The 57,671-nt window shown below is 63.2% G+C and carries 48 protein-coding genes and 1 tRNA gene (2 of these 49 running past the window's edge); 18 read left to right on the plus strand and 31 right to left on the minus strand.

Annotated elements, in window-relative coordinates:
* A protein-coding gene (gene prfB / locus HSDC_RS09535) for a peptide chain release factor 2 (RefSeq protein ID WP_122983291.1) occupies window positions 1-559 on the minus strand; the annotation gives its coding sequence in 2 pieces (ribosomal slippage) (window positions 1-483 and window positions 485-559; 1,098 coding nt in all); it reaches 540 nt to the left of the window's first position.
* 266 nt (window positions 560-825) lie between these two features.
* Between prfB and HSDC_RS09540 the strand changes: the two genes are divergently transcribed.
* The 6 genes from HSDC_RS09540 to HSDC_RS09565 all read left to right on the plus strand — a co-directional run bounded on the left by HSDC_RS09540 (window position 826) and on the right by HSDC_RS09565 (window position 9,301).
* A complete protein-coding gene (locus tag HSDC_RS09540; protein WP_064699690.1) occupies window positions 826-2,409 on the plus strand; it encodes a peptide ABC transporter substrate-binding protein in 1,584 nt (527 codons plus the stop codon).
* A 223-nt stretch (window positions 2,410-2,632) separates the two neighbouring features.
* Complete coding sequence (locus tag HSDC_RS09545; protein WP_064699691.1) at window positions 2,633-4,216, plus strand: peptide ABC transporter substrate-binding protein; 1,584 nt, start codon at window positions 2,633-2,635, stop codon at window positions 4,214-4,216.
* 54 nt (window positions 4,217-4,270) lie between these two features.
* Entirely contained in the window at window positions 4,271-5,197 is a 927-nt protein-coding gene (oppB, locus tag HSDC_RS09550) for an oligopeptide ABC transporter permease OppB (RefSeq protein ID WP_013333603.1), read from the plus strand.
* A gap of 19 nt (window positions 5,198-5,216) precedes the next feature.
* Window positions 5,217-6,143 (plus strand): ABC transporter permease, encoded by a 927-nt coding sequence (locus HSDC_RS09555; RefSeq protein WP_064699692.1) that lies wholly within the window; start codon window positions 5,217-5,219, stop codon window positions 6,141-6,143.
* Between the two features lie 176 nt (window positions 6,144-6,319).
* Window positions 6,320-7,918 (plus strand): ABC transporter ATP-binding protein, encoded by a 1,599-nt coding sequence (locus HSDC_RS09560; protein ID WP_064699693.1) that lies wholly within the window; start codon window positions 6,320-6,322, stop codon window positions 7,916-7,918.
* A gap of 258 nt (window positions 7,919-8,176) precedes the next feature.
* Window positions 8,177-9,301, plus strand: coding sequence for a porin (locus tag HSDC_RS09565; RefSeq protein WP_064699694.1), 1,125 nt, complete (start codon window positions 8,177-8,179; stop codon window positions 9,299-9,301).
* A gap of 132 nt (window positions 9,302-9,433) precedes the next feature.
* Here the strand turns inward: HSDC_RS09565 and HSDC_RS09570 are convergent, their stop codons facing one another.
* On the minus strand, window positions 9,434-10,786 hold the full coding sequence (locus tag HSDC_RS09570) for an OmpP1/FadL family transporter (protein ID WP_064699695.1): 1,353 nt from the start codon (window positions 10,784-10,786) through the stop codon (window positions 9,434-9,436).
* Window positions 10,787-11,071: 285 nt separating this feature from the next.
* Here HSDC_RS09570 and HSDC_RS09575 point away from each other — a divergent pair, with 285 nt between their 5' ends.
* The 3 genes from HSDC_RS09575 to HSDC_RS09585 all read left to right on the plus strand — a co-directional run bounded on the left by HSDC_RS09575 (window position 11,072) and on the right by HSDC_RS09585 (window position 14,575).
* Window positions 11,072-11,527 (plus strand): MerR family transcriptional regulator, encoded by a 456-nt coding sequence (locus tag HSDC_RS09575; protein WP_064699696.1) that lies wholly within the window; start codon window positions 11,072-11,074, stop codon window positions 11,525-11,527.
* Entirely contained in the window at window positions 11,524-14,037 is a 2,514-nt protein-coding gene (locus tag HSDC_RS09580; protein ID WP_064699697.1) for a heavy metal translocating P-type ATPase, read from the plus strand. The genes HSDC_RS09575 and HSDC_RS09580 overlap by 4 nt, the downstream gene beginning before the upstream one ends.
* Before the next feature lie 118 nt (window positions 14,038-14,155).
* Window positions 14,156-14,575, plus strand: coding sequence for a VOC family protein (locus tag HSDC_RS09585; RefSeq protein ID WP_064699698.1), 420 nt, complete (start codon window positions 14,156-14,158; stop codon window positions 14,573-14,575).
* 256 nt (window positions 14,576-14,831) lie between these two features.
* Here HSDC_RS09585 and HSDC_RS09590 read toward each other — a convergent pair whose 3' ends face one another.
* The 10 genes from HSDC_RS09590 to ffh form a co-directional block, all read right to left on the minus strand.
* Window positions 14,832-16,625 (minus strand): single-stranded-DNA-specific exonuclease RecJ, encoded by a 1,794-nt coding sequence (locus HSDC_RS09590; protein WP_064699699.1) that lies wholly within the window; start codon window positions 16,623-16,625, stop codon window positions 14,832-14,834.
* A 226-nt stretch (window positions 16,626-16,851) separates the two neighbouring features.
* Window positions 16,852-18,240 (minus strand): threonine synthase, encoded by a 1,389-nt coding sequence (gene thrC, locus HSDC_RS09595; protein WP_064699700.1) that lies wholly within the window; start codon window positions 18,238-18,240, stop codon window positions 16,852-16,854.
* Between the two features lie 275 nt (window positions 18,241-18,515).
* Window positions 18,516-19,832: a homoserine dehydrogenase gene (locus HSDC_RS09600; protein WP_064699701.1), complete on the minus strand. Its 1,317-nt coding sequence runs from the start codon at window positions 19,830-19,832 to the stop codon at window positions 18,516-18,518.
* Window positions 19,833-19,910: 78 nt separating this feature from the next.
* Window positions 19,911-20,648 (minus strand): DsbC family protein, encoded by a 738-nt coding sequence (locus HSDC_RS09605; protein WP_064699702.1) that lies wholly within the window; start codon window positions 20,646-20,648, stop codon window positions 19,911-19,913.
* Between the two features lie 3 nt (window positions 20,649-20,651).
* Entirely contained in the window at window positions 20,652-21,554 is a 903-nt protein-coding gene (gene xerD / locus HSDC_RS09610; RefSeq protein ID WP_064699703.1) for a site-specific tyrosine recombinase XerD, read from the minus strand.
* 128 nt (window positions 21,555-21,682) lie between these two features.
* Window positions 21,683-22,039 (minus strand): 50S ribosomal protein L19, encoded by a 357-nt coding sequence (gene rplS, locus HSDC_RS09615; protein WP_013333616.1) that lies wholly within the window; start codon window positions 22,037-22,039, stop codon window positions 21,683-21,685.
* Window positions 22,040-22,200: 161 nt separating this feature from the next.
* Window positions 22,201-22,962, minus strand: coding sequence for a tRNA (guanosine(37)-N1)-methyltransferase TrmD (gene trmD, locus HSDC_RS09620; protein WP_064699704.1), 762 nt, complete (start codon window positions 22,960-22,962; stop codon window positions 22,201-22,203).
* A 17-nt stretch (window positions 22,963-22,979) separates the two neighbouring features.
* Window positions 22,980-23,531: a ribosome maturation factor RimM gene (gene rimM / locus HSDC_RS09625; protein WP_064699705.1), complete on the minus strand. Its 552-nt coding sequence runs from the start codon at window positions 23,529-23,531 to the stop codon at window positions 22,980-22,982.
* Window positions 23,532-23,570: 39 nt separating this feature from the next.
* Window positions 23,571-23,819, minus strand: coding sequence for a 30S ribosomal protein S16 (gene rpsP / locus HSDC_RS09630; RefSeq protein ID WP_064699706.1), 249 nt, complete (start codon window positions 23,817-23,819; stop codon window positions 23,571-23,573).
* Between the two features lie 209 nt (window positions 23,820-24,028).
* A complete protein-coding gene (ffh, locus tag HSDC_RS09635; RefSeq protein ID WP_064699707.1) occupies window positions 24,029-25,435 on the minus strand; it encodes a signal recognition particle protein in 1,407 nt (468 codons plus the stop codon).
* Window positions 25,436-25,633: 198 nt separating this feature from the next.
* Between ffh and HSDC_RS09640 the strand changes: the two genes are divergently transcribed.
* Together HSDC_RS09640 and HSDC_RS09645 are read left to right on the plus strand one after the other, a co-directional pair.
* Entirely contained in the window at window positions 25,634-26,434 is an 801-nt protein-coding gene (locus tag HSDC_RS09640; protein WP_064699708.1) for a cytochrome C assembly family protein, read from the plus strand.
* A 68-nt stretch (window positions 26,435-26,502) separates the two neighbouring features.
* A complete protein-coding gene (locus HSDC_RS09645; RefSeq protein ID WP_064699709.1) occupies window positions 26,503-27,789 on the plus strand; it encodes an HlyC/CorC family transporter in 1,287 nt (428 codons plus the stop codon).
* On the opposite strand, the gene HSDC_RS09650 is transcribed toward HSDC_RS09645, so the two are convergent.
* On the minus strand, window positions 27,786-28,394 hold the full coding sequence (locus tag HSDC_RS09650; RefSeq protein ID WP_425292850.1) for a 1-acyl-sn-glycerol-3-phosphate acyltransferase: 609 nt from the start codon (window positions 28,392-28,394) through the stop codon (window positions 27,786-27,788). The two genes, HSDC_RS09645 and HSDC_RS09650, sit on opposite strands and share 4 nt — an antisense overlap.
* A gap of 98 nt (window positions 28,395-28,492) precedes the next feature.
* Window positions 28,493-29,110, minus strand: a complete 618-nt coding sequence (locus HSDC_RS09655) for a TetR/AcrR family transcriptional regulator (RefSeq protein WP_064699710.1) — start codon at window positions 29,108-29,110, stop codon at window positions 28,493-28,495.
* Window positions 29,111-29,295: 185 nt separating this feature from the next.
* Here HSDC_RS09655 and HSDC_RS09660 point away from each other — a divergent pair, with 185 nt between their 5' ends.
* Both HSDC_RS09660 and HSDC_RS09665 read left to right on the plus strand, forming a co-directional pair.
* On the plus strand, window positions 29,296-29,985 hold the full coding sequence (locus HSDC_RS09660) for an SOS response-associated peptidase (RefSeq protein ID WP_064699711.1): 690 nt from the start codon (window positions 29,296-29,298) through the stop codon (window positions 29,983-29,985).
* A complete protein-coding gene (locus tag HSDC_RS09665) occupies window positions 29,982-32,816 on the plus strand; it encodes an insulinase family protein (RefSeq protein ID WP_064699712.1) in 2,835 nt (944 codons plus the stop codon). Before HSDC_RS09660 ends, HSDC_RS09665 begins: the two co-directional genes overlap by 4 nt.
* 108 nt (window positions 32,817-32,924) lie before the next feature.
* Here the strand turns inward: HSDC_RS09665 and sbcB are convergent, their stop codons facing one another.
* The 4 genes from sbcB to minC form a co-directional block, all read right to left on the minus strand.
* Complete coding sequence (gene sbcB / locus HSDC_RS09670) at window positions 32,925-34,418, minus strand: exodeoxyribonuclease I (protein WP_064699713.1); 1,494 nt, start codon at window positions 34,416-34,418, stop codon at window positions 32,925-32,927.
* A 75-nt stretch (window positions 34,419-34,493) separates the two neighbouring features.
* Window positions 34,494-34,745 (minus strand): cell division topological specificity factor MinE, encoded by a 252-nt coding sequence (gene minE, locus HSDC_RS09675; protein WP_064699714.1) that lies wholly within the window; start codon window positions 34,743-34,745, stop codon window positions 34,494-34,496.
* Window positions 34,742-35,560: a septum site-determining protein MinD gene (minD, locus tag HSDC_RS09680; protein ID WP_064699715.1), complete on the minus strand. Its 819-nt coding sequence runs from the start codon at window positions 35,558-35,560 to the stop codon at window positions 34,742-34,744. The genes minE and minD overlap by 4 nt, the downstream gene beginning before the upstream one ends.
* Window positions 35,561-35,634: 74 nt before the next feature.
* Entirely contained in the window at window positions 35,635-36,381 is a 747-nt protein-coding gene (gene minC, locus HSDC_RS09685) for a septum site-determining protein MinC (protein WP_064699716.1), read from the minus strand.
* A gap of 242 nt (window positions 36,382-36,623) precedes the next feature.
* Between minC and HSDC_RS09690 the strand changes: the two genes are divergently transcribed.
* A complete protein-coding gene (locus HSDC_RS09690; protein ID WP_064699717.1) occupies window positions 36,624-39,404 on the plus strand; it encodes a DUF349 domain-containing protein in 2,781 nt (926 codons plus the stop codon).
* Window positions 39,405-39,453: 49 nt separating this feature from the next.
* Here the strand turns inward: HSDC_RS09690 and phbB are convergent, their stop codons facing one another.
* Window positions 39,454-40,200: an acetoacetyl-CoA reductase gene (gene phbB, locus HSDC_RS09695; protein ID WP_064699718.1), complete on the minus strand. Its 747-nt coding sequence runs from the start codon at window positions 40,198-40,200 to the stop codon at window positions 39,454-39,456.
* A 189-nt stretch (window positions 40,201-40,389) separates the two neighbouring features.
* Here phbB and HSDC_RS09700 point away from each other — a divergent pair.
* Window positions 40,390-40,466, plus strand: a tRNA-Met gene (locus tag HSDC_RS09700).
* Between the two features lie 180 nt (window positions 40,467-40,646).
* Here the strand turns inward: HSDC_RS09700 and HSDC_RS09705 are convergent.
* The 10 genes from HSDC_RS09705 to HSDC_RS09750 all read right to left on the minus strand — a co-directional run bounded on the left by HSDC_RS09705 (window position 40,647) and on the right by HSDC_RS09750 (window position 53,656).
* Window positions 40,647-41,525, minus strand: a complete 879-nt coding sequence (locus tag HSDC_RS09705; RefSeq protein ID WP_244534429.1) for an SMP-30/gluconolactonase/LRE family protein — start codon at window positions 41,523-41,525, stop codon at window positions 40,647-40,649.
* A 114-nt stretch (window positions 41,526-41,639) separates the two neighbouring features.
* Window positions 41,640-43,046, minus strand: coding sequence for a sugar porter family MFS transporter (locus HSDC_RS09710; RefSeq protein ID WP_064699720.1), 1,407 nt, complete (start codon window positions 43,044-43,046; stop codon window positions 41,640-41,642).
* A gap of 75 nt (window positions 43,047-43,121) precedes the next feature.
* A complete protein-coding gene (locus HSDC_RS09715; RefSeq protein WP_064699721.1) occupies window positions 43,122-44,273 on the minus strand; it encodes a carbohydrate porin in 1,152 nt (383 codons plus the stop codon).
* Window positions 44,274-44,737: 464 nt separating this feature from the next.
* On the minus strand, window positions 44,738-46,903 hold the full coding sequence (locus tag HSDC_RS09720) for an alpha-glucuronidase family glycosyl hydrolase (RefSeq protein ID WP_064699722.1): 2,166 nt from the start codon (window positions 46,901-46,903) through the stop codon (window positions 44,738-44,740).
* A gap of 103 nt (window positions 46,904-47,006) precedes the next feature.
* Entirely contained in the window at window positions 47,007-48,044 is a 1,038-nt protein-coding gene (locus tag HSDC_RS09725; RefSeq protein ID WP_064699723.1) for an ABC transporter ATP-binding protein, read from the minus strand.
* Window positions 48,045-48,097: 53 nt separating this feature from the next.
* Complete coding sequence (locus HSDC_RS09730; RefSeq protein ID WP_064699724.1) at window positions 48,098-49,705, minus strand: glycoside hydrolase family 43 protein; 1,608 nt, start codon at window positions 49,703-49,705, stop codon at window positions 48,098-48,100.
* A 12-nt stretch (window positions 49,706-49,717) separates the two neighbouring features.
* Window positions 49,718-50,542 carry a carbohydrate ABC transporter permease gene (locus HSDC_RS09735; protein ID WP_064699725.1) on the minus strand — a complete coding sequence of 275 codons (825 nt, stop codon included), beginning with the start codon at window positions 50,540-50,542 and terminating at the stop codon, window positions 49,718-49,720.
* Window positions 50,539-51,471 carry an ABC transporter permease subunit gene (locus HSDC_RS09740; RefSeq protein WP_064699726.1) on the minus strand — a complete coding sequence of 311 codons (933 nt, stop codon included), beginning with the start codon at window positions 51,469-51,471 and terminating at the stop codon, window positions 50,539-50,541. Before HSDC_RS09740 ends, HSDC_RS09735 begins: the two co-directional genes overlap by 4 nt.
* Before the next feature lie 72 nt (window positions 51,472-51,543).
* On the minus strand, window positions 51,544-52,833 hold the full coding sequence (locus HSDC_RS09745) for an ABC transporter substrate-binding protein (protein ID WP_064699727.1): 1,290 nt from the start codon (window positions 52,831-52,833) through the stop codon (window positions 51,544-51,546).
* Between the two features lie 52 nt (window positions 52,834-52,885).
* Window positions 52,886-53,656 (minus strand): SDR family NAD(P)-dependent oxidoreductase, encoded by a 771-nt coding sequence (locus tag HSDC_RS09750; protein WP_064699728.1) that lies wholly within the window; start codon window positions 53,654-53,656, stop codon window positions 52,886-52,888.
* Window positions 53,657-53,922: 266 nt separating this feature from the next.
* Here HSDC_RS09750 and HSDC_RS09755 point away from each other — a divergent pair, with 266 nt between their 5' ends.
* Together HSDC_RS09755 and HSDC_RS09760 are read left to right on the plus strand one after the other, a co-directional pair.
* Window positions 53,923-55,122 (plus strand): ROK family transcriptional regulator, encoded by a 1,200-nt coding sequence (locus HSDC_RS09755; protein ID WP_064699729.1) that lies wholly within the window; start codon window positions 53,923-53,925, stop codon window positions 55,120-55,122.
* A gap of 218 nt (window positions 55,123-55,340) precedes the next feature.
* Window positions 55,341-56,279: a tetratricopeptide repeat protein gene (locus HSDC_RS09760; protein ID WP_064699797.1), complete on the plus strand. Its 939-nt coding sequence runs from the start codon at window positions 55,341-55,343 to the stop codon at window positions 56,277-56,279.
* Between the two features lie 65 nt (window positions 56,280-56,344).
* Here HSDC_RS09760 and HSDC_RS09765 read toward each other — a convergent pair whose 3' ends face one another.
* Window positions 56,345-56,788, minus strand: a complete 444-nt coding sequence (locus HSDC_RS09765) for an META domain-containing protein (RefSeq protein WP_064699730.1) — start codon at window positions 56,786-56,788, stop codon at window positions 56,345-56,347.
* Between the two features lie 124 nt (window positions 56,789-56,912).
* On the opposite strand from HSDC_RS09765, the gene HSDC_RS09770 reads away from it, so the two are divergent.
* Window positions 56,913-57,317: a DoxX family protein gene (locus tag HSDC_RS09770; protein ID WP_064699731.1), complete on the plus strand. Its 405-nt coding sequence runs from the start codon at window positions 56,913-56,915 to the stop codon at window positions 57,315-57,317.
* Between the two features lie 68 nt (window positions 57,318-57,385).
* Here the strand turns inward: HSDC_RS09770 and HSDC_RS09775 are convergent, their stop codons facing one another.
* On the minus strand, window positions 57,386-57,671 hold the 3' portion of the coding sequence (locus tag HSDC_RS09775; protein ID WP_064699732.1) for a VOC family protein. Its footprint extends 155 nt past the window's final position; 286 of the gene's 441 nt are visible here — the last part of the coding sequence; its start codon lies beyond the right edge, outside the window — the gene reads right to left on this strand; it ends in the stop codon at window positions 57,386-57,388.

Consider the following 57,671-nt stretch of genomic DNA (forward strand, 5'->3'; position numbering starts at 1 on the left):
TTCGCCCTGAATATGCACCGTGGCCGACTTGATGCCCGCCACCTCGCCTGCGGACAGCTCGATGAGATCGGCCTTGAAGCCATGATGCTCGGCCCAGCGCAGGTACATGCGCAGCAGCATGTTGGCCCAGTCCTGGGCCTCGGTGCCGCCCGAGCCCGCCTGGATGTCCAGATAGGCGTTGTTGGGATCCATCTCGCCGGCGAACATGCGCCGGAACTCGAGCTTCTCGAGGTTGGCCTGGAGGTTTTCCAGCTCGCGGCTCACCTCGTCGACGGTATCCGCGTCCTCTTCCATCTCGGCCAGTTCGAGCAGATCACGGCTGTCATTCAGGCCCTGCTCCAGAGCGTCGATGGTGCTGACCACCATCTCCAGGGTGGCCCGCTCCTTGCCCAGTTTCTGGGCATGGTCCGGATCATTCCAGACGTCCGGATCCTCGAGTTCGCGGGTGACTTCCTCTAGCCGTTCCTTCTTCTCGGCATAGTCAAAGATACCCCCTCAGGACATCTGTCCGCTCAGACAGGTCCTTGATGAGGTGATTGATGGGATTGACTTCCTGCATGGCGTTCGCCTGATTCCGCAGTGAAATGTCCGCCAGGACGAATCCTGGCGGCGGGGAAAAGAGTGGCATTGTAGCCAAATGCCCGTACAGCGTCATCCCGTCCCGCTCAAACGACCGTACGAACGGCGTCACTCCGGGGCCATGCAAGATTCGTAACGCGCTATGTGAAATTTCACATGGACTTATTGACGCGCTCGTTCGAAGGTCAGGAAGAGCGGCACCGATACCGCGTGCCGACCACAACAACAACGTCAGGGAAGAAGTCCATGACCCAGATTCGTACCCCTCTGGCGGGCGCCATCGCGCTCGCTTCAGCCTTGTTGGTATCGCCCGTGGCGGCGCAGACCCTCAACCTGGGCGTCACCGGCGAACTCGCTTCCTTCGATACTTCCCAGGTCTCCGGCGGTATCTGGGAGTCCCAGATTCTGATGGATGTCTACGAAGGCCTGGTCAAGAAGGCTCCGGACGGCGAGGTGCTGCCCGGCATGGCAACCTCCTGGGAGGTCTCCGACGACGGCAAGACCTATACCTTCCACATTCGCGAGGACGCCGCCTGGTCCGATGGCGAACCGGTCACCGCCGAGGACTTCGTGTTCGGCTGGCAACACCTGCTCGCCCCGAAGAACGCCTCCAAATACGCCTACATGCTCTATCCGGTCGTCAACGCCGAAGCGGTCAACACCGGCAAGAAGCCCCTGGATGCCCTGGGCGTGGCTTCCCTCGACGACGGCCGCACCTTCCAGGTCGAACTCACCTCGCCCACGCCCTACTTCCTCCAGTTGCTGACCCACTACACCGCCTACCCGGCGCCCAAGCACGCCGTCGAGGAATACGGGAAGAACTGGGTCAAGCTCGACAACATCGTCACCAACGGCGCCTTCACCCCCGAGGAGTGGGTCTCGCAGTCGCGCATCAGCGTGAGCCGCAACCCCGAGTACTACGACGCCGACGAGATCGCCCTGGACGGGGTCAACTACTACACGATCGAGGATCGCAACGCCGGCGTCTCGCGCTTTCGCTCCGGCGAGCTGGACATCATGCGCGAATATTCCTCCAGCATGTACGGCATGCTCCAGGAGGAACTGCCCGAGGCTACCCACATGGCCCCCTACCTGGGCAGCTACTACTACGTCTTCAACCACCGCGAGGGCCACCCGACCGCCGATCCGAAGGTGCGCGAGGCGCTCAGCCTCGTGGTGCGCCGCAAGGTGCTCTCCGAACAGATCATGGGTGGCACCTTCCTGCCTTCGCGTTCCTTCGTGCCCGAGGGCGTCCACCACTATGACGTCCAGCAGATACCGCAGGAAGGCAGCATGGACGAGCGCATGGCACGCGCCCGGCAGCTTCTCGAGGAGGCCGGCTACGGCCCCGACAACCCGCTTCACCTGCGCCTGCGCTACAACACCAACGACGAGCACAAGAAGATCGCCGTTGCCCTGGCCGCCATGTGGCGCCCGCTGGGCGTCGAAGTCGAGATGATCAACTCGGAAGCCACGGTGCACTACCAGACCATCGCCGAGGGTGACTTTGACATCGCCCGGGCCGGCTGGATCGCCGACTACAACGACGCCGAGAACTTCCTCAGCCTGCTGCACAGCGGCGTCGGCAACAACTACGGTGCCTACTCCAATGCCGAGTTCGACGACCTGACGGACCAGGCTGCCCGCACCCTGGATGCCGACGAGCGCGAAGCCCTTCTCGAGCAAGCCGAACAGACGGCACTGAACGATTATGCGGTCCTGCCGCTGCTCTATTACGTGTCGCGCAACCTGGTCAATCCGGCCATCAGCGGCTGGGAAGACAACGTCGAGGACGATCACCCTTCACGCTGGATCTCGTTCGATCAGTGATCCTCAGGCTGTCGAGGAAACGCTGCATAAATCGCCGAGCGTCGTGAAGCGCAAGGCGCACGGAGCACAGAAAGCGAGACATAACAATTAGTTAGGCGAGCTTTCGAGCACCATGCAACGCAGCGATTTGCACGTGTAGGCATTTAAGCAGTGTTTCCTGAACGGTGCGCTCCCCGGTCGAGCGCGCCATACCATCGATGTTCTCTGGCGAAGGAATGCTTCCATGTTCTCTCACCGCTTCACGCGTGCGGCGCTGCTGGCTGCCTTGATGGCCGGCGCGACGCAGAGCGCCCCTGCCGCCGTCCTGCAGGTCGGCAATGGTGCCGAGCCCGGCACCCTCGATCCCCAGAAGACCAACGGTGTCTGGGAGACCCGTATCACCCGCGCGCTGTTCGAGCGCCTGGTGACCTACGCCGCCGATGGCAGCCTGGTCCCCGGCCTCGCCGAGTCCTGGACTATCAGCGACGACGGCACCACCTATACCTTCCAGCTACGCCAGGCCGAGTGGTCCGACGGCACGCCGATCACCGCCGACGATGCCGTCTTCGCCCTGCGGCGGCTGCTGAAACCGGCCATCGCCAGCCACAATGCCAAGCTCTATTACCCGATCAAAAACGCCCGGGCGATCAATACCGGTCAGGCCGAGCCGAGCGAGCTGGGCGTCTCGGCACCGGACGACCACACCCTGGTCATCCAGCTCGACGAACCCACCGCCTACTTCCTGCAGGCCCTGGCCATGAGCGAGGCCGCCCCCCTGCCCCGCCACCTCGTCGAACAGGCCGGGGATGAATGGACCCATCCCGGCACCATGGTGTCGAGCGGTGCCTTCATCCTGCGGGAATGGCGCCCCCAGGCGCGCATCGATCTCGAGCGGAATCCTCACTTCTACGACGCTGACACGGTCTCGCTGGACGGCGTGACCTTCTACCCCATCGACGACATCGGCTCCGCCCTCAACCGCTTTCGTGCCGGCGACCTGGATATCTCCTACTCCGGCGTGCCCGCCTCGCGTTTCGACTGGGTGAAGGACAATCTCGGCGAGTCCCTCCGCGTGGGGCCGCTGGTCGCCGAATACTTCTACATGTTCAACCTGCGTGACGGCCAGCCATTGGCTGACGAGCGCGTGCGCGAGGCGCTCAGCCTTGCCGTGCGGCGCGAGGTGATCACCGACCGCATCCTCGGCATGGGGCAACGTGCCTCGTACTGGTATGTGCCACGCGCCACCGAAGGCGGCACCCACGGCTCGCTGGCACTCGCCGAGCAGCCGATGGAACAGCGGCTCGCCAGGGCCAAGCGACTGATGCGCGAGGCCGGCTATGGCCCCGACAACCCCCTGCGCGTGACGCTGCGCTACAACACCCTCGAGGACCACAAGAAGATCGCCGTGGCCGTGGCCGCCATGTGGAAGCCGCTAGGCGTCGAGGTAGAGCTGATCAACGCCGAGGCGGCCGTGCACTACGCGACGGTCAACGAGGGCAACTTCGAGATCGCCCGCTACGGCATGGTCGCCACCATCAACGACCCCTACGACTTCCTCAACGCCTATGCCGAGGGCGGCTCCGCCCAGCGCAGCACTGGCTATCGCAACGAGGACTACGACGCCCTGGTCGAGCGCAGCACCCGGGAGCTGGACACCGAACGCCGCGCCGAACTGATGACCCGGGCCGAACAGATGCTGCTCGACGACCATGCCCTGCTGCCGCTCTACGACTATGTCAGCGCTCACCTGGTCGCCCCTGAGGTCAAGGGCTGGCAGACCACCGCCATCGACGTTCACCCACTGCGCTACATCCAGCTCGAGGACTAGCCCCGTGATGTTCCCTACCGCCCCACAACCTCGTTCCATGCCCCGGAGGCCGTCATGCTGAGCTATACGCTGAAACGGCTGCTGCAGGCCATTCCCACGATGCTGATCGTGATCACCATCTCGTTCTTTCTGATGCGCATCGCCCCCGGCGGCCCCTTCGACGGCGAGCGCGCCTTGCCGCCGGAGATCGAGGCCAACCTGATGGCTGCCTATCATCTGGACGAGCCCCTGCCGATGCAGTACCTGCGCTACATGGGCAACCTGCTGCAGGGCGACTTCGGCCCCTCCTTCAAGTACAAGGACTTCTCGGTCACCGAGCTGATCATGCAGGGCTTCCCGGTCAGCCTGGAGATCGGCGGGCTGGCGATCCTGCTGGCCCTGCTGCTCGGCCTGCCGCTGGGCGTGATCGCCGCGCTCAAGCGCAACTCGACCATCGACTACCTGGTGATGGGCACGGCGCTGGCCGGTATCGCGATCCCCAACTTCGTCATCGCCCCGATCCTGGCGCTGGTGTTCGGCGTGCTGCTGGCCTGGCTGCCGGCCGGCGGCTGGAACGGCGGTGCCCTGCCCAACCTGGTGCTGCCGGTCATCGCTCTGTCGATCCAGCAGATCGCCTACATCGCGCGGATGATGCGCGCCAGCATGATCGAGGTGCTGGGCAGCCACTACATCCGCACCGCGCGGGCCAAGGGGCTGGCCGAGTCCCAGGTCATCTGGCGTCACGCACTGCGCCCGGCATTGCTGCCGGTGACCTCCTATCTTGGCCCAGCCGTCGCCGGGATCATCACCGGCTCGGTGGTCATCGAGCAGATCTTCGGCATCCCCGGCATCGGTCGCTACTTCGTGCAGGGCGCGCTCAACCGCGATTACACCCTGGTGATGGGCACGGTCGTGTTCTACGGCGCGCTGATCGTGCTGATGAACCTGCTCGTCGACCTGATCTATTCCGCGCTGGATCCGCAGATCCGCCATGACGACTGACCGCAGGGAGCGGATAGCCATGACCACAGAACCCCTTACCCACGACGGCGACCGCCATGTCGCGGTCGATGACCTCCGACCGGATGCAGCGCCGGCTGCCGGCGAAAGCCTGACGCGCGATGCCTGGCGGCGCCTCAAGCAGAACCGTGCGGCCATGGTCAGCCTGGTGATGCTGATCGTGATCACCTTGATCTGCCTGTTCGGTCCTTATGTCCTGCCCTGGGGGCTGGCGGAGGTCGACTGGAACGCCTTCAATGCTCCGCCGAGCCTGGAGGGCGGACACTTCCTCGGCACCGACGCCAATGGCCGCGACCTGCTCACCCGCACCCTGTACGGCGGCCGGGTATCGCTCTCGGTGGCCTTGGTGGCCAGTCTCGTCAGCCTGGTGATCGGCGTGCTGTACGGCGCCATCTCCGGCTATCTCGGCGGCCGGGTGGACAACGTGATGATGCGCTTCGTCGACATCATGTACTCGCTGCCCTTCATGTTCCTGGTGATCCTGCTGATGGTGGTGTTCGGCCGTAACATCCTGCTGATCTACGCCGCCATCGGCGCCGTGGAATGGCTGGACATGGCTCGCATCGTGCGCGGCCAGACCCTGGCGCTCAAGCAGCGCGAGTTCGTCGAGGCGGCCCACGCCCTGGGCGTGCGCGACTCCCGGATCGTCACTCGCCACCTGATTCCCAACGCCATCGGCCCGGTGATTGTCTACGTCACCCTGACCGTGCCCAAGGTCATCCTGCTCGAGAGTTTCCTGTCGTTTCTCGGCCTCGGCGTGCAGGAACCGCTGACCAGCTGGGGCGTGCTGATCTCCGAAGGCACCGACATGATGCAGAGCGCTCCCTGGATGCTGCTGGTGCCCTCGGTGTTCCTGGCGGCGACGCTGTTCTGTCTCAACTTCCTGGGCGATGGATTGCGCGACGCCCTGGACCCCAAGACCCGCTGATGGAAGCACCGATTTATTACTGCGCTCGAGATCTTGGTCACCGGCGGTGCTCACAATCCTCATTGAGCACACTGTCAACTCCGGTTGCTGCGCGCCGGCGGCAACCAACCTCTCTTCGCTCGCAACATAAATCGGCACTCCCATGTCACGCACATGAGCGATACCAGGAGTGAAAGATGACAACCCCACTGCTCGAGATCGACAACCTGAGCGTCGACTTCCAACTCCCCGATGGTACCGTCGCCGCGGTCAAGGGAGTGAGCTTCGACATCCGTGCCGGCGAAACGGTCGCCCTGGTCGGCGAATCCGGCTCCGGCAAGTCGGTCTCCTCCACCGCCACCATGCGCCTGCTGCCCGACCTGGCCCGGACCCGTGGCGCGATCCGTTTCCATGGCGAGGATCTGCTGGCCGCCACCCCGCGTCGCATGCGGCGCATCCGCGGCAATGCCATCTCGATGATCTTCCAGGAGCCGATGACCTCGCTCAATCCGCTGCACCGCATCGGTGCCCAGATCATCGAGGTCTTGACCCGTCACAACAAGGCCAAGGGTCGAGCAGCCCGCACCCGGGCCATCGAGCTGCTGGAACAGGTCGGCATTCCCGAGCCCGAGCGGCGCATCGACAGCTACCCGCACGAACTGTCCGGCGGCCAGCGCCAGCGGGTGATGATCGCCATGGCACTGGCCTGCGAGCCGGAACTGTTGATCGCCGACGAACCCACCACGGCCCTGGATGTCACGGTCCAGGCGCAGATCCTGCAGCTGCTCAAGTCATTACAGGCCCGCTATGGCATGGCGATCCTGTTCATCACGCATGACCTGGGCATCGTGCGGCATTTCGCCGACCGGGTCTGCGTGATGCGCCGTGGCGAGATGGTCGAACGCGGCAGCACCGCCGAGGTCTTCGCCAACCCTCGCCATGACTACACCCGCATGCTGATCGACGCCGAACCGCGCGGCGGCAAGTCTTCGGTCGAGGCCAGCGCACCGGTCCTGCTGGAAGCGCGAGATCTGCGGGTGCGCTTCGCCCTCAAGAAGCGTCTGTTCCGCCCCAGTTCGTACTTCGAGGCGGTGCGCGGCATCGACCTGACCATCCGGCGTGGCCAGACCGTCGGGGTGGTCGGCGAATCCGGCTCCGGCAAGTCGACGCTCGGCCGCGCCCTGCTACGCCTGCTCAAGAGCAGCGGCAACATCCGCTTCGACGACAGCGACCTTTCCGCCCTGGATGGCACCGGCATGCGCCCGCTGCGTTCGCGCCTGCAGGTCGTCTTCCAGGACCCCTTCGGCTCGCTCTCGCCGCGCCTGACCGTCGGCGAGGTCATCAGCGAAGGGCTGCGCGTCCATCACCCGGAACTCGATCGGCGCCAACGCGAGCGCCGGGTCATCGAGGCCCTCGAGGAAGTCGCCCTCGACCCGGCCATGCGCCAGCGCTATCCCCACGAGTTCTCCGGGGGCCAGCGACAGCGCATCGCCATCGCTCGCGCCCTGGTGCTCAAGCCCGAATTCCTGCTGCTCGATGAACCCACCTCGGCACTCGATCGTTCCGTGCAAGTCACGGTGATCGAGCTGTTGCGCAACCTCCAGGCGAAATACGGCCTGACCTATCTGTTCATCAGCCACGACCTCGCCGTGGTGCGCGCCCTGGCCGACACCGTGATGGTGATGAAATCGGGTCAGGTCGTCGAACAGGGGCCGACCGAGGACATCTTCGCCAACCCGCGCGACGCCTATACCCGGGAACTGATGCGGGCGGCCTTCGTCGACGACGCCGCCTGACGGGCGACGGACACCACTGCTTCTCTCCGGCCGCGGACGCCCCTTGGCGTCCGCCAGGGCGGCTGCGGCCATACGACAGGGCTCTGCCCTTCATTCACCCGAAAAGGAGACCGCTCATGCAGCACCGCATGATCACGACTGGCGTTCCCCCGTGACGCACACTGCAGTCTTTCGCTCGATGCCGGTCGATCCGACCGCCAGCGAGCCGCTCCGCCATCCGCGGATTCACAAGAAACACAACAACCCAAAAGGTTTGGCATGTTCCATCACTACAAGCTGACCGGGCTGGTCGTCGCCATCGGCGCCAGCCTCACCACCCAGCAGGCACTGGCCTTCACGGCCTACGAGACCGACCAGGACAAGCTCACCATCAGCGGTCGTATCGCGGCCGGCAGCAGCTTCGTCGACCACATCGACGATGACCACGATCCGACCAACGCCGGCTCGCGGATTCGTCTCATCCACGAGCATGAGTTCGAACACGGCTGGTCATCCGTGGCACGCGCCGAATGGGGCTTCGATCCTTTCTTCGAGCACGGCGATGACGGCCATTACAAGCGCATGCTCTATGCCGGCGTCCGCCACGACGACTACGGCACGCTGCTGATCGGCAAGCAGTATTCGCTGTGGTACGACATGGTCGCCTACTGGACCGACTGGTTCTGGTACAACGGCGCCACCGCCCAGGGAAGCTTCAACGGCGCCTTCGGCGACGGCGGCTTCGAAGGCAATGGCCGACCCGACAATGCGGTGTCCTACAAGAATACCTGGGGCGACTGGAGCCTCGGGGTGCTCTACCAGACCTCCCGCGACGATGTGCCGACCGGGGCCGGCTATACCGGCAACCTGACCGGTTTAGAGCGCGACTATACCGCCCAAGGGGCCGTGGTCTGGCAGCCGACCGAGGATCTGTCGCTGGGCGCGACCTACACGCACAGCGCCATCGACGGCAAGACCGCCGGCGGCGGCAAGCGCCAGCAGAATGTCGATGCCGGCCTGCTCGCTGCACGCTGGACACCGGGCAACTGGTACTTTGCGCTGACCGGCGGTCGCTACGACAACCTGATTCGCGAGGGCAACTTCAGCGGCGTCGACACCACTGACGGCATCGTCGATGAAGCCCGTGGCGTCGAGGGGGTGGCACTGTACAACCTCAAGGGCCAGGTACCCGGCAAGGTGCAGCTCTATACCGGGTTCAATCGCCTGGAGGACAGCGCCTCCGAGGCACGCAGCGCCTTCTACCTGGCCGGCGCGGCCTGGCTGACCTTCGATGAGAACCTGATCATCGCCCTGGAGCGCAAGTTCGACGACTCCGTCGACGCCGACGGCGCGAGCGACATCGACAATGACGAGACGAACCTGCTGGTGCGCTACAACTTCTGAGCATCAAGCCGTCTCCCAGGCCGGGCGCGTGCCCGGCCTGCTCTCGAACGTTGTCGGGAGCGAAACGACGGGACCCGGCCAAGGCCGGGTCCCGTCGTTGCCACGCAGCGCGAAGATCGCGCCATCCTGGCGTCAGAAGCGATAATCCACCGAGAGCGCGAAGACGTTGGCGTCGACTTCATAGGTCCCGGAAAGGTCGCCACGACTGGCGTTCTCGGCCTTGGCTCCGGACTGGTCGATGTCGCCATCATCACCGAACACTCGCATGTAGCCGGCCGTTACCCCCAGGTCGGGCGTCGGCATCCAGGTCGCACCGAGCGTCGCCCACTGACGGTCGGCATCCGGTACGCGCGGCGTACGGTGCTCACTGTCCGGCACCGGTGACTCGTCGACCCCCAGGCCGGCACGCAGCATCCATTCCCGATTGAGCTGGTAGTTGGCGCCTACCGAGAAGGCCCAGGTATCGTCCCAGTTCTCGGTCGTGGTGCTCTGGCCGCCACTGTCGAACTCGACGGTGAGCTCATCGAAGCTGCTCCACTCGGTCCACTCGGCATTGGCCATCAGGGCGAGACGGTCGGTCAACTGGTGGTAGACACCGAGGTTGAGGTTGGCCGGCGTGGTCAGATCCGCCGAGCCGCCACCGTCCTGCAACTGCCCCATGGCCTGGGCTCCCGCCAGGACCTGCCGGCCGGTGGCATTGTCGGCGCTGTAATTGACATCGCCGTCCAGCGTCAGGTCCACCTCGGAGCGGTAGCTGATCCCCAGCCGGGTGCGGTCGGTCGCCTGGAACAGCGCCCCCAGAGTGTAGCCGTAGCCCCAGTCGTCGCCGGTCACCTCGGCCTTGCCGTCAGCATTGCCGATCGCAGAAGGTGGCAACAGGCCAGCACTCGCCCCGACCCCACCGAGGTCAATCGCATTGGACAGCGTCGCATCGGCATACTGGGCCCGCAGCCCCACGGCGAGATTGAGACGGTCCGTGGCGCGATAATTCAGCGTCGGCTGGATATCGATAGTCGTGAGATCGGTCTCGATGGCGTGATAGCGGCCGATCCAGTCCTTGTCGTATTCCGTCGAGAGCCCGTACGGTGCCGACACCGCCAGACCGAGATCGAACCGGTCATCGAGCCGCGTCTTGAAGGCGAAGCTCGGTACCCAGGCCTCTTCGCCCCCTTCGCGAGAGCCACCACGGTCATAGCTCACTGGTAGTCCGGCGGGACTCGCCGACGCATCCGTCAACTCGAAGTTGGCGTCGATGTAGGAAATGCCGCCGGCCACCTGGGTTCCCTCCACGTTGCCGATGGCCGCCGGGTTGAAGGTCATGTAACTGACATCCTCGGCACCGGCTGCCGCCCCGGCCATGGCGTTGCCCAGCGCCTTGGCGCTCTGTTCACGAACCTGGAAGCCCGAAGCAGCAGCCTGACTGGACGCCAGGACGGCGGACGCCAAGGTCACGGCGACGGTGAGCTTGTTGAGCTGGTTTTGCATGAGCAGACATCCCTAGTCGTGATGGGTGATTGTTATCTCGCTAGCCGCGGGGCGGTCACGTGGCTTCAGTGTTTGCGAAATTCCTCCCGGCAATCAAGTGCAAACGTTCGTTTTAACTCGAAATACGCTCATACTTTAGTCATACGCCCATTTGACCTCTTGCCTTTTCAACCGGTTACGCAAACGTTCCGGAGCTGGCGATATCGACTCATCACGCCACCTTGACCCATGTGTTACACAAAGGTTTTAAACTGCCGACATCGTCATCACGTCGTTGAGGACATCATGAAAGTCAGTGAACTGGCACGTCGAGCCGGCGTTACCGCCGAAACCGTGCGCCACTACACCCGCGAAGGGCTGCTCGCCCCCGAGCGCGACCCTGACAACGGCTACCAACGCTACGACGGCACCGACCTGGAGCGCCTGCGCTTCATTCAGCGGGCTCGGACCCTCGGCTTCAGCGTGGCCGAGATTCGCCAGATTCTCGAACACGCTGATCATGGGGACTCGCCCTGTCCACTGGTACGAGACCTGATGGCCGAGCGACTCCCGGAGATCCGCGCCCGCATCCGCGAGCTCGAAGCGCTGGCCTCGCGCATGGAACAGGCGCTGGACGCCTGGGCCGACATGCCCGATGGCACGCCCGATGGCCATAGCCTGTGTCGGCTGATCGAAAGCTTCCCCGCGTCACTCGAGTCCGAGAATGCCTCCACTTCATCCCGCCAGGAGACCTCGTCATGAGCACCCGGTATGAGCGCCTGATTCCTGGCATGAGTTGCCAAGGCTGCGTTAGCCGCATGCGACGCGCCATCCAGGCCCGTGACGCCGAGGCCGAGGTGATCGGCGAACCTGCCGACAAGCGCCTGACGGTCACCACCTCCCTGGCCGGCGACGCGCTGGATGCGACCCTGGACGAGGCCGGTTATCCGCCCGGCCCGGCTACCGACGAACACGCACCGGCGCCCGACACCCCGGCACCGTCGACACACGATGCGGCAGCGGACACGGGCCATGCCCGGCGACTCTCGATTTCCGGCATGACCTGCGCCAGTTGCGTGCGTACCGTCCAGGGAGCACTGGAAAACGTGCCGGGCGTCACCGAGGCCAGCGTCAACTTCGGCACCCACACGGCCCAGGTGCAAGGCAACGCCGACTTCGATGCGCTGGTCGGCGCCGTGGAGGGCGTCGGGTATGGCGCCGAGCCCGTGCTCGACATGCGCGAAGCCGAGCGAACTCGCGCCGAACGGGATGGTGCCGAGTACCGTCGCCTGATGCGTGGCGCGGCCTGGTCCCTGGCGCTGGCCGTGCCGCTGATGGCCAGCATGTTCGTCTTCCACCCCCAGCCGATCGGAGCCGGCCGCCTCTACTGGCTGGTGGTGGGCGTGCTGACGCTGGCCGTGATGGTCTTCCCCGGGCGCCACTTCTTCCTCAATGCCTGGAAAAACCTGCGCCATCGCCAGGCCAACATGGACACCCTCATCGCCATGGGCACCGGTACCGCCTGGCTGTATTCCATGGCGGTGGTGGCCTTCGCCGGCGCACTACCGGAGCCCGCGCGAGGCATCTACTTCGAGGCCTCGGCGATGGTCATCGGACTGGTCCTGCTGGGCAACGCCCTGGAGCTGCGCGCTCGCGGCCGCACCAGCGAGGCGCTGCGACGCCTGCTCGATCTGCAGAGCCGCACCGCGCGCGTGATTCGCGACGGCGAGGAACGCGAGATCGAGATCGAGGCAGTACGCGAGGGCGATCACCTGCGCGTGCGGCCCGGCGAGCGACTGCCGGTGGATGGCGAAGTAAGCGAGGGGGCCAGCCATGTCGACGAGTCCATGCTCACCGGCGAGCCCCTGCCGGTGGCCAAGTCGGTCGGCGACGAGGTCAGCGCCGGCACCGTCAATGGCAAGGGCTCGCTGGTCTACCGCGCCACCCGGGTCGGCGCCGATACCCGACTCGGCCGCATCACCGAGCAGGTGGCCAGCGCCCAGAACTCGCGGCCGCCCATCGGCCGGCTCGCCGACCGCATCTCCAGCATCTTCGTCCCTGCCGTGATGATCGTCGCGGTGATCACGGCGCTGGCCTGGTTCAACCTCGGCGCCGAGCCTCGGGTCATCCACATGTTGGTCACCGCCACCACGGTGCTGATCATCGCCTGTCCCTGCGCTCTGGGGCTGGCCACGCCGATCTCCACCATGGTCGGCGTGGGCAAGGCCGCCGAGCACGGCGTTCTGGTACGGACTGGCGAGGCGCTGCAGGCTGCCAGCCGCCTGACGACCCTAGTGGTCGACAAGACCGGCACGCTGACCGAAGGCAAGCCCAGGGTCACCGAGGCCGAGATCCTCGACGGCGATCGCGAACGGGCACTCGCCCTGGTGGACGCTCTGGAGCGCGGCTCCGAACATCCGTTGGCCAACGCTCTTCTGGCCTATGCCGAACAGGCGAATGTCACGGCTGCGGATATTCACGACTTTCAGTCAGTGACCGGAGGCGGCGTCACGGCCCGCACGCCGGAAGGCAGCGAACTGTTGCTCGGCAACGCCCGACTGCTGCGGGACCAGGGCGTCGCGCTCGACGCCGGCCAGGACATCGCCGAACGCCTGCAACGCCAGGCACGCAGCGTCGTCCATCTGGCCGTCGATGGCCGGCTCACCGCCATCTTCGGTATCAGCGACCCCTTGCGTGACGACAGCGTGGCCGCGGTCCGACGGCTGCGTGCCGACGGTCTCAAGGTCGTCATGCTCACCGGCGACAATGCCCATACCGCCGAGGCCATCGCCCGGGAAGTCGGCATCGATGACTTCCGCGCCGATCTGCTGCCCGAGGACAAGCATGCCGAGATCCAGCGCCTGCAGGATGACGGCGAGCGAGTCGGCATGGTCGGTGACGGCATCAACGATGCGCCGGCCCTGGCCCTGGCCGACGTCGGCTTCGCCATCGGCCAGGGCACCGACGTGGCCATCGAGAGCGCCGGCATCACCCTGATGCGTGACTCGCTGCACGGCGTGGTCGCCGCCATCGAGATCAGCCGTGCCACCCTGCGCAACATCCGCCAGAATCTGATGGGCGCCTTCGGCTACAACCTGATCGGCATTCCCATTGCCGCCGGCGTGCTCTACCCACTCACCGGCACCCTGTTGTCACCGATGATCGCCGGTGCCGCCATGTCGCTGTCGTCGATCACCGTGGTCGGCAACGCCAGTCGGCTGCGCCTGTTCACACCACGCGATGCGACCGACACTCGGGAGACGACATCATGAGCTGGATCATCAATCTCATTGGACTCGGCCTGATCGCCCTGATCGTCTGGTGGTTCTGGCTGGACTGAGCCCATGGCCTGCTAGGCTGATGAGAGAGAGTCCAGAAGGAGGCAACGCCATGCCCAGACTCGACGGTGTGCTGGAAACGGCCCTGTATGTCACCGACATGGTCCGGGCCCGGACCTTCTTCGAGGAAGTGATGGGGCTATCGGCCTTCACCGCCGATCAGCGCTTCACTGCCTATGATGCTGGCGGCGGCACCGTTCTGCTGCTGTTTCTCGAAGGCGCGACGCGCGACACGGTCGTGCTGCCTGACGAGATGGGCACCATTCCGCCCCACGACGGCACCGGGCGCACGCACATGGCCTTCGCCATCGGCGCCGAAGCACTGGAGGACTGGGAGCGCCGCCTGACGAGTCATGGCATCGAGATCGAGGGGCGCACGCACTGGCCCCGGGGCGGCGAGAGCCTCTACTTCCGCGACCCGGACGGCCACCTGCTGGAACTGGCCACCCCCGGCGTCTGGCCAACGTACTAAAGGGGAAGAGAAAAGAGGGAAGAGGGAAGAGGGAAGAGGGAAGTACGACGCTGCGCGTCTTGAAGAAGACGCAATAGGCGGAATGCCGAGCTCTATTCCCACTCTTCCAACTTAAGGAAGCGCTGATTTATGTTGCGAGCGAAGATAGGTTGGCTGCTGCCGGAACGGAGATACCGGAGTTTACACGCCAGTAAATGAGGATATTGAGTACCGCCGGCAGCCAAGATATCGAGCGTAGTAATAAATCAGTGTTTCCTCAGGCGGGCTCCGCATGCTCGATGACCAGTTGCAAAGACTCCCGTCCCCGCCAGCGGTTGCGGTTAAGCTTGTAGGCGCAGCGCAGCAGGTCGCCGGCGTCGAAGGCCGGCATCTCGCCCGGCGTCAGGGCGCGGAACCAGATCGCCCGCACGCTGGTGGCGCCACTGGATAGCTCGAGCATCAGGTGACTGCCGTCGGCTCCCACGGTACGCAGGCTTTCCACCCTTAGCACGCCTTCGAACAGAGGCGCATCGAACTCTCGCCCATAGGGGCCGAGCGCTTCGATCTCATCGAGCGTCTTCAGGTCCAGTTGACCGGCTTCGAGTTCCCCGTCGGTGAAGACACGCGGGCCCAGTTCCGTATCGCCGAGCTGCTCGCGGGCCGCCTGCAGCAACGCTTGGCGAAAATCGTCGAAGGCCTCACGGGGCACACCGACACCAGCAGCCCCACGGTGCCCGCCGAAACGCGGCAGCGAGGCCGGCGCCAGCTCGAAGGCACGCTGCAGGGCATCGCGCAGATGCAGGGCCTCGATGGAGCGCCCGGAGCCGGTGAGCATGCCCGGCTGTGCGGCCGGTGTCAGCACCAAGGCGGGACGACCGAAGGCCTGCACCAGTCGTGAGGCGACGATGCCCTGCACCCCGGGGTGGCCTTCCTCGAGCAACACCACCAGAACCGGTGCCCCGGCCTCCAGCTCGGCCATGGCCAAGCCTCGGGCACGCTCGGTCATCTCGGCCTCGATGCTCTTGCGCGACTGGTTGTCCTGATCCAGCGTCTCCAGGTGCCCTGCCGCCGTGGCATCATCCACCGCCAGCATGAAGTGCAACGCCGCATAGGGATCGTCGAGCCGGGAACGGGCATTGATCCTCGGGCCCATCTGGAAGGCCAGCGTCTCGGCATCGAAGGGCACGCTGTCGGCCCCCAGCCGCTGGGCCATGGTCCGCCAGCAGGCTGCCTCCATTCGATTGATCAGCGTCAGTCCATGGGCAACCACCGCTCGATTGGCCACACTGCCGCCCAGCGAGACACAGTCCGCCACCGTACCGAGCGCTACATAGGAGAGCCAGGGCGACAGCTTTGGGGTGGCCGGTTCGAGCACGCCCCATTCGATCAATACACTGCGGGTCAGCGACATGACCAGCCAGGCGACCATGCAGCCGGCGATGGTCGGGTCGGGGTAGGTGCAGTCGTCGCGGGTGGGGTTCACGGTGGCAAAGGCCGAGGCCGGCGGGCCTTCCGTCGGCAGGGCGTGGTGATCGCTGACCACCACGTCGATACCGGCCTCGCGAAGCCTGGCGATACGCGGTTCGTCGCTGCTGCCGCAATCGGCGGTGATCACCAGGCTCGGACGCGGCGAGAGCGACAGGGTACGCTCCACCAACGGCAGGCTGATGCCGTAGCCATCGTGAATCCGGTGACCGATCAAACTGTGCAGGCGGTTCTCGGGGATGCCGAACAGCTCGTTGAGCGTCCGCCGAATCACCACATGAGAGGTGATGCCGTCGACATCATAGTCGGTGAGGATGCCGATGTGCTCGCCTTCGGTCACCGCCCGGGCAATGCGCTCGGCGGCACGCCGCCCGTCCTGGAGGCGTTCGGGATGCGCCAGATAACGCAGGCTCGGCGCCACCAGTGGCGCCAGTTCGCCCTCATAGCCACCCAGGCGACCGGCCAGGATCCGCGCCTGCAGCGGCGTCAGCCCCTCGGCCAGGGCGCGCTGCTCCACGGCGGCATCCCGCGGGCGAGGCAGAATACGCGGTTTGAGGGATTCATGCAGATCGACAGGGGCGTTCACGCCTGGCTCCTCTGATTAGGGGAAACACTGGTCTATTGCTGCGCTCGTCGCCCCGCAAGGGGGAGGGAAGTATGAAGGCCCGCAGGAACGAGCCTAGCAAGAGGCGCCGGGGACAGGTCGAAGAGGGGGTCCGATGCCATGGATGGCATCGGTAGCGCCCAAGGAAGGGGTCACAGCGCCCCCTCGTAGACCTGTCGACGGATCAGCCTTGAGCGGGCGGGGCCAACTAACGGCGGTTCTCGGCAACGAACGCCTGCACCGCGGAAAGCTCCGCCGGCAGTACCGTATAACGCTCCTCGCGCTCCAGCAGGTCTTCCATGTGCGGCGGCAAGGGCACGCCGGGGAAGCCGGCCTTGACTACCGCCTCGGCAAACTTGGCCGGGTGAGCCGTCGCCAGGGTGATCATCGGCACGCTCTCGTCGCCGCGCTCGCGCTCGGCGGCGCGGTAGCCGGTGGCCGTATGTGGGTCGAGGATCTCCTGGGTGCGCTGGTGCGCTTCGCGAATCACTTCCAGGATGGTTGCATCGTCGACGCTGTGACTGGCGAAACATTCGCGCAACCGCGACAGCGGCGCCTCGGCCAGGGCCGTCGGCTCGTCCTGGAAGCGCTCGAGCAGCTCGGCCACGGCCTTGCCATCACGCTGATAGGCTTCGAACAGCAGGCGCTCGAAGTTGGACGACACCACGATATCCATGGAGGGCGCCAGGGTGGCGACCAGATCGCGCTTGGAAAAGTCGTTGTCGGCGAGCGTGCGATGCAGGATGTCGTTGGCATTGGTGGCAATGACGAAACGCTCCACCGGCAGGCCCATGCGGTACGCCATGTAACCGGCAAAGACATTGCCGAAATTGGCCGACGGCACGCAGAAGCTGACCTTGCGATGCGGCGCGCCCAGCGCCACGGCGGAAGCCACGTAGTAGACGATCTGGGCCATGATGCGCGCCCAGTTGATCGAGTTCACCGCTACCAGCCGGGTGCCGTTCAGGAAGGACTGATCGGCGAAGCTCGCCTTGACCATCGCCTGGGCATCGTCGAAGTTGCCCTCGATGGCGATGTTGAAGACGTTGTCGGCCAGCACCGAGGTCATCTGGCGACGCTGTACCTCGGAGACCCGCTCATGGGGATGCAGGATGAAGATGTCCAGGTTGTCGCAATGGCGGCATCCCTCGATGGCCGCCGATCCGGTATCGCCGGAAGTAGCGCCCATGATGACCGCCCGCTCGCCGCGCTTGGCGAGGAAATGGTCCAGCAACCGCCCGAGCAGTTGCAGGGCCACGTCCTTGAACGCCAGGGTCGGGCCATGGAACAGTTCGAGCAGGTAGTGGTTGGCATCGAGCTGGTTGAGCGGCACCACGGCGTCATGGCTGAAGGTGCGGTAGGCATCACGGACGATGCCGCGGAAGGTCTCGTCATCAATCTCGCCGCCCACATAGGGTTTCATCACCCGAAAGGCGATCTCGGCGTAGGAGCACCCGGCCATGTCGGCCAGCTCCTCGTAGCTGAGCTGAGGCACCGTCTCGGGCACGTAGAGCCCGCCGTCGCTGGCCATGCCGGTCAGCACGACCTCCTCGAAGGAAAGCGCGGGCGCCTGCCCGCGGGTACTGATATAACGCATTGCTCGATTTCCTCGCTAGAAGGAAGAGCGCGGCTGCGCCGCTGGAAGCTGGAAGAGCGCCCGGACCTTGTCCGGGCTGGAAGAGAGAACAACGGCACAATGCGCCTGACGGAGGGTGCGACCCACGAATCCCGGTGCCGCAGCGCAAGGGGCTGTGCACCTTGCAGGGGGAAGAATGCCCTTGGTGCCCCAGTGGACTGGGCCAGTTTGGCGGTCTGCTTCCCTCGTTGCCGCGCCCCCTTCCCTCTTCTTTTCTTCTCTCTTCACGTCTTGGGTTATTCCTGCTCGTCGAGGCTCTCCACCCGGATTCGGGTCACCGAGCCGGCGATGTCGGCCATTGACTCGATGCGACGGATCGCTTCGTTCATGTGCTTCTCGCGAGTGCTGTGCGTCAACAGGATGATCGGCACCAGTTCGCCCTCGGTGGCTTCCTTCTGGATCAATGCCTCGATGGAGATCCCTTCTTCGGAGAGGATGGTCGCCACCCGAGCCAACACGCCAGGGCGATCCACCGCCAGCAGACGCAGGTAGTAGGCGGTATCGATCTCCTCCATGGGCATGATCTGCGGCTGATCATCGCCTTCGCCGATGCCGCTGAAGGCTAGATAGGGGACGCGATAGTGGTGATCGGTCGCGATGTCGCGCGCCACGTCGAGCACATCGGCAACCACCGCCGAGGCGGTCGGCTCGGCGCCGGCACCGGCGCCGTAGTAGAGCGTCGGCCCCACGGCGTCGCCCATCACGGCGATGGCGTTCTTCACACCGTGCACATTGGCCAGCAGCCGTTCCTTGGGAATCAGGGTCGGATGAACCCGCAGTTCGAGACCGGCGTCGGTGCGCTTGGAGATCCCCAGGTGCTTGATGACATAACCAAGATTGTCAGCCTGCTCGACGTCCTCGGCGGTGACCCGGGAGATACCCTCGGTGTAGGCCTTCTCGAACTGCAGGGGCACACCATAGGCGATGGACGCCAGGATGGTCAGCTTGTGAGCGGCATCGATGCCCTCGACATCGAAGGTCGGGTCGGCCTCGGCATATCCCAGCGCCTGCGCCTCGGCCAGCACATCCTCGAAGGCCCGGCCCTCGTCGCGCATGTGCGTGAGGATGTAGTTGCCGGTCCCGTTGATGATACCGGCCAGCCACTCGATGCGGTTGGCTCCCAGGCCCTCGCGCAGCGACTTGATGACCGGAATGCCACCGGCCACCGCGGCTTCGAAGGCCACGATCACGCCCTTCTCGTGGGCAGCCTGGAAGATCTCGTTGCCATGCACCGCGATCAGGGCCTTGTTGGCAGTGACCACGTGCTTGCCGTTATCGATGGCGGTCAGCACCAGCTCCCGGGCCACGTCATACCCGCCGATAAGCTCGACGACCACGTCGATATCGGGATTGGAGGCCAGCTCGAAGACATCCTGGGTGGTCTTGATACCGGTGATGTCGCACTCGGGGTTGGGGCTTCGATAGGCCACCTGTTCAATGACGATGGGCCGCCCCGCCCGACGGGCGATCTCGTCGGCGTTGCGTGTCAGCACGTTGAAGGTCCCGCCTCCGACAGTACCCAGGCCACAGATTCCCACTCTCACCGGTTTCAATGTCTTTCCCCTTGTTCTGACATGTGTCCAAGCGTGGCGGAGCGAACTCCGCCGCCGGCGCTCGACGGCGCGGCTCTATCAGTCTTTCAGCCCGAGCATGGCCGCCAGGCGTTCCGCCGGCACATAGCCGGGTACCAGGCGACCATCGGGCAGGATGATGGCCGGCGTGCCCTGCACACCGAGTTCCAACCCCAGATGATACTGTTCCTCGACCGGATTGTCGCAGGTTGCGTCACTTTCCAGCGACTCGTCACGGAAGGCGGCGGACAGTGCCTCGCTCGAGTTGTCGGCACACCATACCTCCTGCAGTTCCCGGGCACCGGGCGAATCCATGCCGCCCCGAGGGAAGGCCAGATAATCCACCTCGATGCCCAGCTCATTGATACGCGGCACTTCCTCATGGAGACGCTGACAATAGGGGCAAGTCGTGTCGGTGAACACCACGACCTTGGCCTGAGGCGTCTCGGTACCCCGGAAGGTCACGCGCTGGTCATCGGGAATGCCTTCCACCCGGCTGGCACGCTCGGTATTGCGCGCCTTCTCGGTCAGATTGACGAGCCCGGTATCGGCCTTCTCGTAAAGGTCTCCCACCAGGAAATAATTCCCCTCGGCGTTGGTATAGAAGGTCTCCCCGGTCTCCAGGCGCACCTCGTAGATATCCGCCATGGGGGTTTCCCGCACGTCCTTTACCGGCATGCGGTGGCCTGATACCTCAAGCGTCTCGAGGGCCTCAGGCACGTCGGCCCAGACCAGGGAAGGCAGTGTCAGGGTAGCGGCGAGCAGGCCGCCGGCCAGGGAGAGGGTCGATACTTTCATGATTCAGCCTCGGGGATGATGTTCGGCGTGCAGGGCCTCGAGCCGGACCTGCGCCACATGGGTATAGATCTGCGTGGTCGACAGGTCGCTGTGACCCAGCAGCAGCTGTACGACACGCAGATTGGCCCCATGATTCAACAAGTGGGTAGCGAAAGCATGTCGCAGGGTGTGTGGGGACAAGGAACGATCGATGCCAGCACTGCGGGCATGTGCCTTGATACGATACCAGAAGGCCTGGCGTGTCAGGCAGGCATCGCCTCGCCCCGGAAAGAGGGCCGGGCGCGTCACGTCACGCATCAGGGCGCCGCGAGCACCGCGCAGATAGCGCGAGAGCCAGTCCACGGCCTCTTCGCCGAGCGGTACCAGGCGCTCCTTGTCGCCCTTGCCACGCACTCTCACCACGCCCTGGCGGAGATTGAGCGCATCGGTGGTCAGGCCGACCAGTTCCGTGACCCGCAATCCAGCGCCATAAAGCACCTCGAGCATGGCACGGTCGCGCAGTCCCAGAGCGGTGTCGACATCCGGCGCCTCGAGCAGGCGCTCCACTTCGCTCTCCTCCAGCGTATTGGGCAGCGAAGGCGTCACCCTAGGCAGCCTGACCTCGGCGAGCGGATCATGCTCGATACGACCTTCGCTCAACGCCCAGTGGTAGAAGCGCCTGAGGCTGGAGAGCAGCCGCGCATTGCTGCGCAGCTTGTAGCCCGCTTCGCGACGTGCCTCCAGCCAGTCCGCCAGCGCCTTCGGCGGTGGTGCCAGCAGGGTGGCACCATGCTCGGCGAGTTGCGCCCGCCAGCTCTGCAAATCGTGACGGTAGGCCGCCAGGGTGTTGTCGCTGGCGCCCCGCTCCAGCCAGAGGCCATCGAGAAAGGCATCGATCAGGGCAGAGTCGTCGAGGTGGGGCGACATACCGTCAACTCCGCGCGTCCGCACCGCCGGTGCTCGTTCCACGACATGAAAAACCCCGCCCCGCAGGCGCGGTGACGGGGTCTCGCTGGACGCTAGCCATCGGCTGCGTCATGCCCGGTAGGCGGGCTTCAGGCCAGCTTTTCCTTGATGCGAGCAGACTTGCCGCTGCGCTCGCGGAGATAGTACAGCTTGGCCTGGCGAACATCGCCGCGGCGCTTGACACTGATGGAATCGACCAGCGGGCTGTAAGTCTGGAAGGTCCGCTCGACGCCGACACCGTGAGAGACCTTGCGCACGGTGAAGGCGGAGTTCAGACCGCGGTTGCGCTTGCCGATCACCACGCCTTCGAAGGCCTGGAGACGCTCGCGGTTACCTTCCTTGACCTGAACCTGGACCACCACGGTATCGCCCGGGGCGAATTCCGGCACGTCCTTGTTCATCTGCTCGGCTTCGAGCGCCTGGATCACCTTGTTCTTGCTGCTCATGACATTCAACTCCTCGATAACATTACGTGACTCGCCGGACCGGCAATGGATGGCCGGCGAATCGTGATCCCGGCGCTCGAGCGAGTCGAGGCACGGGAGCGTCGTTGGTGACACAGGTCCGCTGCCCGCATCGGGGCCGCGTCCTGCACCTCCGCCCTGCCCTAACGGGAGGACAGCGCGTATTCCTCGATGAACTCCTTGAGCAGCGCCTGCTGTTCGTCGTTCAACGTCCTGCCTTCCAGCAGGTCGGGACGTCTCAGCCAGGTCCGCCCCAGCGACTGCTTCAGGCGCCAGCGCCGTATGGCGCCATGATGGCCGCTGAGCAGCACGTCCGGCACCCGCCGCCCATCGACATCCTCGGGACGGGTATAGTGCGGGCAATCCAGCAGTCCGTCGTTGAAGGAGTCCTCGAGCGCGGAATCCTGATGCCCCAGTACACCGGGCACCAACCTTGCCGCTGCGTCGATCAGCACCATGGCCGGCAGCTCACCGCCACTGAGCACATAGTCGCCGATCGACCATTCCTCATCGATGTCGGCTTCCACCACCCGCTCATCGATGCCTTCATAGCGTCCGGCCACCACCACCAGGGGCGGGCCAGATGCCAGCTCCCGGGCGCCACGCTGATCGAGGCGGCGCCCCTGGGGTGACAGATAGATCACCCTCGGCCGCTGGCCGGTAGCAGCCTCTGCTTGCGAGCGGGCGTCATGAATGGCCGCACGCAGGGTGTCGACCTTCATCAGCATGCCCGGCCCGCCGCCATAGGGACGATCATCCACCGTGCGGTGCCGATCGGTGGCGTAGTCCCGGGGGTTCCAGAACGCCAGCTCGATATGCCCCTTGTCCACGGCCCGCCCCGTGACGCCCTGGCGCGTCAGCGCCTCGAACATCTCGGGAAACAGGGAGACGACACCGACCCACATCGCCGCGTCGCTCCGGCTCAAAACGCCGGATCCCAGTCGACGATCATCCGACCGGCCTCGAGATCCACCTCCCGGACGACCTCGTCGGGCAGAAAGGGCAGCAGGCGTTCGCGTGCGTCGACGCTCTCGCCTTCGCGTCCCCTGACGACCAGGACGTCATTGGCGCCTGTCTCGAAGAGGTACTCGACACGCCCCAGGGCCACGCCCTCGGTCGTGACGACGGAGAGGCCTTCCAGCTGGTACCAGTAGAACTCGTCGTCCCCGGACAGCTCGGGCAACTCGGCCGTGGGCAGCAGTATCTCGGCACCCGCCAGCGTCTCGGCTTGATCACGGCCGTCGACACCTTCGAGCCGGGCCACGAGGCCCTTGCCATGCCGACGTCCCTGGGACAGCCGGTAACGCGACTCGACGCCCCCATGGCGCAGCACCCACTCATCGTATTCGAGGATGCCTTCCATGGGACTGGTGTACGAATACACTCTCAGCCACCCCTTGACCCCGTACGGGCTGGTCAGCTTGCCCAGCACGACATGCTCGGGGGGCGACTCTCGCTCGGCTCGCGTCTTCATGGTCGACTCTGTATCGGACATGCGACCGTATCAGGCCCTTCAGGCCTGCTTGCGGGCTTCCTTGACCAGCTCGGCGACACGGTCGGAAAGCTGGGCGCCCTGTTCCTGCCAGTGGCTGATACGGTCCAGGTCGATGCGCAGACGCTCTTCCTGACCACGCGCCACCGGGTTGAAGAAGCCCAGACGCTCGATGAAACGACCATCACGCGGCTTGCGCGAGTCGGTCACGGCCAGATGATAGAAGGGACGCTTCTTGGCGCCACCACGTGCCAGACGAATGGTAACCATGCGTTGACTGTCCTTCGGTTGAGTTAAGGAGGTTGTCGATCGAAGGCTCACCCTTCGACAATCGGTTCAGCGGTGGGCTTTCGATCCCCACCACCGAGTCGTTCGGTCACGACGATGCCCGCGAATCGACGCGGACCTGCCAGTGAAGACGCGACATTCTACGGAAATCTCCCCGGCTTGGAAACCTTTTTGCACACACCCGGCTACGCTCAGCGCCAGGGCATGCCGCCGGGTCCGCCCATGCCGCCCGGGCCACCGGGGCCGCCTTGCCCCCCGCCCATCATGCCGGGCATGCCACGCATCATCTTCTGCATGCCACCTTTCTTGCCGGCCTTCTTCATCATCTTCTGCATCTGCTTGTGCTGCTTCAGCAGGCGATTCAGGTCGGGCACCTGGAGGCCGGCACCGGCGGCGATGCGACGCTTGCGTGACCCATTGATGATCTCGGGGCGGCGACGCTCCTTGGGCGTCATGGAGTTGATCAGCGCCTCGAGCTTGCCGAATTCCTTCTCGGGACCAGGCCCCTGGGCCATCTCGGCCATCTGCCCCATGCCGGGCAGCTTGCCGAGCAATCCGCCCATGCCGCCCATCTTCTTGAGCTGCTGCAACTGGTCGCGAAAATCCTCGAGGTCGAAGCCGTCGCCCTTCTTGACCTTCTTGGCCAGCTTCTCGGCCTTGCCCTTGTCGACGGTACGCTCGGCTTCCTCGATCAGCGACAGCACATCGCCCATGCCGAGAATCCGCGAAGCGACCCGGTCGGGGTGGAAGGGTTCCAGGGCGTCGACCTTCTCGCCGACCCCCATGAACTTGATCGGCTTGCCGGTGATGTGTCGCACCGACAGGGCCGCGCCGCCACGGGCATCGCCATCGGCCTTGGTGAGGATCACCCCGGTCAGCGGCAGTGCCTCATGGAACGCTTTGGCCGTATTGGCGGCATCCTGGCCAGTCATGGCATCGACCACGAACAGCGTCTCGTCCGGCGACACGGCACGGTTGAGGGACTGGATCTCCGCCATCATCGCCTCATCGATGGCCAGGCGACCGGCGGTGTCGACCAGTACCACGTCGTGGAACTGAATCTTGGCGTGCTTGATGGCCGCCTCGGCGATGTCCACCGGCTGCTGGTCGCTGCTCGACGGGAAGAAGTCGACCTCGACCTCCTTGGCCAGCGTCTCGAGCTGGTCGATGGCCGCCGGGCGATAGACGTCCGCCGACACCACCAGCACCTTCTTCTTTTCGCGCTCGCGCAGGTAGCGCGCCAGCTTGGCCACCGAGGTGGTCTTGCCCGCCCCCTGCAGGCCGGCCATCAGCACTACGGCCGGCGTTCCCTTGAGGGCCAGCCCTTCGTTGGCCTCGCCCATGATCGCCTCGAGCTCCTGCTGGACGATCTTGACGAACTGCTGGCCGGGCGAGAGGCTCTTCGACACCTCCTGACCCACGGCGCGCTCGCGCACACGGTCGATGAACGCCTTCACCACCGGCAGCGCGACATCGGCCTCGAGCAGAGCCCGGCGCACTTCCCGCAGGGTGTCCTTGACGTTGTCTTCGGTCAGGCGCGCCTGACCCTTGATGGACTTGAGCGTCTGGGATAGACGATCACTGAGATTCTGGAACATGGGCCTCTCCGCTGACGATGGCCTGGGAAGCCGCGACTTCCCCGCAATGGCCAAAAATTATACGCCTTGTGACCACGAGTCTCCACGAGTGGCTACCATCATCTTTCGTTCGCGGCTGTCAGGCATCGGGACGATTCGGTATAGTAATCGTTCCATTTCATGTCACCAGGCGCTGGCGAAGGCGCACGGATAGCATCGATGCACGCGCTCCCACTTGCCGTCATGGCCTTCATCCTCTACGTTGCGGCCGCTTCCTGGCAGGGCCTTACCCTGGCTCGACGGGTGCCCCCGCGCACCGCACTGGTGCGCAGCTTCGGCCTGCTGGGGCTGCTTTGCCACCTGCCACTCGCCATCGGCCTGCTCGACCAGGGCGACTCCATGCTGCCCGGCCTGTCCACCAGCGCGGTGTTGGCCAGCGGCCTGGCGGTACTGACGCTGCTGGTAGTCAGCCTGTTCAAACCGGTCCTCAATGTGGCCGCCGGCCTCTTCCCGCTGGCCGGCCTCACTCTGCTGCTGGCCATCGGCCTGCCCAGCCCCGAACGTCATCCCGGCATGACGCCGGGCATTGCCCTGCATGCCCTGAGTTCGGCGTTGGCCTTCGCCTTCCTGGCGATCGCCGCCTTCCAGGCGATCCTGCTTGGTGTGCAGAATCAGGCGCTGCGCCACCACCACATCCGTGGCGTGGTCCAGTCACTGCCGCCTCTGACCAGCATGGAGCGCATCCTGTTCGAGCTGATCTGGGCCGGCATGGTCCTGCTGAGCCTGGCGATCGCCAGCGGCTTCGTGTTCGTCGAGGACATGTTCGCCCAGCACCTGGTGCACAAGACGGTACTCTCATTGCTGGCCTGGGTGATCTTCGCCATCCTGCTGGCCTGCCATCACTGGCTGGGGTGGCGCGGCATGCGTGCCGTCCGCTGGACCCTGGTCGGCTATCTGATGCTGCTGCTGGCCTACTTCGGCAGCAAGTTCGTTCTCGAGGTATTGCTGACCCGGGGCTGAGTTGCCTTGACAGTGCCCGGCCCAGTCCCTACAACTCGAGCCTGACCCTTGATTGAGGACCCTTAGACTTGAACGACGATTTCCCTTTGGGATTGCTGTTCAGCCTACTGTTGCTGCTCATCTGCCTTTCCGCCTTCTTCTCAAGCTCCGAGACCGGCATGATGTCGATCAACCGCTATCGCCTGAGCCATCGGGCCGGTAGTGGCGAAGGGCGCGCGCAGCGCGTGATGCGCCTGCTCGGCCGCCCCGACCGCCTGATCGGCGTCATCCTGATCGGCAACAACTTCGTCAACAACCTGGCGGCTTCTATCGCCACCATCATCGCTATCCATTTCTTCGGCGATGTCACGGGGCCCGCGGTCGCCACCACCCTGCTGACCATCACGATCCTGATCTTCGCCGAGGTCACCCCCAAGACCTACGCCGCGGTGAAGCCTGACCGCATCGCCTATCCGGCGTCGCTGATCCTCGAACCGCTGCTCAAGCTGCTCTATCCGCTGGTCTGGCTGGTCAACGTCATTTCCAATGGCCTGCTGCGCCTGCTCGGCGTGAAGAACATCGAAGGCGACGGCGACAACCTGACCCGTGACGAGCTGCGCACCGTGGTCCATGAAGCAGGGCCGCTGATTCCTCGCCGCCACCAGGCCATGCTGGTCTCGATCCTCGATCTCGAGAATGTCACGGTCAATGACATCATGGTGCCCCGCCACGAAGTCTCGGGCATCGACCTTGATGACGACCTGGACGACATCCTCGCCCAGATACGCACTAGCCAGCACACCCGACTGCCGGTCTTCAAGGGCGACATCAACAACATCATCGGCATGCTGCACCTGCGCAATGCGGCACGCTTCCTGTCGCGCGGCGAGGTGACCAAGGCGGCCATCGTGCAGGAAGCCCGGGAGCCTTACTTCATTCCGGAGTCGACCCCGTTGCACACCCAGTTGCTCAATTTCCAGAAGCAGAAGCGGCGCATCGGCATCGTGGTCGACGAGTACGGCGACGTGGAAGGACTGGTGACCCTGGAGGACATTCTCGAGGAGATCGTCGGCGAGTTCACCACTGACGTGGCCAGCCAGGATCAAGACATCCATCCCCAGGAAGACGGCAGCCACGTCATCGACGGCACCGCCAACATCCGGGATATCAACAAGTCGCTGGGCTGGCAGCTCCCCACCGACGGCCCCAAGACCCTCAATGGCTTGATCCTGGAGTACCTGGAATCCTTCCCCGAGGGGCCAGTCTGCCTGGAGATCGGCCCGGTACGCATGGAGATCCTCGAGGTTCGCGACAACCTGATCACCGCGGCACGCTGCTGGCAGGCGGTACGCCGCGCCGTCGTCGCCACGAGCTAGGCGCGCCGCCCGCTCTCCACCCAGGCATCCGCCTCCGCCTTGAGTGCCCGCACTCGGGCTTCGAGGCGGTCGAGTTCGGCTTCCTCGGGAGGCACCGGCTCGCCGAAATAGAGCGCGACCCTCGCCCGGAAACGGCGTGGCCACTTGCTCAACGCCGGACCACCGCAATGCGAGGTCCAGGAGCCCCACAAGCCGGCCAGGCCGGCCGGCACCACGGGCACCGCGTCCCGGGCCAGGATCAACTCCAGGCCTCGCCGGAATGGCTGGATATCGCCGTTGGGGGTCAAGCGCCCCTCGGGGAAAAGCATCACTACCTCACCGTCGCGCAGGGCCTGGCTGACCTGATCGAGGGCACGCCGCAAACCGCCCGGGTCGCGGCGATCGGAATCGACGGGGATGGCGCCCACCAGCCGGAACAGCCAGTTCAGCCAACGGGATTCGTAGATGGGGCGATCCATCATGAAGCGCAACGGCCGCGGACTGGCCCCACCGATCACCAGGGCATCCACGAAACCGACATGATTGCAGACGACCAGAGCAGGGCCATGAGCCGGAATATGGCGACGCCCCTGGAAGCGCATGCGATACATCAGGTGCACCGTCATGAACACCATCCGTCGGATCAAGGTGCGCGGCGAGCGGGCTATCCACCAGAGCAGCGCCGCCAGAGCCAGCAGCGGCGCGCCCCATGTCGTCAGAGGCGTCACGGCGATTCGGGAGGCGTCTTCAGGCCAGCCAGCATGGTGGTCGACAACTGATCGAGCAACTCCTCGACTTCCAGCGGCTCGCTCTGCCAATAGCCGAGGCGCTCGTTGAGCCCGAGCTGCACCAGGCCATGCACGCTGCCCCACAGCGTGCGGCCCAGACGGCGCGCCTGCATGTCGTCCAGTGCCGGCTGGTGTTCCTTCAGCGTGTTTTCCACACGCAGGAACAACGCCTCGATCATGTCGCTCTGACGACGATCCAGTTCGCCTTCCTGGGCCAGCGGGTAGTCGAACAGCAACTGCCAGCGATAGGGATCCCGACGCGCGAATTCCCAGTAGGCCAGCGCCAGCGCCTTGAGGCGCTGCTCCGGTGAGCCTTCCTCGAGGAGGGGGTCGATGGCAACGCGCAAGCGCCCCAAGGTCTCGATGTTGACGTGCTGCAAGAGGTTGTTGAAGCTGCCGTAGAGCTTTAGCAGCGTGCTCGGCGCACAGCCGACCTCGCGGGCCAGGGAGCGCAGCGACAGCGTATGCACCGGATGCTCCTTAAGCCAGGCGTCACAGGCCGCCATGACCTGGGCATGGAGCGTCTCGGGGGCATGCTGTCTGGGTCGAGCCATCGGCTTCCTCGCGGGGTATGGAAAGGACAGCGAGTCGCGCCAGCCATGCCATCGAGCATGACAGGAAGCGAACACTGTTTCCAATAGCATATCGTCCTTGTCGCGCAACGCAAGCCCGGTGACGACAGTCGCTTTTCTCGCCCCCGTGTCTTGGTTACCCTGTCGCACCACATCCCGGAGGTCCCATGGCCGGCCGACTCTACATTCCGCCCCTCGCTCTCGACCGCCTGCTGCCGGATCTGGCCGTGGACGAGACGCCGCTCACGGGCACCAACCTCGCCCCTCGACAACCGCTTCCCCTGATTCGCCTGGAGGCGGGGCGCCCCCGGCTCGGCCGGGCCTTCTGGGGCTTGACGCCACCCTGGCTCAAGGTGCTCGACCACGCCCCTCATTGCGCGCGGGCGGAATCACTGGAATCGCGCGCCATGTTTCGCGACGCCTTCGCGGCCCGACGCTGCCTGGTGCCGGTCGGCGGCGTCTACGTGTGGCGTCCCATGCCTCGGGCCAAGCAACCTTACCTGGTCACCCGGGTCGATCGTGGTCCTCTGTTGCTGGCCGGCCTGTGGTGCCGCTTTCACACCACCCTCACCGAATACAACGACTCCCTGGCACTGATCACGGTCCCCAGCCCTTCCCTGCTCTCTCCGCTGAGCGACAGGTTACCGGCAGTGATCGAGCCCGACGACGCCATCCCCTGGCTCGACCCGCAAACACCGACTGCCGATGCCCGCCAGCGCCTGATGCCGGCAGACGAGGAACTGTTGGGCGCTTTTCCTGTATCAAGAGGGGTGAATGATCCCGGCAACCAGGAAGCCTCCTGCGCCTACCCCATCGGCCCCATGCTACGCAGGAATCCCGAACAGGAGACACGATGATCCGACCATCACGCCCATGCCTGGCCGCTTCGCTGGCACTGGCCATGCTGCTGCCCGGCACCAGCATCGCCCAGCAGGCGACCCACGATACCGAACAGGTCACCACGCCCCGCGTCAGCCCCCACGACGAGCGAGACTACCGCGTCCTGACCCTGGACAACGGGCTCACCGCCCTGCTGGTCAGCGACAGCGAGGCCGACAAGGCCGCCGCCTCACTGAACGTGGACGTAGGTAGTGCCCAGGATCCCGATGACCTGCCCGGCCTGGCTCATTACCTCGAGCACATGCTGTTCCTGGGCACCGAAAGCTATCCGGAAGCCGACGCCTACCAAAGCTACCTGACGCGCCACGGCGGTCAGCACAATGCCTTCACGGCGTCCCAGGACACCAATTATTTCTTCTCCATCGAGCCCGATGCCCTGTCCGGCGCCCTGGATCGCTTCAGCCGCTTCTTCGTCAATCCGCTGTTCAATGCCGACCGGCTGGAGAACGAGCGCAAGGTCGTCCATTCGGAATACATCGCCCGCAAGCGCAACGAAGGACGCCGTCGCAACGACGTGCTCAATCAACTGCTCAATCCCGAGCACCCCACCACCGGTTTTTCGGTGGGCAGCCTGGAGACCCTGGCCGACAGGCCCGAAGGCGAGCCCGGCCTGCGCGAGCGCATCCAGCACTTCTACCGCGATCACTATGGCGCCCATGTCATGCACTTGTCCGTGGTCGCGCCGCAGCCTCTGGACGAACTGGAAACGCTGGTACGCGAGAACTTCAGCGACGTGCCCGACCGGGGCCTGTCGCGCCCGATCATCGAGACACCACTCGCCGACGCGTCGCGCCTGCCCGCGGCAGCCAGGCTCAAGTCGCTGCGTGACAGCCGCCAACTGAGCTTCTATTTCCCGGTCCCCGACCCGATCACCGATTATCGCCACAAGTCGGCCAGCTATCTGGCCAGCTTGCTCGGCCACGAAGGCAATGGCAGCCTGCTCGCCATATTGCGCGATGCCGGCTGGGCCGACGGACTCTCCGCCGGCGTGACCCGCGGCGATGGCCAGCACGCTCTGTTCCAGGTGGACATCAGCCTGACGCCGGAAGGCTCGCGACACATCCAGCGCATCCAGGCCAGCCTGTTTGCCGCGATCCGCGCCATCCGGGACAACGGCGTCGAGGCATGGCGCTACGACGAACAGGCCCGGCTCGCCGAACAGGCATTCCGCTTCCAGCAGCACGGCTCCGCCCTGGACGATGCCATGCGGCTGTCGATGAACCTTTCTCGCTATCCCGTCGAGGACGTCAATTACGCCCCCTACCGCATGGACGGCTTCGATGCCTCGGGCATCGATACCTGGTTGTCGGCACTGCGTCCGGACAACATGCTGAGACTCTACAGCGGCCCCGAGGTGGAAGGAGAGCGTACCTCGCCCTGGTTCGACACTCCCTGGACCCCGGTCGCCCTCGAAGACGACAGCGCCCAGCCTCTGGCAGGCTTGTCGCTGCCCGAGCCCAACCCCTACATCGCCGAGGATCTCGAACTGTTCGACGGCCAACAGGACGAGCAGCCCCGGAAACGCCTCGACGAGCCGGGCTTCGAGTTCTGGCACATGCGCGATGCCAGCTTCGACACCCCCAAGGTCGAGTGGCGCTTCAGTCTTCAGCACCCCGACGCCAGCCATGACGCCCGCAAGGCCGCCCTGTCCCGGCTGCTCGCCGGCTGGCTGCAGGACAGCCTCAACGAAGCACTCTACCCCGCACGCCTGGCCGGACACGGCTTCGAAGCCTATGCACACGCCCGGGGCATCACGCTGTCGTTTTCCGGCTGGCGGGATCGCCAGGACCGGCTGATCGAGCGCGTGCTGGAACAATTGCACGACGGCAAGATCGAGCCCGACAGCGTCGAACGGGTTCGCGAACGCCTGCGTCGAGGCTGGCGCAACGCGCCTCAGGACGACCTCTACCGACAGGCCGGCCGCACCCTGACCGAAGCCCTGATTCGCCCGCAGTGGTCCCCCGAGGCGCTGCTCGCGGCCAGCGAGGACCTGGATGCCCAGGCACTGCGCGACTTCCGCGAGGCCTTCCTCGACGAGCTGCATCTCGAGGCCATGGCTGTCGGCGACCTGGACGCCGAGCAGGCAGAACAGCAGGCGCGCCGCGTCGCCGAGGACCTGCGACCACAGCTCTCCCACGACGCGATTCCCGAACTGGAGACCTTGCGCGCCAGCAAGTCGCTTCCCGCATTGAAGCCCGACACCGAACGTGAAGAATTCCTGGTCATGCGCTACCTGCAGGGGGCGGACCGCGAGCTGTCGACACAAGCCAGGCTCTCGGTGCTGGGACGGCTTCTCGAGACCCCCTTCTACCAGCAGCTACGCACCGAGCAGCAGCTGGGCTACGTGGTCAACGCCGGCTATCGGCCACTGCTCGATGCCCCGGGCATCGCCTTTCTGGTGCAATCGCCAGACACGCCAAGCCAAACCATCCAGGAACGCATCGATGCCTTCATCGACGGCTTCAACACACGCCTCGACGGCCTGAAGGCCAGCGACCTGGCCCCCTATCGCCAGGCGGTACGCGACGACCTGCTGCAGCGCGACACCAGCCTGGCGGGCCGTACCAATCGCCTGTGGCAGGCGCTGGCCCTTGAGGACACCGGGTTCGACCACCGGCAGCGACTCGCCGAACGCGTGATGGAGGTGACGCCCGACGCGCTTCGCGAGACCTGGCGCGACCTGACGCAAGGGCCCACGGTCAATATCACCCACGACCCGGGCGACAGCGCCAGCGACGTGCTGTCCCTCAAGGCGGAACTGACGCCACTGCCGAAACAGGAACACTGACATAGCATGCCGCAAGGCGGCGCTGATGCATGTGTTCCATAACGGACATCGCCCGGCACAGGCCGGGCGATGTCGTCTCGAGGCGGGCTCACCTAGCGGCGGTCACTGTCATTCGCCGAAGGCCTGGGCCGGCATGATCGCTTCCACGTGCATCACCAGTTCCTCGAGGATCTGACGCTCTCGATCCGTCAGCGCCACCTGGTTGAGCCGCTCGATCTCCCGCGCGAATTCGGGCAGCGTGAAGCCGGCAACCGTCGCATCGTTCATGCGCTCCCAACGAAATGTCTCCCAGCGCGACTGCTCCTCGCCGGTCAGGGTATCCGGGTAGCTGCGGGCCCGGTAGCGGAACAGCATTTCCTCGAGCCGGGGATCCTGAAAGGCGAAGCTCGCGCCGACCAGATCCCAGGGATCGCTGTCGCGGACCCGCTGCATCTGCTGGCGATCGGATGGCGAGAAGAAGCCGCCGGCGTAGAGCATCAGGTCGGGATCCTGAGGTGTCTCCGGGGGCGGCCCGGCGAACACCTCGGCAACTCGAGCCGAGACATCCGGGTTCGCCGCCAGCAGCTTCCAGTGGCGTCGGCAGGAGGCCACATCCACGCCGAGGCGTTCGACGATCTCGCCATACTCGCCCCGATGCGGCCCGCTGGCATCCTTGAGCGCATTGGCAGGCAGGATCACCGGACACTTGTTGAGATGGATGACCTTGAGCGGAATGCGCGACTCGCCCTCGGCCAGATCATCATTGCTGACGAAGACCCGCTCGCGAATCTGCTGTGCATCCATCGACAGCAGAGGTTCGGGGTCCACGGCGAGATCATAGACGATGACCCCGTTGGGGTTGGTCGGGTGCTCCGCCAATGGCATTACCAGAGCACTGCACCCCCGGCTCGCCGGATAACGGCGCGAAATGTGCAGGACCGGCTTGCGCGATGCCACATCGATGGCCTGACCCACCGCACGCTTGCCGCGCATGGCCAGCAAGTGATCGAACAGGTTGGCATTGCTGCGTCGCAAGAGTCGCGCCAGTTCGATGGTCGCCCGAACATCGGCCAGGGCATCGTGCGCTCCCGCATGCTCGATGCCGTTGGCCGCCGTCAGATCCTCGAGCTTGAAGCTCGGCGAGCCATCGTCGCGAGTCGGCCAGACGATGCCATCGGGTCGCAGGGCATGAAAGGCGCGCACCACATCGATCAGGTCCCAGCGGGAATTGCCGTTCTGCCACTCCCGGGCATAGGGATCGATCAGGTTGCGGTAGAAGAGATGACGCCCCACTTCGTCATCGAAGCGCAGGTTGTTGTAACCCAGTGCGCAGGTACCCGGCTCGCTCATCGCGGCCTGGATCCGCCCGGCGAACTCGGCCTCGGGAAGACCGCGCCGCTTGGCCTGTTGCGGCGTGATGCCGGTGATCAGGCAAGCCTGGGGGTGCGGCAGATAGTCGTCGGCCGGCTTGCAGAACAGCTCGACGGGCTCGCCGATCTCGTTGAAATCGGCATCGGTGCGAATGGCGGCGAACTGTGACGGCCGATCACGACGCGGGTCGGCCCCGAACGTCTCGTAATCGTGCCACAGGAAGGTCAGCGGGGCGGCTTTCTTCTGCGCCATGGGCGATGCACTCCGAGTGGGCTGGGACATGAAGCCACAGCCTAGCACAGCCCCGCCGGCGGCTCAGCCGCCATCTCACGCTCTGGGAAGCGTGACGTTCAGCTCCAGCACGGAGCAGTTGTCCTCGCTGTCCAGATTGATATTGATGGCATCATCCTCGACCTGGACATAGCGGCGGATCACTTCCAGCAACTCCTTCTCGAGCATCGGCATGTAATCCGGTTGCCCCCGCTGGCTGCGCTGGTGGGCAACGATGATCTGCAGCCGCTCCTTGGCGACGGAGGCGGACTGCTTGCGCTCGCGCTTCAGGAAATCGAGTAGCTTCACCGGCGGCCTCCTCCGAACATGCGGCTCAACAGACTCTTCTTCTGGTATTCATGAAAACGCAGGGGAACCTCCTCGCCGAGCAACCGGGAAACCGTGTCGGCATAGGCCTGACCGGCATCGCTGGCATCGTCGTGGGTGACCGGAACGCCCTGGTTGGAGGCCCGCAGCACCGCTTCGGACTCCGGAATCAAGCCCACCAGATTGATGGCCAGGATCTCGCGAATGTCCTCGAGATTGAGCATATCGCCTCGATCCACACGATTCGGATTATAGCGGGTGATCAGCAGGTGTTCCTTGATCGGGTCATCGCCACGCTCGGCACGACGCGTCTTGGAGGACAGCAGGCCAAGGATGCGATCGGAATCGCGCACCGAGGACACCTCGGGATTGGTGACCACGATCGCCTCGTCGGCGAAGTACATGGCCAGCTGCGCTCCACGCTCGATGCCGGCGGGAGAATCGCAGATGATGTAATCGAAATCCTTGTTCAGGGTCTCGAGCACCTGCTCCACGCCTTCCAGGGTCAGCGCGTCCTTGTCCCGCGTCTGGGAGGCCGGCATGATATGCAGGTTGTCGATCCGCTTGTCGCGGATCAAGGCCTGATTGAGTCCCGCCTCGCCTTGAATGACGTTGACCAGGTCATAGACCACACGACGTTCGCAGCCCATGACCAGGTCGAGATTCCGCAATCCGACGTCGAAGTCGATCACCACGGTCTTCTGCCCGCGCAGGGCCAGGCCCGTGGCGACGGCAGCTGCACTGGTTGTCTTGCCGACCCCACCCTTGCCGGAGGTCACAACGATGATCTTTGCCAAGTGTCACATCCTGTTTGTCATGTTGGGAGAAAGGGCGGCGCCACGCGCCACCGAATCGTCGTTGTGTGGCCGTGTCAGTCCAACGGCGTGATACTCAGTTGCGCCTCGCTCAGGCGCACCTGGATCGCGGTACCCAGCAGGCGCGGATCGATATCCTCGAGCCGCTTGTAATTGCCGGCCACGGACAGCAGCTCGGCGCGCAGCTCGCGGCAGAAGATGCCGGCCTGGGTGTTACCGTGGATACCGGCCAGGGCGCGACCGCGCAGAGGCCCGTAGACATGCACGCTGCCACCGGCCAGCACCTCGGCGCCGGCATTGACCGCGCCGACCACGACCAGATCGCCCTCGGGCGAGGTGATCTGCTGGCCCGAGCGCACCGTACCGCGAAAGATGCGGCCTCCCGCCATCTCATCGGCCACGGGGGGCGCGTCGTCCTCAGCATCAGGCACCGGTGCCTCGCTTACCGGCACGCTCTCCAGGGAACGAGGCCGATCCGCCTCCTGGGGCGGGAACCAGCCGAGCCCCAGGGCCCAGGCCGATTGCTTGACAGGATCCGGGCCGCCGCGCACGGCCACCGGCAGCAGCTTGTGGGCGCGGCATACCGCGCAGATCCGTTCGAGCGCCAGATGCGGCTCATCGAGGTGCTCGACGTTGAGCACCACCGGGGTATGATGGAAGAAGGCCGGAGATTGACTGAGCTTGCCAGCGAGTTGCTCGCGAATGTGCTCTGGATCGGCACTGGCCAACTCCATGACCGTCATCGGCAACATACCGCCCTTGAAGGTGAATGCCATGCCGTCTCTTTCCACTTTGAGACTCATTGCCGAACTCCACGTCGGGTGATGGTCGGGATACAGCTCCCAAGCTAAGCGAGAGCCCCGGACCCTGCAACTGATCATAAGCCCAACGCCCCCTTCGTGTCAGTGTCTCGTAACGGCAACACTCCTGCTCGACGCCCTTTTCTGCCGCGCCGACGCATGCTTAGATACTTGTCGGGCCAATTTCGCCCGCCCCTGTTCATCCTACTGTGTCGCCGCCAAGCCGCGACCTCGCCGGGACCATCATGTCAGGACTGATTCGCCGATTGTTCGCCCCACGCTGGCGGCACCCGGACCCCGAGGTCCGCCGCCAGGCCACCTTACGACTCGACCCCGAGCGCGACGACCAGCGCCAGGCGCTGGAGCGGCTCGCCGTCGACGAGGACAGCAGCGTGCGTCACGCCGCCCTGGAACGGCTGGATGACCCGGATCGCCTGTTGACCCTGCGCGCCGAGCAAGGCGAGTCAGCGGAGCTGCGCGAACGCCTGGTCATGCTGCTCATCGGTCGGGCGGGCCATCACGACCTGGGCCACCGCATCGCCCTGGCCGAAACGCTCGACGATCCGGCGATGCTCGAGCGGCTTGCCCTGGAAGGCGACAACCAGCAATTGCGCCTTGCCGCCCTGGCACGGCTCGACACCGAACCCGCCCTGATTCGGCAAGCCTGCGAGAACGGCATCGCGGCGGTTCGTCATGCCGCCGCCGAACGGGTCACCAGCGAGGCAGGCCTGACGCGCCTGGTCAACGAGGCTCGGCGGGATCGCCGCGTGACACGTCTCGCTCGCGAACGCCTCAACCGATTGCGCACCGATGCGGCCTCCCTGGCGGCGGCCCGGGAACGCCGCCGGGACTTGCTGGAAAAGCTGGAGGCGCACGCCAACAGCGCCTGGGAACCGTTATATGCCGGACGATTCCGTCATCTGGTACGCGAATGGACGCAACTGGAAGACACCCCCGAGGCCGACCAGGAACGTCGCTACCAGGACGCCTGTCTACGCTGCCGCAAGGTCATCAGTGACCACGAAGCCCACGAACACGCCCAGGACGCCGCCGACCGCCAGCGCGAGGATGCCGACCAGGCCCGCGAATCCCTGGTCGAGGCGCTGGAGGAAAGCCTCGACGGCCTGCGTCACGGCGAGCGCCTCGCCGATCAGGACATCGCCAGCCTGAAATCGCAGAAGCAGCTGATGGCCAGCCGCTGGCAGGCGCTTTCCGACAAGCACCTCGCCGATGATGCGCTCCGCCAGCGCTACGACGCGGCCCTGGCAAGCTATGACCGCATCGTCCAGGCCCGCGTGCGCCTGGACGAACGTGCCGACGCCCTCCAGCAGGCCCTGAAGGACGGTGACGACGAACGCCTCGCCGCCCTGGTCGATGCTTGCGGCTGGCCCGACGAGCTCCCGCCTTCCCCACTGCTGAAGCGAGCCCGCGACCAGCTCGCACGGCAACAACAAGTGCCGGCGGATGACGACCTCGAAGCGCGCCTGGCCCGCTTCAGCGACGATCTGGCTCAACTCGAGCAGCTATTGGAAAGCGGTGCCTTCAAGGGTGCCAGCCGCCTTCATCAGCGCCTGCGCCAGCAGGCCGACGAACTTCCCCGCCAGCGCATCGACACCGCCCGGCTCAAGCGCCTGGGCGCCCGGCTCGCCGAGCTACGCGATTGGCGAGGCTTCGTGGCAGGGCCCAAGCGCGATCAGCTCTGCAAGGACATCACGGCACTCGCCGACGACGACACGCTCGGTGATGCCGAACTCGACCGTCACCATCGCCGACTGATCAAGGAATGGAAGGACCTCGGCGATGCCGCCGCCAACCGCGAGCAATCGACTCGGTTCCGCGCCGCTTCGGACCGCATCCACGAACGCCTGGCGCCATGGCGTCAGCAACAGCAGGCGAAACGACAGCGCAACCTGGAAGCCCGGGAGGCGCTCTGCGAGCAACTGGAAACCCTGCTCGAGCAACCATCGAACCAGGCAGATCCCGATGCCCTGCGCGAAATCCGCGACCGAGCCCGTCAGCAATGGCGACGCCATTCGCCGGTCCCTCGCGATCAGGCGGAGGCCATCGGCCGCCGCTTTGGACGTATTCGGCATGCCCTCCAGGCCCTGATCGAACGCCGTGCCAGCGAGGTTGCCGATGCCAAGCGCCAGTTGATCGATGAGGCACGCCAACTGCGCGACAGCGAACAGCCGGCGGCACGACAAGCAGAACAGGCCAAGTCGCTGCAGAAACGCTGGCGCGCCCTCGGGCGCGCGCCGCGCCATGAAGAGAAGACCCTATGGCGCGAGTTCCGCCACCTCTGCGACGAGATATTCGCCAGCCGGGATACCGCCCGCAAGCAGCACGACAGCAGCAACAAGGCAAAACTCGAGGCCATGCAGGCCCTGATCGAGCGCTGGGACGCCTGGCACCCCACTTCCAGTGACGACGCCTCCCGTCTCGATGAGGCCATCAACGAGGCCTTGGCACTCGAGCTGCTGCCTCATGGCCGGCGCAGCGAGGGCATGCGGAAACGCTGGTCGGGCATCATCCGTGCGCGGCGCGAGCGCCTGGCGCGCCTTGCCCTGGCTGAAGAAGTTCATCGCTGGCACCGGGTGCGGCCACTGCTCGATGCTCACTTGCGAGCCGACGCGGCCAGCCTGGAAGGAGAATCGCCGCAGGATGTCCAGCATAGCGGCGAGCCTGCGCTGTCGAGCGACCTGGAATACGCCCACAAGCGGCGCAACGACGCCCGCCGCAGCCCACCGGAACGCACGGAAGTCGAGGAACGTCTGGCGCGCGTGCGCGTCCATCTGGCGCTGCTCGCCGGCGGACAGGTCGCTCAACGGGACGATCCCCTGCGGCTCGCCATCCAGGTGGAGCGCCTGAATGACAACCTGGGGCAGGCGCCCTCGCGGGCGGAGGAACTGCGCGATGTGCTGTGCGAGTTGCTCGCCACCGGGCCAATCCCGCCGGCCTTGTGGGATCGGGAAGTGGGCGAGCTGGATCGTAGCCTGGAAAGCCTGACCCAGCTCCCGCCTCCCTGAAGGGAACCCGCGCCATGGAAGCTGGCGCGGGAGCTGCAGTTGCTGGCCCTCAGCCCATGAACTGCCCGCCGTTGATGTCGATATTGGCACCGGTGATGAAGCCGGACTCCTTGTCGGCCAGGAAGGTCACCAGCCGCCCGATCTCCTCCGGGGTTCCGAAGCGCTTCATCGGGATCGATTCACGAATCGCCTCGCGAACCTTGTCGGGGATCTCCATGATCATATCGGTGGCGATATAGCCTGGCGACACCGTATTGACGGTAATGCCCTTGGTGGCCGTCTCCTGCGCCAGCGACATGGTCAGCCCATGCATCCCCGCCTTGGCCGCCGCATAGTTGACCTGACCGAACTGTCCCTTGCGCCCGTTGATCGACGAGATATTGATGATGCGTCCATAACCCTGTTCGAGCATGTCCTCGATCACGCTGCGACAGGTGTTGAACACACTATTGAGATTGGTATCGAGCACTTCGTGCCACTGCTCGGACGTCATTTTCTTCAGGGTGCCGTCGCGGGTGATGCCCGCGCAGTTGACCAGCACACTGACCGGCCCGTGGGCATCGCGGATTTCCCGGGCGCCTTTCACACAATCCTCGTGGCTGGAAAGATCAACCCCCGCGAGCGCGATGTTCGTATAGCCGTCATTCCGCTGAGCTTCCAGCCAGGCTCGAGCCTTGTCGGGACTGCGATACCCCGCTACCACACGATACCCATCATCGGCCAGCGCACGGCAGATCGCCGTTCCGATTCCCCCGGTTCCTCCCGTCACCCAAGCGACAGACGTTTCTGTTGTCATAAGGCAGCTCCCTTTCCAGTTCACACCTTGCTCGAATGATGCCATTGCGAGCCTTGCTGACAGTGTCACTCCCTGCGCGGTCATCCATGTGACACTTGAGATTATGGACCAACGCGGCACGAACGAAAGTGCCAGCGAAACCCGTGGTTGACGCGGCGCTCACGATGTGTAGAATACGCCCCACGTTGATGCGGGGTGGAGCAGTCTGGTAGCTCGTCGGGCTCATAACCCGAAGGTCATCGGTTCAAATCCGGTCCCCGCTACCAAATATCGAAAAAGCCGGTTCCCTCAGGGAACCGGCTTTTTCTTTGCGTCCAGCCAACCGACAGAAACCTGCCCGCCAGCAGTTCCCGGCACGGCTTTCACGCACCAAGACAACCTGTGGTTGCGGCCCGCAAGCGGCGAACGCCTGAGACACGGCATGGCGCGCCACGCTACCGACCTGCCTAAGAGTAAGAGGCCACGGGTTCAGGCAGCCCGGCGGTGGATACGGGCATGCGGAGCAGGCTACCGGCAGCAGGCCAGCGCCTTCTCTCTGGCGCCTTCAGATGCTGGGTGGCCGTGGTGATATAGAGAGTCTTAAGGTCAGCCCCCCCAAAAGCCACCATGGTGGGATGCGGGCAAGGTACCTCGACGCTACTCATCAACTCGCCCCGAGGCGAAAAACGCACGATACGCCCTCCACCATAGAGGGCGCTCCAATAGCAGCCCTCACTATCCACGGCCGCACCATCCGGCACTCCCGGCAAACCTTGAGCCTCCAGATCCACCCAGACCTGAGGCTTGCCGGTGGTCCCACTCTCCATATCGAAGGGATAGCGTAGAATCTGCCGCGTCAGCGAGTCGGTATGATATAACCAGCGCCGATCGGGACTGAAGGCCAGCCCATTGGCAATGCCAAGGCCAGACCAGCGCCGCACCAGTTCTCCCTCCTCAAAACAATAGAGGGCCGCAGACGGGGTAGACTCATCGGCGGCGATCGTTCCCGCCCAGAAGCGCCCCATGCTATCGCAGCGGCCGTCGTTGAAGCGGTTGCCCTCGTCTTCTCGCCACTCAGGGTTGTCCGCCAGGCGTTCGCTCCGACCATCGAACGGCCAATGCAGCCTGACAATGCCCGAGGCCGTTGCGGCGAGCAGGCCGGCCTCACACAGCGCAATGCAGCCGACCTTTTCGTCCAGCTCGATACGCGAAGGCGCCGCCTCCCGCTCGGGCTGCCAAGCGTAGATCGCGCCACGATTGATATCCACCCAATAGAGCGTCTGCCGCGCCACCGACCATAACGGGCTCTCACCCAGACTCATGTCCAGCTCGACCGCCACTTTCATGCCAGTCTCCGTCTCCATGCTCACCCCTGTTCATTTCCGATGGTGGTGCCACAAGGGGCGACGCCCCGACCGCAAGTCGGCGCGTCGCGTATAAAGCGCGATATGATCGACCCGCTAGTCGTAGGCCATCTCCTCGAGTTCCTTGCCACGGGTTTCCCGGACATAACGCAGTACAAAAAAGGCCGACAGCACGGCACACAATGCATAGAAGCCATAGGCACCCGCCAGCCCAATGGAGGCCAACATGACGGGAAAGGACATGGTGATGGCAAAGTTGGCCAGCCACTGACACAACCCGGCGATGGCAAGCCCCGAACCACGCATCTGATTGGGAAACATCTCTCCCAGCATCACCCACATCACCGGCCCCCAGGAGAGATTGAAGCAGAACACGTAAACATTGGCGGCCAGCAGGGCCAGCACCCCCATGTCATCACTGAGGTCCAGGCTACCGTCGACCATGGTCGCCGTAGAGAAGGCGAACACCAGGCAGGACAGCGTCACCGCCATGCCCACCGAACCGGCCCACAGCAGCGGCTTGCGCCCGATCTTGTCGATCAGGGCAATGGCCAACAGGCAGGCCCCGATGCTCACGGCACCGGAAATCACGTTGATCAACAGGGCATCCCCCTCGGAGAACCCGACCGACTGCCATAGCACTGCGCCGTAGTAGAACACCACGTTGATGCCCACCAGTTGCTGGAACACCGCCAGGCCGATCCCGACCCAGACGATGCCATGCACCTTGCCGGCCACGCGGTTGACCACATCACTCAGGCGTGGCGTGTGGTCCTGCACCAGGGTGGCATGAATCTCATCGAGCTTGTCACCGACCTCGTGCTCAGACATCACCAGGCCCAGCACGTGGCGAGCCTCCGACTGTCGCCCACTACTGATCAGATATCGCGGGCTCTCAGGAATGAACAACAACGCCACAAGGAACACCGCCGCCGGCAACAGTTCCATCCAGAACATCCAACGCCAGGTAGCGAACCCAAACCACAGCTCGGCGACCGCCGAACTCGAGATATAGGCCAGCACGTAGTTGCTCAGAAATGCCATGAACAACCCACCAATGATGGCCACCTGCTGGATGGTCGCCAGCCGACCACGATAGCGCGAGGGAGCCACTTCACTGATATAGGCTGGCGTCATCACACTGGCAGCCCCTACTGCCATGCCACCAAGAATGCGATAGATCACGAATTCCACGGACGCATCGGCAATACCGGACCCCCAGGCACTGACCAGGAAGAATATCGCCGATACGATCAGCAAGGTACGGCGTCCGAAACGGTCCGCCAGGCGGCCCGCGAAGAAGGCACCAACGGCACAGCCCAGCAACATGGAGGCTACGTTGAACCCGGTGCCTACGCTGTCGGAATCGAAAGAGGTCTGAAGACCTTCGACCGTGCCGTTGATCACGCCACTATCGAAGCCGAAGAGAAAGCCACCAATGGCAGCAATACAGCATATGATGAGTATATAGGCGGAACGACTCAGAGGCTTTCGACCCTCCATCTCCAATCTCCTTGAAAAAGGGCGTCCAGTTATGGACGCCAGGAACGAACAAGATAGTCATAGAAAGGACTGGCTTCAGAAAAGATACTTTAACCTCACCCTGGCACCATATCGGTCTGTTTCCGTAGCGCCATTGTCGTGATCCACCTCGCTGTAGTATGCACCTACATAGGTATCGAACTGATTAATTCCCAGGACATTTGCAAACCGGTAAGACGAATATAATGTGCTCGACTTATTGACCCCAGCCGGGGTTATATCTTTCATGCTCGCGCCGGGCTTGACATCATCGATATCGTTCTCAGCATAGATATACCCTACTCCAACATTATTCCATACTGTATTGACACCCACAGTGGAGTTACTTTCCTCATGAGCCTCCATATGGGCAAAATTTAAGTTGAAATCGAGACCTTCATGCCCATAGGAAACCCTCGCACCATACCCTGTTCTATCGCCGATATCCTCTCCTCTCTCATCAATGACGGAATCATTTACCAAGTTAGCTTCCATCCCCACTGCAAAGGTCCAAGATTCTGGCGTCCAGGCAATCACTGGACGTACAATGGCGGCACTCTTGGAGTCATCTTCGATATCATAGCCGTGGTATGTATCGCCATCGAACAGATCGGACCGATCCCCGAACAGGGTGGCAACTTCGGTGTACATCGTGTCACCGAACCGATGGCTCAAGGCAATTTGCCCTGAATCGCCTCGCCCCCGTCCTTCTCTCGCCTGATAGACATAGCTTTGCCCATCGCTATAGAGGCTGTTCGAGGTACTTCCGCTATACTGGACGAAAACATCCTGCCCCAGTGGAAACAGGTCAAACGCCTCGAACCGTCCTACCTTCAGCTCGCTACCGGTGTGGGAGCCGACCGCAAACCAGGCATCGTCAACCCCTGTATCGCCACTGGTATTCCATAGCGGTTGAAGCTTGAAACGCGCATAGTGCCGGGATGTCTGCCGATCACCATTTATGTCTATCAGGATTCGGCCATCCTGGTTGAAGCGGTCATCCCTTCCCAGTCGCTCTCCTGACTGGGTCCGGAAAAGGGAGCTTCCCCCTTCGTGTTCGTTATAGGCATTAATATTCAGCTCCACGTCGCCACCAACGCTCAGCGTTCCGGCTTCTCCTTCATAGGTCACATCCGCCATAGCCGGCGCACCACTTCCCATGGAAAGCATCACTGCGAGAGAGAGCTTCTTGTATCGAGCTAATTGCATGCCAACTCATCCATTCATCTTGTTGTGTTCGATGGTGATAACGTCGTTTTGGCGGCCCATTCATTTCTCTATCGGCGAAGCCGATCGGACCCTTTCTCGGAAGGCTAACCCTCATCCATCACGACATCTTCCGAGGATAGCTTGACACTTAGTAAAATGATCAAACTATATAGGCATAGTCGACCTCAAGAACACATTCAGCAACACGACCTTAGTAGAAAATAAAGCCTCTTTCTTTCGATTCATGGTTCGCAGACGACACCAATATACTCACCACCTCGGTAGCGTGCTTAGAGTTAGTATTTTTAATTTACTAACAGTAATGATAAGGCGCTACCGCCCCGCCCACGAAGCTTCCATACAGCCTCGCTGAAGGACGGTGACTGTCTCACTAGATGGATTGGCTGGGCTGAACCGACCATTTCGGGTCACTCGCTTCGAGTGACCCGAAAGAGAGGCTTCAATCAGATACCCGGGGCAAAAGGAAACTTCAGGCTCTGATAATATTCCAGCGTATGGGCGGGTAACTCATATTCTTCGGGGATTTCTTGGCCAGAGAACGTCTGGAAATAGCTCAGGCTGGCATCACGCCACCATATTGCTTCTTTCTCCTGAATCTCCAGGTAAGCTTCGGTGTCACGATAACGCTGCTCGTCGATCATGCCCTCGAGAGAAGCCCACGTATCCCGCATGTCACGAACATACTCGACCCCTCGGTTATAGCGGTACACCAGTTCGTCCCAGAGGGTACGGCCAGAAGACACTTCATGATCCCAGGGGACATGATGAAACCAGAGCAAATACTTTTCCGGTGTCCGGTCGACATCCTCGAACATTTCCTGAACTGGAGGAGCATACTGCCCAACGGCATTGGTCCCCTCTGAGGTACGATCGAACCCGACTCCATCACGCGTGGCGCGATGGTAGTACACATTAGTCCAATCCTCGCGCTCCCGGTCAGCGATCCAAGGGGCAGGACCATAGTGATGACTCTCCCCCATTAGATGATGCAACCCGAGAGGGGTCATGTAATCGACGACGGCTTCACGCGACCCCATCATCATTGCCTTGACCGGTTCAACGAAGTCGGGATCATTGGTATACGTCATGCGCACCCATTCATCGGCGATGGCTTCAGCACTCAAATCATGATTCCAGGCGAGGCGACCATAAGCGTACCAATTCGCCTGGTTGAAATGAGAGCCGGTCCAGTTGCGGTCTGTCCCCGTGTTGGCCACTCCCGCAATGGCGGTCAGCGTATCACCACTCAGGCTTCCGTCGATCACTTTGGCAACCGTGGACCCTTCGCCCTGAGCATAGGTATCGGCGTCCAATGCCTCCTTGAACAGTGGCGCCAGATAAGCCAGATGCGTGCCTTGTCCCAGATATTCCTTGGTGATCTGGAACTCCATCATCAGAGATGTACTCGGCATGGCACCGAAGAGCGGATTGAAGGGCTCACGAGGCTGGAAGTCGATGGGGCCATTCTTGACCTGCACCAGCACATTGTCGTGGAAGTCGCCGTCGAGTGGCACGAACTCGTCGTACGCTTGCTTGTGCCGGTCATCAGCCACAGGAGAATACACGAACGCTCGCCACATGATGATGCCGTCATGGGGAGCCACCGCATCGGCCAGCATGTTGGCTCCCTCGGCATGCGAACGATCATAGTCGCCTGGTCCGGGCTGCCCTTCGGAGTTCGCCTTCACCAGAAAGCCTCCGAAATCAGGGATGCGTTCATAGATCTCGTCGACCTTGGACTGCCACCAGGCCCGGACGTCAGGATCCAGCGGGTCGGCCGTTTCCAGGCCACCAATCTCCATTGGCGCGCTGAAGCGGGCAGTCAGGTAGACGCGAATCCCATAGGGACGGAAAAGATCGGCAAGAGCTTTCACCTTGTCCAGGTAGCGAGGCATGAGGACGGTGGCATCGGCATTGACATTGGTCAGCACCGTGCCATTGATACCCAGCGAAGCGTTGGCACGCGCATAGTCGATATAGCGCGGGTTCAGGTAGTCCGGCAGTTTGTGCCATTCCCATAACGAGAAGCCAGCATAGCCCCGCTCCACCGTACGATCGAGATTGTCCCAGTGGTTGAGTACTCGACGCTCGATCCGTGGAGACTGCACGAGCGCCAGGTCGTCGATCGGCTGCTGGGTCTGGATCAACCTCAGAAAGTGATAGACGCCATAGAGCACCCCTTGATCCGTATTGGCAGCGATCACTGTGGCGGGCTCACCTCGCACTGACGTGGAGTGGATAACGAAGCCGTCGTCGTTGATCTGATCGAGTCCCTCCAGGTCGAGCTCGGCGATCATCTCGGATCCCTGCGGGGTGCCAATGATCAGGGCTCCATCCTCCGGCGCTCCGGATAACATGGGAACGTTACCACCGAGGAGCCCATTCAAGCCTCTCGAGATTTCCTCGCGGGCAATGTCGAGAGTCGGTGACTCAGACTCGATCAAGACACCGGAGATGGCGTCACGATAAGTCTCGAGCGCCTCGGTATCAGTGATGGGTTGATAACGCAGCCATAGATCATAGCCATCTTCGGCCCATGCCTGAGATGTCATCAACATGGCCAGGAGAATCGCCAGGCCAAGGCAGGCACCGTGTCGTCGCTTTTTCATAGAAGCATGACTCCTTCGTTGTTTTCGTGTGGAGAAACGAAGGCCAGGGTGGCAGAGAAGTACCCACCCTCACCCCCGCCCCCGACACAGTTCTCGGGGAGAATCAGGCAATGGCCCTGGCTTTCACCAGGACCGTATCCGGTAAGCGCATTCCCTCCCGATCGAAGGGATGGAGTCGTTCGTGGTGAGGCGTCAAATAAAGGGTGTCACCACTTTTCACGTCGACATCGCCAGGCAGGCGAACCGTCAAGGCACCCACCTGCTCGCTATCCACATAAGCGAAGGCATCGGACCCCAACTTCTCGACCACCCGAATGCGCCCATGCCACTCTCCGCTATCGCGATCGACCTCCATGTGCTCAGGACGAACGCCCAGCGTCGTGGCCCCATAGGCTTCAGCAACGGCCCCCGTGATCAGGTTCATCTTCGGCGAGCCGATGAAACCGGCCACGAACAATGTCTCGGGACGTTGGTAGAGCTCCATGGGCGGTCCCACCTGCTCGATCTTGCCGGCATTGATGACCACGATACGATCAGCCAGGGTCATGGCTTCGATCTGATCATGAGTGACATACACCATGGTGGCCTTGAGTCGCTGGTGTAATTCGGCGAGCTCGACACGCATGCGGTTGCGCAGAGCTGCATCCAGATTGGAGAGCGGCTCATCGAACAGGAACACTCCAGGATTACGCACGATGGCGCGACCGATGGCCACGCGCTGACGCTGACCGCCGGAAAGTTCGGACGGCTTGCGCTGCAACAGGTCTTCCAGGTTGAGCAGTCTGGCCGCTTCGTCGACCTTCGCCTGTCGCTCTTGTGCGGGTATCTTGGCCAAGCGCATGCCAAAATCGATGTTGCGCGCCACGGTCATATGCGGATAGAGCGCATAGGACTGAAAGACCATGGCGATGTCACGATCGCTGGGTTCCGCAGTCGTCACGTCATGGCCGTCGATACGGATCGCACCACGCGTCACCGTCTCCAGCCCGGCAATCATGCGCAACAAGGTCGACTTGCCGCAGCCGGATGGGCCTACCAACACCGTAAAGGAGCCATCCTCAATCTGCAGGTTGAGGTTGGGAATGACCGTGGTCTTGCCACGGAAGGTCTTTTCGATTTCGACCAGCGATACTTCAGCCATGAGATCATCTCGTCATTGCGTATATTTGTGGTTGTCGGGTGCGCAGGAGCCGCTCAGCCGTCTTCACGGCGATAGCGGAAGTCGGCGAAATCCGCCGGTATCCCGCGACCGCTGATATCATGGGCCGCCATGCCCAGGAAGTTGCCGGTGAAATAGCCATGGGCGCGACCGCTTCCCTCATCGGAAAGCAGACTGGCATCAAGCACCGGGCCGACCGGCTGCCAGGGAGCATTGTCCTGGGCGTATCGGAATTGCAGTTCGCCCTTTCGAATGTCGAGGCCAAGGCGTACTGGCTGCTCGGGATCGAGCACCACCCCGCCGGTATCGGCAATTTCCAGATTGCCGCTCGGCCAGGCATCGTGGCAGCTCATCACGCTGAGCACCTTGTCGCCCTCATCCCCACGGGTTACCGCCAGGTAATGGAACTTGAAACGGTTGTAGTAGGCGATCAGGCCAGCGAACTGTTGCAAATCCTCCGGCTCGAACTCCAGCGTGGTCTCGGCACTGCAGTGGAGACTGTCCTGGCGACGCGCCACGAGCGCCTGCTCGAACCAGGAGCCCACCGACTCGCGACCGAACAAGCGCAGATAGCCAGGACGCGCGCTCAACGAAAAGAGCCGCTCGGTCCGGGGCGAGCGCAACCACTGAAAGACCGCAGGCAAAGCCTCGGAAGCAAAGTCATGGACCTCCTCGACAGCCGGTGATCGCTGCTCGACTCCAGCCATCGGAACCTCAATGGCCGGCGCATTGCCGCCATGAGCCAGGCGCAGCCAGCCATCCTCCCCCCACTCGACCTTCTGGATCGCCGTTTCGCGTCCCAGTGGCGAGCGTCGCGTACCAGGCAGAGGCCGTCCACACAAGTGCACCATCCAGGTTTCGCCGCTCGCTGTTTCGACCAGGTCCGCATGGCCGGCACGTTGAAGTGGATTGCCCGAATCCTGACGAGACGTCAGCACAGGATTGTCGGGATGCACTTGATAAGGCCCCGTAATCTTTCGCGAACGTGCCATGGTCACGGCATGGTCATAGCCGGTACCGCCTTCGGCCACCAGCAGGTGATACCAACCATCCCGCCGATAGAGATGCGGGCCTTCGGTGAGCTTCAGCTCGGTCCCGGCGAAGATGTTGTGAATCGGTCCCATCAGGCGTTGCCGCTCGACATCATATTCCTGAAGCAGGATGCCGCCGAAACGGTCACCGCCCTCACGCTGCCGGTAATCCCACTGCAAGTTGAGCAACCACTTCCGACCATCCTCATCATGGAACAGAGAAGGGTCGAAACCACTGGAATTCAAGTAGACAGGATCGCTCCAAGGGCCTTCGATCGAAGGTGCCGTGACCAGATAATTGTGGCCATCCTTGAAGTTGCCTTCGTAACGCTTCATGTCAGTGTATATCAGCCAGAAAAGGCCATCGGCATGGCTCAGGCAAGGTGCCCAGATACCACAGGAATCGGGATTGCCTCGCATGTCGAGCTGCGTCTCCCGAGCCAGCGGGCGTGAGACCAGCTGCCAGTTGACCAGATCGCGAGAGTGATGGATCTGTACCCCCGGGTACCACTCGAAGGTAGAGGTGGCGATATAATAATTCTTGCCAACCCGGCAAATGGAGGGGTCAGGATTGAAGCCCCGCAAAATAGGATTGTGAATCACGTTGTCCATCTTTGTTCTCCCTTAACCCTTGACGGAGCCACCAGTGAGACCCGCCACGATGTATTTCTGGGCAGCGAGAAAAAAGATCACCGCCGGCATGATCGTCAAGCTCACGAAAGCCAGAATCATGTTCCATTTCGTCAGATACTCGCCTTGAAACTGCATCATGCCGAGTGACCAGGTATAAAGGGCACGATCATTGAGCACCACCAATGGCAACAGGAAGTTATTCCAGCTTTGAACGAAGACGAACACACCAACAGTCGCCAGAATGGGCGTCGACAGCGGCAGAGTGAATGACCAGAAGAATCGCAGGTAGCTACAACCGTCAACGTAGGCTGCCTCGAAAAGTTCCCGGGGAAGCTGGTCGAAAAATGCCTTGAACAACAGGATCGACAACGACAATCCGAAAGCCGTCTGAGGAAGAATGACGCCCCAATAAGTGTCCAGTAGCCCCAGATCCCTCACCTTGATGAATAGAGGCAGAATGGCGGCTGCAAAGGGGAACATCAGTCCCAGCAACAGATAGGAGAGGATCATCTTAGAACCCAGAAAGCGAATCTGGGCGAACACATAGGCCGCTGCCGCTCCTACCACAAGGGTCAGCAACACTGTCATCGAGGAGATGAAAAAAGAGTTGCCCAGATAGCGCCAGAAATTCCCATCGAGCAAGATGGCAATATAGTTTTCCGGGTTCCAGCTCTCCGGCAACCACAGTGGATTCGTGCGCAACTCGGGATTGGTCTTGAATCCACCGAAAACGGCGGCCAGCAGTGGACCGATGACCAGGCTGGCGACCAGAATCAGCAGTATCACACGCAGTGTATTGCGGGTAGTCCCATTCATGCCTGGTCCTCCTTGCCGGTACTGCGCTTGTAGAAGAAGGCAATTCCGATGGCCAGCACGAAGAGCACGACGGCCGCGGCACTACCGAAACCGATGTTCAGTCGCGAAAGCCCGAAGGTGTAGAGATAGGTCACGATGGTGTGGGTTGTGTTGGACGGCCCACCGTTGGTCATCGGGATGATGATATCGAAGATCTGCAGAGAGCCGATGATGGCGAAAAACCCGCTCACCACCAGAGCGTGCTTGATCATCGGGATCTGCACGAACCAGGCAACCTGGCGTGGCTTGGCACCCTCCAGCTTGGCCGCTTCGATCAGGTCCTTGGGCACACTCTGCAATGCCGCGATATAGATCATCATGTGAAAGCCGAAATACTTCCACACGATGACCGTCATGATCGCCGGGAAGGCCCACTGACGATCGGCCAGCACATAAACGGATTCCTGTCCCATCGACTGAAGTATTGAGGCCGTAATACCGTAGTCGCCGTCGAAAACGAAGCTCCAGATCAGGCCGGCAGCTACCTCAGCCAGGATGTAAGGGAGAAAGAACACCAGCCGAAACAGGGTGTTGGTCGGTGTCTTGCGATACACCAGCAATGCCAGTCCCAGTGCCAGCGGCATCTGTATGATCAGAGAGACAAGCATCAACTTCGCGGTATTCCACAGCGCTGTATGGAAGACCGAGTGATCGAGCAACCGCTGGTAGTTCTGCCCACCGACGAAGTCGGAAGGCGCCCCATAGCCATTCCATGAAAATCCGCTGTAGTAAGCGGCATCAACCAGCGGCAAGATGACGAACAATGAAAAAAGAATCAACGCCGGTGGCAGCAGGATAAGAACAGCAGACAGTTTACCGCTCACCACATTCTTCTTGATGCGATCCGCTGTATTTCGCTTGTATATAGTAGGGGTATTCAATGTTGACATGGTGGACTTCCATCCCAAGGCGGGCGTGTTGCGTGCCGGCAGTTCTGTCACCGGCACGCGCATGAGCGACGCTTACCGGAACTGCCAGGCCTCAGCGATCCGCTCGACCGCTTCTTCCGGCGTGATCACCCCCTGAGCAAGATCAGTACTGATATTGTTGACCGTCGCACCGACCGAGGTGCCCAGCGCCTGATCGAGAAACACCTGGTGGAAGCTTGAGTCAGCGAGGATATCGGCCACCTTGCGTGCATAGGGTGTCATGAGCGCTTCTTCAGACCCCTTGGCTACCGGCACGAAGATTCCCCGCCGCGCGGCCTCACGCTGGTTGTCCTCATTGAGCAGAAAGCGCAGGAAATCGATGGCCTCGTCGGGAGCGCCCTGGGTGACTGCAAAACCGTTCATGCCGCCGAAACTATGCGCATTCCCCGCGCCTCCCGGTATCTCGGGAAAGCGAATGAACGCCAGGTCCTCGTCCGGCACTCCTTCACCGCTGACCGAGCGCTCCTTGGAAGGCAGGTAATCCCAATCTCCCATCAGATGCAGCGCCGCCTCGCCATCACCGAACATGCCGCTGGCACGCTCGTAGGTCGTCGTCATGAATCCCGATTGAAAGGGGTCCAGTTCGGCGAACTCCTGAAGCATTTCGCCGGCACGAACGAAATCCTCATTGGTGAAGCCGCCCTCTTCACCTGCCTTGGCGGCTTCGATTCCATTACCGCCGGCCAGGCGTGTGGCCAGATATCCCCAGTAGAAGTGCATGGGCCAGCCGTCCTTGGCGCCGACGACCACCGGCGTGATGCCCGCCTCTCGCAGCGTCACCACCGCGTTTTCGAGTTGCTCCCACGTCTCGATCGCTTCAACGTCGATCCCCGCCTGTTCGGTCAGGGCCGTGTTGGCCCAGAAGCCCACCACAGTGGCATATAGAGGCGCGCCATAAATCCGACCATCCAGAGTGAAAGGACTCACCGCTGAGTCGGGATACAACGCTTGCCAACCCTCCTGCATAGGCTCGGTCAGATCACGCACGAAGCCGGCGTTCACCTTGTCACGCAAGCCCTCGCCCCCCCAGCTGTAGAAGATATCGGGACGTTGGTCGGACTGTAGTAGCGTTGGCAAACGCGTCTTGTAGGCCTCATTGGCGATGTAGTCGAACTCGACGTTGACATCCGGATGACGGGCCTCGTATTCCGCGACGACCTCGTTGTAATACTGCTTTTCGGCGTCGCTCACTTCGACCCGCAACACATTCACAGTGGTATCTGCCACGGCCACACCGGAAGTCAGTGACGATGCAGCAGCCATCGCTGCCATCAGATAACTTCGACGTAACCGCGCCCCGTCCCGCTTGTTGAATGTGATCATGTTGTTCTCCTTGATTGTGTTTGTCGGATGAGTTCTAGGCCGCTGAAAGCGATCACCCCCACCCACCATCGACGGCCAGTTCCTGACCAGTAATCGCTTGGCTAGCGGTACTGGCCAGGAACAGCACGGCCGGCGCCACATGAGGAGCTTCCAGTCGGAATTTCAAGCATTGGCGAGCCTGGATCGACGCCTCTTCTTCGGGGCCAATCCACTTCTCAAGCTGCCGTTCGGTGATGATCGAGCCGGGCACCAAGGTGTTGACGCGGATATTGTGTACCCCCAGGTCACGCGCCAGGCTTCGGGTCAAGCCATGTACCGCTGCTTTCGCTGTCATGTAGGAGGTCAGATCTCCAAGAGCCATCCTCACGCTGATTGAGCCAAAGTTGATGATCGAGCCCCCACCGGCCTCCATCATCTGATGCGCCACCGCCTGTGCCGCGAAAAACATCGGTCGCAGATTGAGCGACATGCGCTCGTCCCAGTACTCGACATCGATGTCTTTCCAGGAATACCGATCATCGTTGGCCGCATTGTTGACCAAGACCTGAATCGGCCCCAGTGTTCGCCCCACGTCATCGATGACCGCCTGCAGGGCCGCCACATCTCGAATGTCGCAATGGTGATATTGCGGCGCCCTGCCGGTTTCCCTCTTCAACTCCTCGACCAGCGCCTGGCTGGCGGCATCATCGATATCGACAAAGACAACCAGGGCGCCCTGTCGGTGAAAGGCGCGAGTCAACCCCGCACCGATGCCACTACCGCCACCGGTAATGAAGACCACCCGCTGCTCCAGGCTGGGGTAATGCCCCGCATCCTCACTCATCTTCACCTCTTAGTTTTATCTATTTACTAAGTGGCAGAATGATCATCCGCACCCCCTGACTCAATGAGACTTTGGTATACGTACAGCAACGCCCGGCGAAACCCGGTATCATCGATAGTCGGCATATCATTCGGTAACGGCGTTGTTGCATCGGCTCAAGGCGTCCCTCGTCCTGCCCAGGCCATGCCGTCGAGCTCGGCCACAAAACATCCAACCCGGCGAGCCGAAATGACCCGAACAACACCGGCAAACAATAGGGATACCCGATGTCCACCAGCTTTCGGCCTCACCGGTCAGGCGATCTCCATTTCCTCAAACGGCTCAATCGCAGTGCCATTCTGGAGCTCATTCGCCGCTCTCCAGGTCTGACGCGCGCCGATATTGCCACCCACGCCCAATTGACAAAGGCAACAGTGGGAACGGGGGTGCAGTCATTGCTCAAGCAGGGGTGGTTACGCGAGGGGGAGCTGCAGAAAAGCAGTGGAGGACGTCCTGGCCGCGCCCTGCATCTCGATGAGCAACACTTTGCGATTCTCGGCGCCGAAGTCGGTGTTCATGGCCTGCGCCTGGTGGCCTGCACGCTCTCGGGGCAAGTACTGGCCTCTCACCACGAGCGACTTTCTCCCTCTTCGCCTGAAATGACGGCCGAGTTACTCGCCAACCTGTTGCAAACGCTGACGCAATCCCCGGCACTCGAAGGCTATTGTCTTCTCGGCATCGGCGTCGCCCTACCCGGTCCTGTCGCCCCCAAGGACGCCGTCCTGCGCATGGCGCCCAACCTGGGATGGAAGGACGTGCGCTTCCTCGATCTACTCCGCCACCACCTGCCGCAGCAGGACGGCGCCTGGCTGATGGACAATGAGGCCAAGTCGGCCGCCTTCGGAGAGTTCTACTTCCGCACTGGCCAAGTGCCCGACTCGCTGGTCTACGTCAGTGCCGGTACCGGCATTGGCAGCGGCATGATCGAGGGCAATCAACCCCTTCTTTCCCGGGGCTTCCAGGGGCTGGCTGGCGAAATCGGCCATACCGTTCTGCAACCGGGCGGCCTCTACTGCCACTGTGGCAATCGCGGCTGCGCGGAGACACTGGTCAGCGGCTGGTCGATCCAGGCGGCCCTGGGCATCTCCGAGGAAGAGGGGCTCATCGAAGCCCTGCAACCCCGGATGCACGAAGAGAGCGTCCAGCTCACCCTGCGGCGCGCGGGCGAGGCTCTGGGGATCCTGTTGCTCAATCTTCACCACACCCAGAATCCTTCCGAGCTCGTCCTGGGGGGATCGCTGGTCCAGTTGGGCGCTCCGCTCCTTGACCCGGCCCTGTCGTATTTCGCGGCTCACCAGAACCGTCTTCTGGGCACCACGCAGCAGACTCCCCTACGCGTGATCGAGGACTCCACGTTCGTTGCCGCCCGAGGTGCCGCCGCTCAGGTGCTCGCCAGCGTCATCCATGGGCCCAGCGATCTCATCTGAGGCAGATGCCCTGAGCTGGGCCAGCTCCTAGGCGAGTCATGAGGGGAACGGACACTCCGGCCTCACCATTAGTAAAAAGAACGAACCAACATCCAGGAAGCAACATCGGCCCCTCGATGACAAGGGCCAGCAAGGTCGTATCGTTCCGCCCCTTGAATCCAACCCGCTTCACCCGCATCTTCCATGGCAAACTCACTCGCATTCAAGGCCTGAATATCATGCCGATCGTCGACCCACGCACCGGCGAGCCGCTCACTCCCAGCGGCGACGCGGAACAGAACACCGCCCCATCCCAGGGCCAGCCATCCGACGCCGATATCATCATCGATGTCGACCGCGGCAATATCCAGCAGTTGCTCGAGGCCTCCATGCAGGTTCCCGTGCTGCTGTGCTGCTGGGCGCCCTCGTCGGAGCCCAGCAAGCAGCAGGTCCCCGTGCTGGAGAAGCTCACCCGGGAGCACGGCGGCGCCTTCATCCTCGGCAAGCTCAACATCGACGACAGCCCGGATATCGCGGGCCAACTGGGCGTCCAGTCAGTACCGGACGTCAAGCTCGTCAGCCAGGGTGGCCTGGTGGATCAGCTCCAGGGCGCGCAACCGGAACAGCAAGTCCGCGAGTGGCTCGGCAAGTATTTCCAGGCGCCCGAGGGTGCACAGCAAACGCCCGAAGAGCAGGCCGCCGCTGCCCTTGAGGCAGGGGACAGCGCCACAGCCCGTCGCATCTATGAAGAGTTGGTACAGCAATGGCCCGACCATACTGCCTATCAGGTGGAACTGGCCCGCGCTCTGGTGGCCGACGGCGAGCCACAACAAGCCCGGCAGCTGCTCGAGGCCCTGCCGCCGGAAGAACGCGATGCCGCACCGGCGCGAGGCGTTCGTGCCAGCATCGAATTTGGTGAACAGGCGCTTTCCGCCGAGGAGATTGCCGCCCTGGGTGATCGCGATGATAGTGACGCCCGCTATCAGCGCGCCCTGCGCCAGGTCGCCGATGGCCAGTACGAAGCCGGCCTCGAAGGTCTGCTGGCAGTGATGCGCTCGGATCGCGCCTACGGTGACGATGCCGCCCGCAAGACGCTTCTGCGCGTCTTCGATGCCCTGGGCGCCGACCATCCTCTGACCGTTGCCTATCGGCGCAAGCTGTTCGCTCTGCTCTACTGAGCTCCGGGCTCTCACACTCGGCCGCCCCCAGGGCGGCCGAGGTACTCCTGCCAGCCGGTTACCGGTCAATCGGCGCGCTGAAAACCTCCCAGCACACGCTGATCGGGACCGAAGAACACCAGTCTGTCGTGGTCGATCAGATAACGGTAAGCCTCATCGAGCATGTCCGTGACACGCTTGGCGTCCTGCATGTTCGGACACGCCATCATGGTGGATCGGAGCTCGCCGAACTCGATGCGATTCTTGTCGCCCAGCTCGACGCTGCCACCAAACTGATTGCAGCCGTCATGGCCGCTGACCCGACCATCGGGCGTGATCCGGAAATGCGGTGTGGGCGACAGGTCGAGCCGCTCGCTGGTGCCTACCAGCAACAGATTCCAGCGCGGCCCCACCACTGCCCCCGAGACCTCACCGTCCGGCGAGACGTCGGGGTCCGGCCCGCTGGCACAACCGGCGAGCCCCGCGGCGATGGCGGTCATCATCAGGATACGGCGTAACGTCATGGTCATCGTGCTATCTTCCTTGCGGCTGGAGAATGCGGGTCGGGGAGATCCCGCATGGACGCATCAGCTTGCCCCAGCACGGTAATCGGGACAATGCTGGTACTACCCAATTCGATGAGAGGAAGGCCTCATGCTCGACGCGCTGCGCAACGACGCCCTCGGTAAACTGATCCTGCGTCTCGCCGTGGGCGGACTGATTCTGCTTCATGGCATCGCCAAGCTGCTCGATCCCGGCACCCTGGGGTGGATCGAGAACCTGTTGGCCAATCAAGGACTCCCGTCATGGCTGGCGTATGGCGTGCTGATCGGCGAGGTGCTGGCCCCGGCGATGGCCATCCTCGGCTGGCAGACTCGGCTGGCGGGACTATTGATGGCCGGCAACATGCTGGTCGCCATCGTCCTGGTGCACATGGGCGAACTCTTCCAGCTCGGGGACAGCGGCGGCTGGGCGCTGGAGCTGCAAGGCATGTTCCTGTTCAGTGCCCTGGCCCTGGTCTTCCTCGGCAGCGGACGCATGGCCGTCCGTCCCGACTGACACCGCTCGACAGGCAACGCCAGCGGGCCGATGCCACATGCGTGGCAAGGCGGCCCGAAGGCGACACCTCACCAGGTGCCGGTATTCTCCATGGACGCCCAGGGTTCCCGCGGCTCCTGGGGTTCACCGGCCTGCAACAGCTCGACGGAGATGCCATCAGGGCTGCGCACGAAGGCCATGTGGCCATCGCGAGGCGGCCGGTTGATGGTCACGCCGTTGTCCTGCAGGTGCTGGCACAGCGCATAGATATCATCGACACGATAGGCCAGGTGGCCGAAGTTGCGTCCGCCGGTATAGGTTTCCGGGTCCCAGTTATAGGTCAACTCGAGCTCCGGGGCCTGCAGCTCCGTCGAA

The sequence above is a fragment of the Halomonas caseinilytica genome, from assembly GCF_001662285.1.
Taxonomy (GTDB): Bacteria; Pseudomonadota; Gammaproteobacteria; order Pseudomonadales; family Halomonadaceae; genus Halomonas; species Halomonas caseinilytica.

Bases quoted from the DNA above. Each gene is read 5' to 3' on its own strand.
- HSDC_RS09640 (WP_064699708.1), top strand. From the start codon at position 25,634: ATGCACGCGCTCCCACTTGCCGTCATGGCCTTCATCCTCTACGTTGCG.
- thrC (WP_064699700.1), bottom strand. From the start codon at position 18,240: ATGCGTTATATCAGTACCCGCGGGCAGGCGCCCGCGCTTTCCTTCGAG.
- HSDC_RS09770 (WP_064699731.1), top strand. From the start codon at position 56,913: ATGCTCGACGCGCTGCGCAACGACGCCCTCGGTAAACTGATCCTGCGT.
- HSDC_RS09745 (WP_064699727.1), bottom strand. From the start codon at position 52,833: ATGATCACATTCAACAAGCGGGACGGGGCGCGGTTACGTCGAAGTTAT.
- HSDC_RS09730 (WP_064699724.1), bottom strand. From the start codon at position 49,705: ATGGACAACGTGATTCACAATCCTATTTTGCGGGGCTTCAATCCTGAC.
- HSDC_RS09725 (WP_064699723.1), bottom strand. From the start codon at position 48,044: ATGGCTGAAGTATCGCTGGTCGAAATCGAAAAGACCTTCCGTGGCAAG.
- HSDC_RS09575 (WP_064699696.1), top strand. From the start codon at position 11,072: ATGAAAGTCAGTGAACTGGCACGTCGAGCCGGCGTTACCGCCGAAACC.
- HSDC_RS09650 (WP_425292850.1), bottom strand. From the start codon at position 28,394: ATGACGGTGCACCTGATGTATCGCATGCGCTTCCAGGGGCGTCGCCAT.
- HSDC_RS09565 (WP_064699694.1), top strand. From the start codon at position 8,177: ATGTTCCATCACTACAAGCTGACCGGGCTGGTCGTCGCCATCGGCGCC.
- oppB (WP_013333603.1), top strand. From the start codon at position 4,271: ATGCTGAGCTATACGCTGAAACGGCTGCTGCAGGCCATTCCCACGATG.
- HSDC_RS09760 (WP_064699797.1), top strand. From the start codon at position 55,341: ATGCCGATCGTCGACCCACGCACCGGCGAGCCGCTCACTCCCAGCGGC.
- HSDC_RS09750 (WP_064699728.1), bottom strand. From the start codon at position 53,656: ATGAGTGAGGATGCGGGGCATTACCCCAGCCTGGAGCAGCGGGTGGTC.
- HSDC_RS09555 (WP_064699692.1), top strand. From the start codon at position 5,217: ATGACCACAGAACCCCTTACCCACGACGGCGACCGCCATGTCGCGGTC.
- HSDC_RS09585 (WP_064699698.1), top strand. From the start codon at position 14,156: ATGCCCAGACTCGACGGTGTGCTGGAAACGGCCCTGTATGTCACCGAC.
- ffh (WP_064699707.1), bottom strand. From the start codon at position 25,435: ATGTTCCAGAATCTCAGTGATCGTCTATCCCAGACGCTCAAGTCCATC.
- HSDC_RS09665 (WP_064699712.1), top strand. From the start codon at position 29,982: ATGATCCGACCATCACGCCCATGCCTGGCCGCTTCGCTGGCACTGGCC.
- HSDC_RS09710 (WP_064699720.1), bottom strand. From the start codon at position 43,046: ATGGAGGGTCGAAAGCCTCTGAGTCGTTCCGCCTATATACTCATCATA.
- HSDC_RS09755 (WP_064699729.1), top strand. From the start codon at position 53,923: ATGTCCACCAGCTTTCGGCCTCACCGGTCAGGCGATCTCCATTTCCTC.
- rpsP (WP_064699706.1), bottom strand. From the start codon at position 23,819: ATGGTTACCATTCGTCTGGCACGTGGTGGCGCCAAGAAGCGTCCCTTC.
- HSDC_RS09765 (WP_064699730.1), bottom strand. From the start codon at position 56,788: ATGACCATGACGTTACGCCGTATCCTGATGATGACCGCCATCGCCGCG.
- HSDC_RS09605 (WP_064699702.1), bottom strand. From the start codon at position 20,648: ATGAAAGTATCGACCCTCTCCCTGGCCGGCGGCCTGCTCGCCGCTACC.
- rimM (WP_064699705.1), bottom strand. From the start codon at position 23,531: ATGAAGACGCGAGCCGAGCGAGAGTCGCCCCCCGAGCATGTCGTGCTG.
- phbB (WP_064699718.1), bottom strand. From the start codon at position 40,200: ATGACAACAGAAACGTCTGTCGCTTGGGTGACGGGAGGAACCGGGGGA.
- rplS (WP_013333616.1), bottom strand. From the start codon at position 22,039: ATGAGCAGCAAGAACAAGGTGATCCAGGCGCTCGAAGCCGAGCAGATG.
- HSDC_RS09560 (WP_064699693.1), top strand. From the start codon at position 6,320: ATGACAACCCCACTGCTCGAGATCGACAACCTGAGCGTCGACTTCCAA.
- trmD (WP_064699704.1), bottom strand. From the start codon at position 22,962: ATGTGGGTCGGTGTCGTCTCCCTGTTTCCCGAGATGTTCGAGGCGCTG.
- sbcB (WP_064699713.1), bottom strand. From the start codon at position 34,418: ATGGCGCAGAAGAAAGCCGCCCCGCTGACCTTCCTGTGGCACGATTAC.
- HSDC_RS09715 (WP_064699721.1), bottom strand. From the start codon at position 44,273: ATGCAATTAGCTCGATACAAGAAGCTCTCTCTCGCAGTGATGCTTTCC.
- HSDC_RS09545 (WP_064699691.1), top strand. From the start codon at position 2,633: ATGTTCTCTCACCGCTTCACGCGTGCGGCGCTGCTGGCTGCCTTGATG.
- HSDC_RS09660 (WP_064699711.1), top strand. From the start codon at position 29,296: ATGGCCGGCCGACTCTACATTCCGCCCCTCGCTCTCGACCGCCTGCTG.
- HSDC_RS09705 (WP_244534429.1), bottom strand. From the start codon at position 41,525: ATGAAAGTGGCGGTCGAGCTGGACATGAGTCTGGGTGAGAGCCCGTTA.
- HSDC_RS09740 (WP_064699726.1), bottom strand. From the start codon at position 51,471: ATGTCAACATTGAATACCCCTACTATATACAAGCGAAATACAGCGGAT.
- HSDC_RS09690 (WP_064699717.1), top strand. From the start codon at position 36,624: ATGTCAGGACTGATTCGCCGATTGTTCGCCCCACGCTGGCGGCACCCG.
- HSDC_RS09540 (WP_064699690.1), top strand. From the start codon at position 826: ATGACCCAGATTCGTACCCCTCTGGCGGGCGCCATCGCGCTCGCTTCA.
- minC (WP_064699716.1), bottom strand. From the start codon at position 36,381: ATGAGTCTCAAAGTGGAAAGAGACGGCATGGCATTCACCTTCAAGGGC.
- HSDC_RS09580 (WP_064699697.1), top strand. From the start codon at position 11,524: ATGAGCACCCGGTATGAGCGCCTGATTCCTGGCATGAGTTGCCAAGGC.
- HSDC_RS09570 (WP_064699695.1), bottom strand. From the start codon at position 10,786: ATGCAAAACCAGCTCAACAAGCTCACCGTCGCCGTGACCTTGGCGTCC.
- xerD (WP_064699703.1), bottom strand. From the start codon at position 21,554: ATGTCGCCCCACCTCGACGACTCTGCCCTGATCGATGCCTTTCTCGAT.
- HSDC_RS09720 (WP_064699722.1), bottom strand. From the start codon at position 46,903: ATGAAAAAGCGACGACACGGTGCCTGCCTTGGCCTGGCGATTCTCCTG.
- HSDC_RS09735 (WP_064699725.1), bottom strand. From the start codon at position 50,542: ATGAATGGGACTACCCGCAATACACTGCGTGTGATACTGCTGATTCTG.
- HSDC_RS09655 (WP_064699710.1), bottom strand. From the start codon at position 29,110: ATGGCTCGACCCAGACAGCATGCCCCCGAGACGCTCCATGCCCAGGTC.